Origin of the sequence: Streptomyces aureus (assembly GCF_000725495.1) — a bacterium.
Classification (GTDB): Bacteria; Actinomycetota; Actinomycetes; order Streptomycetales; family Streptomycetaceae; genus Streptomyces; species Streptomyces aureus_B.
On sequence record NZ_JNZD01000046.1, the window covers coordinates 1 to 57,554 of the forward strand.

Sequence of the window (57,554 nt, forward strand, 5' to 3'; positions counted from 1 at the left end):
GAGTGGGGGTCGCTTGTGATCGATGCCACGCCCTGCCGGGTGGGGAGCGGGGGCGCCCACTCGCCGTGGGGGGCGGCGTTCTGGGCGGCTTCCCCTGCGGGGGGGCTGGGGACGGGCGCCCACTCGCCGTGGGGGCGGGGTTCTGGGCGGCTTTCCCCTGCGGGGGGCTGGGCGCGCCGTTCCCCGCGCCCCTTCAGGGCGCAGGACCTTCGCGGCGCCTTCGGGGGGCGGCCCAGGGGCCCACTCGCCGTAGGGGGCGGGGTTCGGGGCGGCTTTCCCCTGCAGGGGGCTGGGCGCGCCGTTCCTTGCGCCCCTTTGGGGCGCTCGACCTTCGCGGCGCCTTCATGGGGTGGCTCAGGGGCGCCCGCCAGGGGAGGGGCCCGGGGCCCCTCCCCTCTTACTCCGAGGCCATCTGGTCCAGGCGGCGGAGGATGACGCCCTCCCTCAGGGCCCAGGGGCAGATTTCCAGGGTTTCCACGCCGAACAGGTCCATGGCCGCCTCGGCCACCAGGGCGCCGGCCAGGAGCTGGCCGGCGCGGCCCGGGGAGACGCCCGGCAGCTCGGCGCGTTCGCCGGTCGTCATGGACGCGAGGCGGGGCACCCAGTCCTCCAGGGAGCGGCGCTTGAGCTCGCGCTGCACGTACAGGCCGTCGGTGGAGCGTGCCGCCCCTGCTATCCGGGCGAGCTGCTTGAACGTCTTGGAGGTCGCGACCACGTGGTCGGGGGCGCCGAACCGGTGGAACTCCCCGACCGTCCGGGCGATCTCGGCCCGCACGTGCCGGCGCAGCGCCCGCACGGCCGCCGGGTCCGCCGGGTCCGAGGTCAGCCAGCCCGCGCTCAGCCGGCCAGCGCCGAGCGGCAGCGACACCGCCGCGTCCGGCTCCTCGTCCATGCCGAAGGCGATCTCCAGCGAGCCGCCGCCGATGTCGAGGCCGAGCAGCTTGCCGGCCGACCAGCCGAACCAGCGGCGGGCGGCGAGGAAGGTGAGCCGCGCCTCCTCGGCGCCGGTGAGGACCTGCAGCTCGACGTCGGTCTCGGCCTGGACCCGGGCGAGGACCTCGTCGGCGTTGCTGGCCTCGCGCACGGCCGACGTCGCGAACGGCAGCAGCGCCTCGACGCCCTTGTCCTCCGCGGCCTCGAGGGCGTCGTGGACCGTCTCGATGAGCTTGTCGATGCCTTCGGGGCCGATCGCCCCGCTCTCGTCGAGCAGTTGGGCGAGCCGCAATTCGGCCTTGTGCGAGTGCGCGGGCAGCGGGCGGGCGCCGGGGTGGGCGTCCACCACCAGCAGATGCACCGTGTTCGAACCCACGTCGAGGACACCGAGTCTCATGTACGGAACGCTACTGCCCACCCGGCGGTTCACGAGGGGCGGGGCGAAAGCCCACGTCGAACGGTGACCTGCGTGGTACTGCGGAGGACGTCCCCGGAGCGGTCCGAAGCGACTTACCCTGGACGCGTGCCAAAGACCAAAAAGGCGAAGTCCGACAAAACGGCCAGCGACTCCGCGCAGACGGCGGCCGCCAGGTCCGGGAAGCCCGGGAAGTCCATGAGGAAGAGCGACGAGAAGGGGCTCGACTTCGCCCGCGCGTGGGTGGAGTTCCCCGACCCGGCCGACGACGAGCAGGTCTTCCGGTGCGATCTGACCTGGCTGACCTCCCGGTGGAACTGCATCTTCGGGAGCGGCTGCCAGGGCATCCAGGCGGGCCGCGCCGACGACGGCTGCTGCACGCTGGGCGCCCACTTCTCCGACGAGGACGACGAGAAGCGGGTGGCCGCGCACGTGGCCCGGCTCACCCCGGAGATCTGGCAGCACCACGACGTGGGCGTGCGGACGGGCTGGGTGTCCGAGGACGAGGACGGCGACCGCCAGACCCGCCCGTACGAGGGCTCCTGCATCTTCCAGAACCGTCCCGGCTTCGCCGGCGGCGCCGGCTGCTCTCTGCACATCCTGGCCGTCAAGGAGGGACGCGAGCCCCTGGAGACCAAGCCGGACGTCTGCTGGCAGCTTCCGGTGCGCCGTACGTACGAGTGGATCGACCGGCCCGACGACACCCGGGTGCTCCAGGTCTCCATCGGCGAGTACGACCGCCGCGGCTGGGGGCCGGGCGGGCACGACCTGCACTGGTGGTGCACGTCGGCGACCTCGGCGCACGGCGCCGGCGACCCGGTCTACGTCTCGTACGGTCCGGAGCTGACCGAGCTGATGGGCAAGGCGGGGTACGACCGCCTGGTCCAGCTGTGCGAGGAGCGGCTGGCCTCCCAGCTGCCGCTGCTGGCACCGCACCCCGCGGACCCGGTGGACTGACGCCACCCGGTGGACCGACGACCTGACCTGAGGTGGGCCGACGCCATGCCGTGCGCGCGGGGTCCGCGGTAAGGCGGGACCGTGCGCGGGTTCCGCGGAGGCGGTGCGCCGTGCGGGATCCCTGGGCTCGGGTCCTAGGGCGTGGCCGGGTCGCCCGTGTCGTCGTCCGGGGGCGTGGAGGAGGGGTCCGGGTCCGGGGACGACGACCCGGTGGCGCTGGGCGTCGGCGTGGGGTCGGACGGTGTGGGTGTCGGGTCCTGGCTGGGGGTAGCGGACGGGGTGGTGCCCGGTCCCGAGGGGGTCGGAGTGCTCGCGGCGGGGTCGGGCTTCCCGCCCGGGCGGGGCGAGCCGGCCTTTCCGTACCCGGTGATCGTGACGACCGCGCCCGCGGGGGCGATCGCCACCCGGGCCGTCCAGTGGCCCGCCGGTTCGCGCAGGTGGTCCACGTACACCTTGACCGTCAGGGACTCGCCGGGGTCGAGCGTTCCCGACGAGCGGCTGAGGTAGAGCCAGGCGGCGCCGGTGCGGGCGGACCAGCGGACCGGGGAGCTGCCGGAGGCGGTCAGCTTGATCAGGGTCGTGTCGCCGCTCGTCCCGGCGGTCACCGCCAGATGCCCCGGGGTCGTGCCGCGGGCGCTGACGACCTCGACGGAGACGTCCGAGGAACCGCCGCCCTTGCCGAATCCGGAGCCGGGGCCGGCGCTCGCGTTCCCGGCGTTCTCGTAGCCCCCGGCCCGCCCGCCGTCCAGGCCCTCGGGGTCCTGGGCGCCGCTCGTGCTGGCCGGGCGGCCGTCCGCGCCCTCGCCGGTCAGCGGCGCGCCGCGGTACGCGGCCCACAGGGCGAGCACGGGCGCGGCGACGACGGTGGCGACGATGGTCGTCGTGACGGCACGCGCGCGCAGCCGGTCCCTTCGGGCGGCGTGGTCCTTGGGGTCCATCGGAAAACCGCGCCGGTCGTAGCGCGGGGCGCTGCCGCGGGCGCGGGGGGCGTGCGCCATCGCGGTGCGCAGGGCCGCGTGCGGGGCCTGGAGGACGGGGAGCGCAGCGGGGGTGACGCTCGTGCCGGGCCAGGCTCCGGCGACCGCGCGCTCGGCGGTGCGGCGGCAGCGCGGGCAGTCGTCGACGTGGCGGACCAGTTCGCCGCGCAGGGTGGTGCTCAGCACGAGCCGGCTGTCGCCGGTGAGCCGGGCGACGCTGGGGCAGGCGCCGGTCTCCACGACGGCGAGGGCGGCCCGGGTGCGCTCGACCTCGCAGGCGGCGGAGGCGAGCAGTTCGCGGGCCACGGCGAGGTCCATGCCGAGGACGGCGGCGCCCTCGTGGGCGGCGAGCTGGTGGCGCACCGCGAGTTCGAGCGCCTCGCGCTGTTCGGGGGTGGTGCCGGCGGCTTCCGGCCAGGCCAGCTGGGAGAGTTCGCGGCGCCGGTGGGCCTGGACCTCCTCGGACACGGGCGCGGCGACCAGCGCCTCGGCCGCTCGCCGGTCGGCGGCGGCCTTGTGCGCACTGTCGGGCACGGCGCCTTCGCGGGACGCTCCCGGGGCTCCAGGAGGGCCGCTCCGGTGGGGGGCGCGCCGCCCGGAGGCGTGCGCCGCCTGCCGCTTGCGGCGGGCTTCGGTGAGTTTGCGCAGACAGGACCAGCGGGCGAGCGCGTAGAGCCAGGCCCTGCGGTCGCCGGCGGCCTCCGGGCCGCGCGGGCCGCGCCGCTCGGCGAGCGCGAGGGCGTCCCCCAGGGCGGCGGTGGCGGCGTCGTGGTCGCAGAGCACGGACAGGCAGTAGGTGAACAGGCCGTCGAGGTAGGGCTCGTACCGCGCGGGGGGACGCTGGACCAGCGTGCGGGGGGTGGCGCCGCGGGACACGGACGCCCGCTTGCGCGCGGCTCCGTGCGCCCGGTGTGCGCCGGTGGTGTGCGTGGAGGTCTCCGGACTGCTGCTCATCACCCGTGCGACCGTAGGTGCCCGGGGCCGACGGCTTCCTGCCCCTTGAGCACATTTAATCCGTACGGGTGAAACGATCCCTCATAAGGGGACAGGAACCCCCGACCCCTGGCCTGGGCCGTCACCGGCGGCGATGGCACTCCATGGCAGATGGGACGGCCCGTGACCCGCGCGGGGCCCGGTCGCGCGGGGGTGGGAAGGGTGCACGGGGGCTCGCGGCGGGGCCGTGGGGAGGCCGGGAAAGGCCGCGGGTGCCGGGTTGTCAGTGGGTCCCGTTACGGTTCGGTCATGGCTGCCCGTACGAAATCCGCGAAGGACCGGCCGTCCTACCGCTGCACCGAGTGCGGCTGGCAGACGGCCAAATGGCTCGGCCGCTGCGCCGAGTGCCAGGCTTGGGGGACCGTCGAGGAGTACGGCGCGCCCGCCGTCCGTACGACCGCGCCTGGCCGGGTCACCACCTCCGCGCTGCCCATCGGGCAGGTCGACGGGCGCCAGGCCGCCGCCCGCAGCACCGGTGTGCCCGAGCTGGACCGCGTCCTCGGCGGCGGACTCGTGCCCGGAGCCGTCGTCCTCGTCGCGGGCGAGCCCGGCGTCGGCAAGTCCACCCTCCTGCTGGACGTGGCCGCCAAGTCGGCGAGTGACGAACACCGCACCCTGTACGTGACGGGCGAGGAGTCCGCCAGCCAGGTGCGGCTGCGCGCGGACCGCATCAAGGCGATCGACGACCACCTCTATCTCGCCGCCGAGACCGATCTGGCGGCCGTCCTCGGCCACTTGGACGCGGTGAAGCCGTCGCTGCTGATCCTGGACTCCGTCCAGACCGTCGCCTCCCCGGAGATCGACGGCGCGCCCGGCGGCATGGCCCAGGTCAGGGAGGTGGCGGGCGCGCTCATCCGCGCCTCCAAGGAACGGGGCATGTCGACCCTGCTCGTGGGCCACGTCACCAAGGACGGTGCGATCGCCGGACCCCGGCTGCTCGAACACCTCGTGGACGTCGTCCTGTCCTTCGAGGGCGACCGGCACGCACGCCTCAGGCTGGTACGCGGGGTCAAGAACCGCTACGGGACGACGGACGAGGTCGGCTGCTTCGAGCTGCACGACGAGGGCATCACCGGGCTCGCCGACCCCTCGGGGCTGTTCCTGACCCGCCGCGCCGAGCCCGTCCCCGGCACCTGCCTGACCGTCACGCTCGAGGGCCGCCGCCCGCTGGTCGCCGAGGTCCAGGCGCTCACCGTGGACTCCCAGATCCCCTCCCCGCGCCGGACGACCTCCGGTCTGGAGACCTCCCGCGTCTCGATGATGCTCGCCGTCCTGGAGCAGCGGGGCCGCATCAGCGCGCTCGGCAAGCGGGACATCTACTCCGCGACCGTCGGCGGCGTGAAGCTGTCCGAGCCCGCCGCGGACCTCGCCGTCGCGCTCGCGCTGGCGTCCGCCGCCAGTGACATCCCGCTGCCCAAGAACCTCGTGGCGATCGGCGAGGTGGGGCTCGCGGGCGAGGTCAGACGGGTCACGGGGGTCCAGCGGCGGCTGGCCGAGGCCCACCGGCTGGGCTTCACCCACGCCCTCGTACCGACCGATCCCGGCAAGGTCCCGGCCGGTATGAAGGTCCTGGAAGTGGCCGACATCGGCGCGGCCCTGAGTGTCCTTCCGCGCTCGCGTCGCAGAGAGGCCCCACGGGACGAGGAGCAGCGCCGGTAGACTTTGCCCTGGTCTCGCCCGTCCGTACGAAACGAGGGCGACCGAAAACCTGCGACCGGAGGAGTGCAGTGGCAGCCAACGACCGGGCAGCAGCTCCCGGAAAGTCCGGCGGGAGCTCCGGTGCCGATGGCCTGATGCGCGCCTCACTGAGCGCCGTGGCGCCCGGCACGGCACTGCGCGACGGGCTGGAGCGGATCCTTCGGGGCAACACCGGCGGACTCATCGTGCTGGGCTCCGACAAGACCGTCGAAGCGATGTGCACGGGCGGATTCGTCCTGGACGTCGAGTTCACCGCGACCCGGCTGCGCGAGCTGTGCAAGCTCGACGGCGGGATCGTGCTGGACAAGGACATCACCAAAATCCTTCGCGCGGGTGTGCAGCTGGTGCCCGACCCGACGATCCCGACGGAGGAGACGGGCACCCGGCACCGCACCGCGGACCGGGTGAGCAAGCAGGTCGGCTTCCCCGTCGTCTCGGTCTCCCAGTCGATGCGTCTGATCGCCCTGTACGTGGACGGTCACCGCCGCGTCCTGGAGGACTCGGCGGCGATCCTGTCCCGCGCCAACCAGGCCCTCGCGACCCTGGAGCGCTACAAGCTCCGGCTGGACGAGGTCGCGGGCACGCTGTCGGCGCTGGAGATCGAGGACCTCGTCACGGTCCGGGACGTCTCCGCGGTCGCCCAGCGTCTGGAGATGGTGCGCCGCATCGCCACCGAGATCGCCGAGTACGTCGTGGAGCTGGGCACGGACGGGCGGCTGCTGACCCTCCAGCTCGACGAGCTGATCGCCGGCGTCGAGCCCGACCGCGAGCTGGTCGTCCGGGACTACGTTCCCGAGCCGACCGCCAAGCGGTCCCGCACGGTCGACGAGGCGCTGTTCGAGCTGGACGCGCTCTCCCACGCCGAGCTCCTCGAACTGTCCACGGTCGCCAAGGCGTTGGGGTACACCGGCTCCCCCGAGGCGCTCGACTCGGCGGTCTCCCCGCGCGGCTTCCGGCTCCTCGCGAAGGTGCCGCGGCTGCCCGGCGCGATCATCGACCGGCTGGTGGAGCACTTCGGCGGACTGCAGAAGCTGCTCGCCGCGAGCGTGGACGACCTCCAGACCGTCGACGGGGTGGGCGAGGCGCGGGCGCGCAGCGTCCGCGAGGGCCTGTCCCGTCTCGCGGAGTCGTCGATCCTGGAGCGGTACGTCTAGGAGTCCCGAAGGCCGGGTGTCCGGGGCCTCACGGGGTCCGCGGCCGAGCACCCGGTGCCTCGCGGGCCCGTGGCCGAGCATCCGTGGCCGCACGGGTCCGCGGCCGAGTACCGGCGCCTGAGGTCCGCGGCCGGCCCCGGGGCATTCGCGCCCCGGCCGGCGCGGTCAGTCCTTGGAGAGCACGAACGACGTCTGCGCCTTCGCCAGGCCCGGTGCCTTCGCCTCGACGAGATAGGTGCCGGCGGAGGCCGAGCCCGAGGGGGGCGTGGCGCACGAGGGGGCGCCGGGCTTGCGGTCCCACTTCACCGTGTGGGCGGTCTGGCCGCCGGCCGGTACGCGCAGCAGGAGCGCCGAGGCGTCCTTCGGGCAGTCGTCCGAGGCCCAGTAGTCCTTGTCGCTGCCGGACTGAGTGATCGTCAAAACCGCGTTCTTCGGGCCGAGATCGACCTTGCAGTCGCGGCCCGAGGTGTTCTTGGCGAGGATCTCGATCTCGGGCTGCTCACCGGGCGCGTAGGAGTTGCGCACGCTCTTGAGCGTCAACTTCACAGCTCCGGAAGTGCAGTTGGGGACGGTGGTGTTGGCCGGGAGCCGGTCAGCGGCCCCGCCGCCGTTCTTGGCCCCGTCGTCGGAGCCGGAGCCGGCGCTCGATCCGGAGCCCGTGGAACCGTCGCCCGTTCCGTCGCCGGAGCCGTCCCCCGAACCGTCGCCCGATCCCCCGCTGCCGTCGTCGCCGCTTCCGCCGGTGCCGCCGCCGCTGCCGGTGTCTCCGCTCGACTCGTCGCGTCCGCCCGGGTGTTGGCTGATCGCGGGGCCCGAACCGGAGGGTCCGGGCGTGATCGAGGAGGCGGGATTCTTGCCGTTCGACCCGCCGGCGCCGTTGTGGCCGCCGCCTCCGCCGGTGCCGACCACCCAGACGGTGAGAAGCGCCAACAGCCCTAGTACGGACAGCAGAACGGCCCTCCGACGCCAGTAGATGGTGGAGGGTAGCGGCCCGACCGGATTGCGCAGAGATCCCACGGCGCAAACTGTACGAGAGATCGGCCGCGCCTTAGGCCCCACCCGCCGCCCCGGTACCAACTTTTCCGGATCATCATTCCGGCGGCTGTCCGTTCCGGCGCCGCGACGGCCCCCGGGTGCGGTCTTTCACCACCGCCCGCCCCCGGCGTCGTCCCCGCATCGTCACCGTCGCATGGCAGGATCGATATCGCCATGACTGCACCCACCCGGCCCACCGGGCCCCTCAGCGACGCCTCCGGCGAGGACCTCCACACCCCCGTCATCGACTGGTTCGACGAGCACGCCCGCGATCTGCCCTGGCGGCATCCCGATGCCGGCGCCTGGGCGGTGATGGTCAGCGAGTTCATGCTCCAGCAGACCCCGGTCAACCGCGTCCTGCCCGTGTACGAGCAGTGGCTGGCCCGCTGGCCGCGCCCCGCCGACCTGGCCAAGGACGCGCCCGGGGAGGCCGTCAGGGCCTGGGGGCGGCTCGGCTACCCGCGCCGCGCCCTGCGGCTGCACGGGGCGGCGGTCGCCATAACGGAACGGCACGGCGGCGACGTACCGACCGATCACGCGCAGTTGCTGGCCCTGCCCGGCATCGGGGAGTACACGGCGGCGGCGGTCGCCTCGTTCGCGTACGGCCAGCGCCATCCCGTGCTGGACACGAACGTCCGCCGGGTCTTCGCCCGGGCCGTCACCGGCGTGCAGTACCCGCCGAACGCCACCACCGCCGCCGAGCGCAGGCTCGCCCGCGCCCTGCTGCCCGAGAGCGAGAGCACGGCGGCGCGCTGGGCCGCGGCCTCCATGGAGCTCGGGGCACTGGTCTGCACGGCGAAGAACGAGACGTGCCACCGCTGCCCGATCGCCGCGCAGTGCGCCTGGCGGCTGGCGGGCAAGCCGGAGCACGACGGGCCGCCGCGCAAGGGCCAGACGTACGCGGGCACGGACCGCCAGGTGCGCGGCAAGCTGCTGGCCGTGCTGCGGGAGGCGCACGTGCCGGTCCCGCAGAGCGCGCTGGACCGGGTGTGGGACGAGCCGGTGCAGCGGGGCCGGGCGCTCGACGGACTCGTCGCCGACGGTCTGGTGGAACCGCTGCCCGGCGGTCTGTATCGGCTGCCCCTTACGTAGAGCCGACGCCATAACCGGACCGACCCGGACATAGGGCCAACTCCCCCTACCCCGTACCGACAGCCGTTACACAACCGACGGACAGCCGAGTGCTGGCCGCAGGCTGTCTCGGACACCCCCGTGACAACGCCTCCGTAGCTTCATTGCCGTACCGCAGGAGCCGCCGACCGATCGGCGGCGGACCAGCCGGCGGTTCGCAGGCAACGGACAACCGGCAGCGGGCAGGTCGGAAACGGGGACGGAGGCGGTTGATCATGGCGCAGGGCGAGGTGCTCGAATTCGAGGAGTACGTCCGGACCCGGCAGGACGCGCTGCTGCGCAGTGCCCGCCGTCTGGTCCCCGACCCGGTCGACGCCCAGGACCTGCTCCAGACCGCGCTCGTGCGGACCTACGGACGCTGGGAGGGCATCGCGGACAAGCGTCTCGCCGACGCCTACCTGCGCCGCGTGATGATCAACACCAGGACCGAGTGGTGGCGGGCCCGCAAGCTCGAGGAGGTGCCCACCGAGCAGCTCCCGGACGCGTGCGTGGAGGACGCCACCGAGCAGCACGCGGACCGCGCGCTGCTGATGGACATCATGAAGGTCCTGGCACCCAAGCAGCGCAGTGTCGTGGTGCTGCGACACTGGGAGCAGATGTCCACGGAGGAGACGGCCGCCGCGCTCGGCATGTCGGCCGGAACGGTCAAGAGCACGCTGCACCGGGCGCTGGCCCGGCTCCGCGAGGAGCTGGAGAGCCGCGACCTGGACGCCCGCGCGCTCGAACGTGAGGAGCGGGAGCGTTGCGCGGCCTAGGAGTCCGGAGCAGAACGGCCCTGAAGGCGGGGAGTTCGGCGGCTGCCGGGCTCGCCGCCCTCGGCCTTTTCGCCGCCGCGTGCGCCACCGGGGGGACCGGTGCCCGCGACGAGGGTCCGGCGGGCAGTGACGCGGTCGCCAAGGGCAGCATCAAGCCCGTCGTCTCCGGCTCGCCGTCGAAGGCGCCCAGGCGCGTGGACGCGGTCAAGATCGTCAAGGACGACCCGGCGGTCAGCGCCGCGGTCAAGCGCGATCTGAAGCCGTGCGTCGCCGACGAGTACCCGGTCGACGTGTCGTACGGGAACCTCACCGGCGGCTCCGCGAACGACATAGTGATCAACGTGATGACCTGCGCCGACGCCGTCGGTGTCGGCAGTTACGTCTATCGCGAGGCGAACGGCCGGTACCAGAATGTCTTCAAGACCGAGGAACCGCCGGTCTACGCCGAGATCGACCGGGGCGATCTGGTGGTCACCCAGCAGCTGTACAAGAAGGGCGACCCGGTGTCGTACCCGTCCAGCGAGGAAGTGATCACCTACAGCTGGTCCTCGACGCGCTTCGTCGAGGAGTCCCGGATCCACAACGACTACAGCAACGCGGTGGGCGGCTCCGGCTCGCCCGCCCCGGACGCGAACTGAACGGGCGGAGCAGCCGGATGGCAGAGCAGACCCACGTCCTGTTCGTCGAGGACGACGACGTCATCCGCGAGGCCACGCAACTCGCCCTGGAGCGCGACGGCTTCGCGGTGACGGCCATGCCCGACGGACTCTCGGGCCTGGAGGCGTTCCGCGCCGACCGTCCCGACATCGCCCTGCTGGACGTGATGGTCCCCGGGCTCGACGGCGTGTCCCTGTGCCGCCGCATCCGCGACGAGTCGACCGTGCCGGTCATCATGCTCTCCGCGCGCGCCGACTCCATCGACGTCGTGCTCGGCCTGGAGGCCGGCGCCGACGACTATGTGACCAAGCCCTTCGACGGCGCCGTGCTGGTCGCCCGGATCCGCGCGGTGCTGCGCCGCTTCGGGCACGCCAGCGGCGGTGCGGGAGCGGCGGCGGACGGGGACGCGCCGGTGGAGGGCGGGGTGCTCGCCTTCGGCGATCTGGCGATCGACACCGAGGGCATGGAGGTGACCCGCTCCGGTGCCCCGGTGGCGCTGACGCCCACCGAGATGCGGCTGCTCCTGGAGTTCTCGGCCGCGCCCGGCACGGTGCTGAGCCGCGACAAGCTGCTGGAACGGGTGTGGGACTACGGCTGGGGCGGGGACACCCGGGTGGTCGACGTCCATGTGCAGCGACTGCGTACGAAGATCGGCCAGGACCGTATCGAGACGGTTCGCGGCTTCGGCTACAAGTTGAAGGCCTGAGCACGCCATGCGGGGGAAGTTTCAGCGTTCCGCCCCGGAGGGGGCCACGACGGCCGGACGGGGACGGATTCCGGGCAGCCGCGCGGAGGCGGGGGCCGGCGCGGGCGGCGGCCCCCGCACGGGACCGGGCACCGGCGGGGGCGAGGTCCTCGGCCGGGGCGGCGGCAGGGGCCGCCGGGGACCGGGCGCGGTCGGGGTCCGGAGCCTCGGCATCGGTATCGACCGGGGCACGGACTCGGGCACGAGCATCCGCACGGGCATCCGCTGGAAGCTCAGCACCGCGATCGCCCTGGTCGGGGCGCTGGTCGCGGTCGCGCTGAGCCTGGTCGTGCACAACGCGGCCCGTGTCTCGATGCTCGACAACTCACGAGACTTGGCCGACGAGCGCATCCAGCTCGCGGAGCGGATGTACGGACCGGGCCGGCCGCCGCCGTTCGGGGCGAAGATAGACGATCCCTCGATCCCGTCGGACCTGATGACGAAGGTCTCCCAGGGGCGCCGGGCGACCTATGTGTCCGACAGCCCGAACGGCGTGCCGGACATCTGGGCCGCCGTACCGCTCAGGAACGGCCAGGTGCTGTCCTGGCACGAGCGCTTCACGGACCGCAACGCGGACGTGATGAAGGACCTCGACCAGGCTCTGATCATCGGTTCCATCGCGGTCGTCTTCGGCGGCAGCGCGCTCGGGGTGCTGATCGGCGGTCAGCTGTCGCGCCGGCTGCGCAAGGCGGCGGCCGCGGCGAACCGGGTCGCCAAGGGCGAGCCGGACGTACGGGTGCGGGACGCGATCGGCGGTGTCGTGCTCGACGAGACCGACGACCTGGCACGGGCGGTGGACGCCATGGCCGACGCGCTCCAGCAGCGCATCGAGGCCGAGCGCCGGGTGACCGCGGACATCGCCCACGAGCTGCGCACCCCGGTGACCGGGCTGCTCACGGCGGCCGAACTGCTGCCGCCCGGCCGTCCCAGCGAGCTGGTGCGGGACCGCGCGCAGGCCATGCGCACGCTCGTCGAGGACGTCCTGGAAGTGGCCCGGCTCGACGGGGCCTCGGAGCGGGCCGAGCTGCAGGACATCATGCTCGGCGAGTTCGTCTCCCGGCGGATCGCCGCCAAGGGGGCGGACGTCGAGGTGCGGGTGGTGCACGAGTCGGAGGTCACGACGGACCCGCGCCGGCTGGAGCGCGTCCTGCTCAACCTCCTCGCCAACGCGGCCCGGCACGGCCGACCGCCGATCGAGGTCACCGTCGAGGGCCGGGTCATCCGGGTCCGCGACCACGGCCCGGGTTTCCCGGAGAAGCTCCTCGCCGAGGGGCCGAGCCGCTTCCGCACCGGGAGCACCGACCGTTCCGGCGACGGCCACGGGCTGGGGCTCACCATCGCCGCCGGCCAGGCCCGGGTGCTCGGCGCCCGGCTGACCTTCCGCAACGTACGGCCCGCCGGGGCCCCGGACGGCGTTCCGGCCGAGGGCGCGGTCGCGGTGCTGTGGCTGCCGGAGCACGCGCCGACGAACACGGGGAGCTATCCGATGCTGCCGGCGTCCGGGAAGCAGGCCGGGCGGGGGTTGTAGGTCCGGGCGGGGGAGTAGTCCGGGCGCGGGCCGGGGACGCAGGTCCGGGCGCGCGAGAGAGAGACGTCGGCGCGGCAGGGGCGGAGCCCGTCGCCGCACAGGAGAAGGCCCCCGGGGCGGACAACGCCGGGGGCCTTCGTCGTGAGGTGAGAGGTTCGAGAGGTTCGGGGCCGGGAGGTCCGGTCCCGGCCGGGTCAGACCGGCTCGGCCAGGTGGACCTGGGGGGCCTCGTCCGTCGCCTCGTCCTCGCCGGGCTTCGGCGCCCCCGCTCCCTTGAGCGGGACCTCCTTCACGAACACCGCGGCGATCAGCGCGAGCACCGCGACGACGGAACCGAGCAGGAACGCGGAGTGCGTACCGGCGGAGACCGCGTGCTGGTAGGCGTCCCGCGCCGCGGCGGGCAGCTTCGCGAGGCTGGCCGCGTCGAGCTGCGCCGACTGCTCGGTCAGCTTGGAGCCCAGCGCCCCGGCCCGCTCGGTCATGACGTCCTGCACCCGGTGGTTGAACAGCGCGCCCATGATGGCGACACCGAACGACGAGCCGAGGGTGCGGAAGAGGGTCGTGGACGAGGACGCGACGCCCATGTCCTTCATCTCGACGCTGTTCTGCGCCACGAGCATCGTGATCTGCATCAGGCAGCCCATGCCCGCGCCGAGCACCGCCATGTAGAGACCGGAGGTGAACCGGGTGGTGTCGGTGTCCATCCGCGAGAGCAGGAACAGACCGATGATCATCAGCACGCTGCCGACGAGCGGGAAGACCTTGTAGCGGCCGCTGTTGGTGGTGACGCGTCCGGCGACCATCGACACGACGAGCATGGCGCCGAGCATGGGCAGGAGCAGGAGACCGGAGTTGGTGGCCGAGGCGCCCTGGACGGCCTGCTGGTACAGCGGGAGGAAGAGGACCGCGCCGAACATCACGAAACCGGTGATGAAGCCGATCGTGGACATCAGGGTGAAGTTGCGGCTGCGGAAGATGTGCAGCGGCATGACCGGCGCGGCGGCCTTGGTCTGCCAGTAGACGAAGCCGACGAGGGCGGCGACGCCGATCCCGATCAGCTCCATGATCCGCGCGGAGCCCCAGGCGTACTCGGTGCCGCCCCAGGTGGTGACGAGCACGATGGAGGAGATGCCGAGGGCCAGCAGGCCGGCACCCAGGTAGTCGATCTTCGCCTGGACGCGCTTCTTCGGCAGGTGCAGGACCGCGCTGACCGCGAGGAGGGCGACGACGCCGAGCGGCAGGTTGATGTAGAAGGACCAGCGCCAGCCCCAGTGGTCGGTGATGCTGCCGCCGACCAGCGGGCCGAGGATCATGGCGAAGGCCATGACGCCGGCCATCATGCCCTGGTACTTGCCGCGCTCGCGGGGCGGGATGAGGTCACCGATGATCGCCATGACGCCGACCATCAGACCGCCGGCGCCCAGGCCCTGGATGGCGCGGAAGCCGATGAGCTGGCCCATGTCCTGGGCCATGCCGCTGAGCGCGGACCCGATCAGGAAGATCACGATCGAGGTCATGAAGGCGCCCTTGCGCCCGTACATGTCGCCGACCTTGCCCCAGATCGGGGTGGAGGCCGCGGTGGCGAGGGTGTAGGCGGTGACCACCCAGGACAGGTGCTCGAGTCCGCCCAGCTCGCCGACGATCGTCGGCATCGCGGTGCCCACGATCATGTTGTCCAGCATGGCGAGCATCATGGTGATCATGAGCGCCATCAGGACGACGCGTACGCTCCGCTGCTGCTTCTCGCCCTCGGCCGGTTTCCCGGCCTGCTCCGCGGCCGGTTCGGCCGCTTTCGCCTGGTCCGCCATCGTTTTCCACTCCCCTGAAGTTCTGCTGCCGCCGCCGGTACTTACTTGCCGCCCGGCAAGCTGGCTACACTCAGGAAAATAGACCTGTAACTAGCCGGGCGTCAAGTAAGTTGGGCTGGTTTTGCCTGTCTGTCGGCAGGTAAGTTTCAAGGGAGCGCGAGGCATACGAAGATGGGCGGCACCATGGACGGCAGCAAGCGGCAGCAGCGCCGGGGCGACACCCGGCAGCGCATCCAGGACGTGGCCCTCGAACTCTTCTCCGAGCAGGGCTACGAGAAGACCTCGCTGCGCGAGATCGCCGAGCACCTCGATGTCACCAAAGCGGCGCTCTACTACCACTTCAAGACCAAGGAAGAGATCCTCATCAGTCTCTTCGAGGATCTGACGCGCCCGCTCGACGAGCTGATCGAGTGGGGCGCGGGGCAGCCGCACACGCTGGAGACCAAGCAGGAGGTCCTGCGCCGCTACAGCGACGCCCTCGGCGGCGCGTCCCCGCTCTTCCGCTTCATGCAGGAGAACCAGGCGACGGTACGCGAGCTGAGCATCGGCGAGACCTTCAAGGACCGCATGATCAGCATGCTGGAGATCATCAAGGAGCCCGGGGCGGAACTGACCGACCAGGTCCGCTGCATCAGCGCGCTCTTCACGATGCACGCCGGCATGTTCGTCCTCAAGGACGTCGAGGGCGACCCCGAGGACAAGCGCAAGGCCGTCCTGGAGGTCGCCATCGATCTGGTGACCCAGGCCCACGCGGGCGGAACGGCCCACGGGAGCGCGACCTCCCAGGGCTCGGGCGAAGCCTCCTAGAGCCTGGGTGAAGCCTTCTGGGGCCCGGGCGAAGCCTCCTGGGGCCCGGCGGCGAAGGGCCTTCCGCGACGGCGACGCCCTGCGGGGCCGTCCCGGCACACAGGCCGAGCCCCGGCGCCGTGAGGCGACGGGGCTCGAGTCCCTGTTCCGTTCCGGCAGTTCACGCCGGGGACGCGCGCCGGATCACCGGCGGTGGGTGGGTCAGACCGTGACACCCATGCTGTGCAGGAACGCCACCGGGTTGACGGCGGAGCCGTAGTTCGGGGTCGTACGGATCTCGAAGTGCAGGTGCGGGCCGCTGGAGTTGCCCGTGTTGCCGGACAGGGCTATGTGCTGACCGGTGGAGACGACCTGGCCGACGCGCACGTCGATGCGCGAGAGGTGGGCGTACTGCGAGTACTTGCCGTTGGCGTGCTTGATGACGATGGCGTTGCCGTACGCCGGACCGTCACCGGCGCCGTTCGGGCCCGCCTTGACGACGGTGCCGCCGTGCGCGGCCATGACGTTGGTGCCCTGCGGCACGGCGAAGTCCTGGCCGGAGTGCTTGTGGGCCCACATGCCGCCGGCCTGGTCGAAGCTGGCGGACAGGGTGTACTTCGCGACCGGGTCGATCCAGGACGCGGCCTTCTTCTTCGCGGCGGCCTGCTTGGCCACGGCCGCCTTGGTGGCGGCGGCCTTCTTCGCGGCGGCGGCCTTGGCCTGAGCGGCCGCCTGGGTCTGGACGGCGTTGGCCGCGGTGACGGTGGTGGTGGTGCTGCTGACGCCCGCTTCGGCGGCGGTCGCGACCCCTGCGCCCAGCACGACCGAGGCGCCCAGGCCGACGGCCAGAACGGCCGCCCGAGTGCGGACCAGGGACGTAAGGGACTTGCGGGACGTGACGCGCTTCGACATGAATACCTCGTGGAGACGGGGACGGGGACTTGGAACAACCACTCCGGTGCGGTGCCTGCCACCGAGTGGGCCATTCATTGGTAACCCGGCCCCCCAGCCGCACTCAAACCCCCCATCTACGGTGCGAAGTAGTACTTGATGGCCAAACTTCCCGAACCTTGACACCTCGGACATCGAGCGAGGGATCTTGTCCTTTTGGTCCGAAATCCAGGGTTTAACCCCACTTCAAGCCATGACATCCCTTGCCAAACACGGCTTCCGCCCAGCCGTCCGGAACCCCCGCCGAGAGTCCTCCCCACCCCGGGGCTAAAGTCCTTTTTGTCCGTTTTCGGTTATCCACTATCCTCCCTAGTACCGGCTGGAACGCCTGTGCCTCATGTCACCGGGGCCCTCGGTCCAGGGCCCTCCGAATGTGACGCGGGCTACCCTCCGGCCCCTGTTTTCAAGGGCTTTGGGGAACCGGGCGACCGCTCACGGACGTCCCACGACGCGGCCCCGCCCACCGGCTGTCAGGACACGGTCCTGGCGTCCCGCTCAGCGCTCTCACGGGAGATCGTCATGGACCCAGTAACCGTCGGCACGCGCCTGGCCTCGAGCGTGGCCGCGCCGCTGGTCAGGAAGCTCTTCGTCGCCGAGGGCACCGGCGCGGGGCTGGTGGACAGGCCCGTGCGGATCTCCGCGCTCGTCTCCTTCAGGGGCGAGAAGCGCACGGTCGGGGAGAAGGACCTGGCCGGACTCTCGGCCTCGCTCGTCGAACGGGCGCTGCGCACGGGCGAGCGCCCCTTCCCCGCCGACGAGGAACAGGCCGTCGTCCACGCCCTCACCACGACCCTGCACGCCCTCGGCGACCTCGCCATGACCGACGTCCAGGCGGTGGAGCTCGGCCACCGGGAACTCGCCCGGCGGCTGCGCGCGGCCGCCGGGGGCCCCGAACGGGACCTGTCCTACGACGCTGCTCTGTTCCACGAGGGGCTGCTGGACACCGCCTGCCTTCACATCCTGCATTTCTTCACCCAGCGCTCGGCCTTCGTACCCCGCACCCTCGTGGAACAGAGCCGGCGCCAGCGTGAGCTGATCGCCAAGGTGGACGAGCTGATCGCCCGCACCCCCATGACGGGCGGCACCGACCGGGCCTTCGAGCAGCGCTATCTCGCCCATGTCGGCACCCGGCACGGTCACCTCACCATCTACGGCATCGACCTCGTCGACTCCCCCGAGCGCTGGCCCCTGGACGCCGCGTATCTCAGCCTCCAGGCCCTGCGCCCCGGCGACGACGAGCAGAGCACCGCGCCGGACGGCGTCACCCTCACCGCGGCCGGCACCTCACTGCCCGCCGAGCAGGCCCTGGCCGAGACGGACCTGGTCCTCCTGCGCGGAGTGGCCGGGTCGGGCAAGACCACCCTCGTGCAGTGGCTGGCGGTGACCGCGGCGCGCGGGGAGCGGGGCGACCGCATCCCCTTCGTCCTCCCGCTGCGCACCCTCGCCCGCCGCCCCGACGGCCTCCCGGCCCCCGACGCGTTCCTGTCCGCCGTCCGGATCCCCTTCCACGCCACCCAGCCGGACGGCTGGGCGGACCGGGTCCTCCGCCACGGCCGCGGCCTGCTGCTGGTCGACGGGCTCGACGAGATCCCCGGACGTGAGCGGGAGCACACCCGCCGCTGGCTGCGCGAGCTCCTCGACGCCTACCCCGGCAACCAGTGGCTCGTCACGTCCCGGCCCTCGGCCGTACGGGAGGACTGGCTCGCGGCGGACGGCTTCACCGAACTCGTCCTGACGCCGATGAGCGGCGACGACGTGGCCGCGTTCATCCACCGCTGGCACACCGCCGCCCGCCCGGACGCCTCCGACCCCGACCGCCTCGACGGCTACGAACGCTCCCTCCTCGACGCCGTCCGCACCAAGGCGGACCTCGGCCGGCTCGCCACCAACCCCCTGATGTGCGGCCTGATCTGCGCGCTGCACCGCGACCGGCGGGGCTATCTGCCGCACGGCAGACAGGAGTTGTACGAGGCCGCGCTGTCCATGCTGCTGTCGCGCCGCGACGAGGAACGCGACATGTTCGCCGGCGGAGGCGGTCACGACGGCGTCCGGCTCACCGAACTCCCGCAGATCCAGCTCCTGCAGCGGATCGCCTACTGGCTCATCCGCAACAACCGGGTGGAGGTGGCCCGGGACCGCGCCGAACGCATCGTCGCCGACGTCCTGCCCTCCCTCCCGGCCGCGGCCGGCCAGGGCGACGCCGCCCGGATCCTGCGCCACCTCGTCGTCCGCAGCGGGCTGCTGCGCGAACCGGCCCCCGGCACCGTGGAGTTCGTCCACCGCACCTTCCAGGACTACCTGGGCGCCAAGGCGGCCGTGGAGGACGGGGACTTCGGACTGCTCGTGCGCAACGCCGGGGAGTCCCAGTGGGCGGACGTGATCCGGATGGCCGTCGCCCACGCCCGGCCGCGCGAACGGGCCGAACTGCTGGGCTCCCTGACCGAGGCGGCCGCACGGCTCGACGGGGCGGCCGCGACCCGGGTACGGCTCCTCGCGCTGGCCTCCCTGGAACACGCCACCCAGCTCGCGCCCGAGGTGCGCTCGGCCGTGGAACGCGACGCGGCGGCCCTCGTACCGCCGAGGACGTCGGCGGAGGCCCGCGCCCTGGCCGAGGCCGGTCCGCTCGTCCTCGAACTGCTTCCCGGCCCTGAGGAACTGACCGAGGCCCAGGCCCGGGGGGTGGTGGTCACCGCCTCCCTGATCGGCACCGACGCGGCCATCCCCGTGCTGGCACGCTTCCGCTCCCACCCCGCCCTGTCGGTACGGTCCCAGCTCACCTGGGGATGGCACCGGTTCGACACCGAGCGCTACGCGTCCGAGGTCATCGCCGGGCTCGACCCGACGGGGCTGTACTTCACCGCGCACTCCGCGGCCCACCTCCGCGTCCTGCGCGAGCTGGGCGGCCGGCCCAGGCTCCAGATCGTCGGGGACATCGGCGACGCCGAGCTGCGCTCCTTGCTGCCGCCCGACGAGGTCACGCATCTGGCGCTGCGGTACAACGGCCGGCTGCGCGGCCTGGACTTCCTGGCCGGTCAGCGGCGCCTCGAGCAGCTCGGCCTCGACCAGTGCACGGGCGTCGACGACCTCGCGCCCCTTCGGGAACTGCCGCTGCGGGCGCTGTCCCTGCTGTCCCACCAGGGGCGGACCCCGCCGCCCGCGGGCCTGGCGGCGCTGGGTTCCCTGCGTGAGCTGAGCCTCGGACACCGGCTCCCGGGCCCCTCACTGAGCGACACGCTCCCCCGGGACGCACCGCTGGAAAGCCTCTCCTTCGGACTGGACGTCCTGCGCGAGACCGGGCTACGGGGGCTGCGCCACTGGCGCTCGCTGCGCACCCTGTGGCTCAGCCGGGTGCCCGGACAGCTCGGACGGGAGGACTGGGCCGAGGCCGCGGCGCTGCCGGACCTCAGGGAACTGCGGATCCACCGGGCCGCCCTGGACTCCCTCGGGTCGGCGGTACCGCTGCCGTCGGTCGAACACCTGGAACTGAGAAAGCTGACGGGAAACGAGGACCTTTCCGCGCTGAGGACCCTGCTGCCGAATCTGCGGACGGTCGATTTCGTTCTCAATTCGGACACCGGTAGCGCGCCGGAAGGCCTCACCGGTCAATTGCCGGGGGAACACTCGACGACCACGACCCACAACGTTCTGTGACATGACGCGGAAGTGCGGGGAATCCCCGGCGCGGAAAAAGGGGCTGCCCCGGGACCGAAGTCCCGGGGCAGCCCCTATTCAGGCGGACCGTGAGGTCACGCCTCCTTGCTCAGGTTGGGACCGGCACCGCCGGCGGCCTGCTCGATCGGCGGGACGTCGGGGAGCGCCGACTTCTCCTCACCCCGGAAGGTGAAGGTCTTGGCGTCGCCCTCGCCCTCCGTGTCCACGACCACGATGTGGCCGGGACGGAGCTCGCCGAAGAGGATCTTCTCGGAGAGGACGTCCTCGATCTCGCGCTGGATGGTCCGGCGCAGCGGCCGGGCGCCCAGGACGGGGTCGTAGCCCTTCTTCGCGAGGAGCGACTTGGCGGTCGGGCTGAGCTCGATGCCCATGTCCCGGTCCTTCAGCCGCTCGTCGACCTTGGCGATCATGAGGTCGACGATCTGGATGATGTCTTCCTCGGTCAGCTGGTGGAAGACCACCGTGTCGTCGACACGGTTCAGGAACTCGGGGCGGAAGTGCTGCTTCAGCTCCTCGTTGACCTTGGCCTTCATCCGGTCGTAGTTCGTCTTGACGTCGCCCACGGCCGCGAAGCCGAGGTTGAAGCCCTTGGAGATGTCCCGGGTGCCGAGGTTGGTCGTCATGATGATGACCGTGTTCTTGAAGTCCACGACCCGGCCCTGGGAGTCGGTCAGACGACCGTCCTCCAGGATCTGCAGCAGCGAGTTGAAGATGTCCGGGTGGGCCTTCTCGACCTCGTCGAAGAGGACGACGGAGAACGGCTTGCGGCGGACCTTCTCGGTCAGCTGGCCGCCCTCTTCGTAGCCCACGTAGCCGGGGGGCGAACCGAAGAGACGCGAGACCGTGTGCTTCTCGCTGAACTCCGACATGTCGAGGGAGATCAGCGCGTCCTCGTCACCGAAGAGGAACTCCGCGAGGGTCTTCGACAGCTCCGTCTTACCGACACCCGAGGGGCCGGCGAAGATGAAGGAACCACCGGGACGCTTCGGGTCCTTCAGACCCGCTCGCGTACGGCGGATCGCCTGCGAGAGCGCCTTGATGGCGTCCTTCTGGCCGATGACCCGCTTGTGGAGCTCGTCCTCCATGCGCAGCAGACGCGAGGACTCCTCCTCGGTCAGCTTGAAGACCGGGATGCCGGTGGCGGTGGCCAGGACCTCGGCGATCAGCTCGCCGTCGACCTCGGCCACGACGTCCATGTCGCCGGCCTTCCACTCCTTCTCGCGCTTGGCCTTCGCCGCCAGCAGCTGCTTCTCCTTGTCGCGGAGAGAGGCCGCCTTCTCGAAGTCCTGGGAGTCGATGGCCGACTCCTTGTCGCGGCGCACGCCCGCGATCTTCTCGTCGAACTCGCGGAGGTCCGGCGGTGCGGTCATCCGGCGGATGCGCATCCGGGAACCGGCCTCGTCGATCAGGTCGATCGCCTTGTCGGGCAGGAAGCGGTCCGAGATGTACCGGTCGGCGAGCGTCGCCGCCTGCACCAGGGCCTCGTCCGTGATGGACACGCGGTGGTGGGCCTCGTAACGGTCGCGCAGGCCCTTGAGGATCTCGATCGTGTGGGGGAGGGAAGGCTCCGCCACCTGGATCGGCTGGAAGCGGCGCTCGAGGGCCGCGTCCTTCTCGAGGTGCTTGCGGTACTCGTCCAGGGTGGTCGCACCGATGGTCTGGAGCTCACCACGGGCCAGCATCGGCTTGAGGATCGAGGCGGCGTCGATGGCGCCCTCGGCGGCACCCGCACCGACCAGCGTGTGCAGCTCGTCGATGAACAGGATGATGTCGCCGCGGGTGCGGATCTCCTTGAGGACCTTCTTCAGGCGCTCCTCGAAGTCACCGCGGTAGCGGGAGCCGGCGACCAGCGCGCCGAGGTCCAGGGTGTAGAGGTGCTTGTCCTTGAGGGTCTCGGGCACCTCGCCCTTGACGATGGCCTGGGCGAGGCCCTCGACGACGGCGGTCTTGCCGACGCCGGGCTCACCGATGAGCACCGGGTTGTTCTTGGTGCGGCGGGACAGCACCTGCATGACCCGCTCGATCTCCTTCTCGCGCCCGATGACCGGGTCGAGCTTGGACTCGCGGGCGGCCTGGGTGAGGTTCCGGCCGAACTGGTCGAGGACCAGGGACGTGGAGGGGGTGCCCTCGGCAGGACCGCCGGCGGTGGCGGTCTCCTTGCCCTGGTAGCCGGAGAGCAGCTGGATCACCTGCTGCCGCACCCGGTTGAGGTCTGCGCCCAGCTTGACCAGGACCTGGGCGGCGACGCCCTCGCCCTCGCGGATCAGGCCGAGCAGGATGTGCTCCGTGCCGATGTAGTTGTGGCCCAGCTGAAGGGCCTCGCGGAGCGACAGCTCCAGGACCTTCTTGGCACGGGGGGTGAAGGGGATGTGGCCGGAGGGGGCCTGCTGGCCCTGGCCGATGATCTCCTCCACCTGCTGGCGGACCGCCTCGAGCGAAATCCCGAGGCTCTCCAGGGCCTTAGCGGCGACACCCTCACCCTCGTGGATCAGGCCCAGGAGGATGTGCTCGGTGCCGATGTAGTTGTGGTTGAGCATCCGGGCTTCTTCCTGAGCCAGGACGACAACCCGCCGCGCGCGGTCGGTGAACCTCTCGAACATCGTTAATCGCTCCTCAGAGCGGTCAGGCAGTAAGGGGACGCTCCCCTCCCTGTCCTTCCGCAGCTTAGTCCCGCAAGCGGGGACCGCTCATTCCAACTGCCGACACCGTCCTTGGCCTCCTGACCCCGAACGCCGACATCTGCTCCAACCTGATGGTGCGAGACGATGTTCCCGCAGGCCAGGCAGATACCCTCTCCCGCTGTACGCCGATGGCGAACGTGAGATGCCCGAGCCCTGCGTGTCGCCCCTCCCACTAGGCATGTCTTACCCGTGCTCACTGACAGTCCATGCCGCGCGCACCGGTTCCCTCCGCTACGGGCGAACATCGATGCCCGCCCGAACGCTCCCGCACGCCCGTTTTCACGGAACTCTGTGCGGTCGCGCAAACGCCCAGCGTAACCCCGGGCGTCTTTCGACGGTTGCTCCTTGCATGGTTCCCACCGTCCCCGTGCCGCGTCGGCCGTCCGATCCGGGTGATCCGGTCGATCCGGTGTGCCGGTGGTACGAGAACGAACTGGAGTGGACGGCGGTGCCCGGTCCGCCGGCGCGGCTGGTCACGGGGCTGCGTTTCGACGTCCTGGAGGTGCCCGCGGAGGCGGGGTTTCCCGCGCTGCGGCATCTGGCGCCGGCTTCCCCGGTGGTGCTGCACGGGGAGCGGATGCGGCTGCTGGTGGCCGCGGGGAGCGCGGAGGAGCTGCCGGGGCTGCTCGACTGGCTGGAGTGGGGCGCGCTCGCGCTGGATCTCACGGCGATCGGCGAGGGCGGGAGCATCGAGGCTCCCCCGCCACCGGATCCCGGTCTCCCCGGCGGGCCGGGGCTCTGTACGCCGAGCATGCCGGGCGCGCCGGATCTCGTGCTCCCGAGGGCCCTGGATGCCGGGGCCGCGGTGCGGCGGCCGGGTTCCCGCGCTCCGGGGCCGGCCCTGCTCGGGGTCCGGCCCGGAGGCCGGCCCGAAGACGGGCCGCCGGAGCGTCCCGGACAGCGGCCCCCGGCCGGTCCGGACGCGCGGAGGGGCCCACGAGGGGCCGCCCGCTGGCTGCGACCCCCGGCGCCCGGCCGCGAGGTGGAGCCGGCGTTGCCGACACTGTCGGCGCTGGGCGGCGGGGCCGTCGGCGGGGGCGTTGGGGGCGCCCCCGATCTCGTACGACTCGTGCAGACGATGGCGACGCACTGCCACCGCGTGAAACTGCGGCGAGCGCCTACTCAGCCGTTGGCCTTCTCGTAGGCCTCGCGGATGGACGCGGGAACGCGGCCGCGGTCGTTGACCTCGTAGCCGTTCTCCTTCGCCCAGGCGCGGATCTGCGCGGTGTCCTGAGCGCCGCCGGAAGCGACACGGGCCTTTCCGCGTCCGCCCGAAGCACGGCCTCCGGTGCGACGGCCACCCTTGACGTAGGCGTCGAGAAGGCCACGGAGCTTGTCCGCGTTGGCGGTCGTGAGATCGATTTCGTACGTCTTGCCGTCCAGCGCGAACGTCACGGTCTCGTCCGCCTCGCCACCGTCGAGGTCGTCGACAAGAAGGACCTGAACCTTCTGTGCCACCGGATTTCCTTTCATCGATAACTTCAGGGCTAGGAGGGCCCCGCGGCGTCCGCCGTTTCGCCGTCCCTTATATGCAGTACTGCAGTACGTCGGAAAGCAAACCGCTTTTGCTGGAAAAACACAAACCCCTGGGAGAGACCCGGGGCACTCCGCCCGCCCGGAAACGTGCGCGTTTCGGACATAGGGAACGTGGGCAACGCACTCCGCCGGAATAGCCGGCCGCGATCACAGATGCAGAAGCATCCGGCTGTTGCCCAAGGTGTTCGGTTTCACTCGTTCGAGACCGAGGAACTCCGCCACGCCCTCGTCATAGGAACGCAGGAGCTCGGCGTAGACATCGGTGTCGACGGGTGTCTCACCGATCTCCACGAAGCCGTGCTTGGCGAAGAAGCCGACTTCGAAGGTCAGGCAGAAAACGCGTCGAACACCGAGCCAGCGTGCGGTCTGGAGCAACTTCTCCAGCAGCTGGTGACCGACGCCCAGGCCCTTGACCGCGGGGTTCACGGCGAGAGTGCGGACTTCCGCGAGGTCTTCCCACATCACGTGCAGGGCGCCGCAGCCGACCACCTCGGCGTTGTCGTCGCGTTCCGCGACCCAGAACTCCTGGATGTCCTCGTAAAGGGTGACGGTGGGTTTGTCGAGCAGGATACGGCGGCGCACGTTCGCGTCGAGGAGTCGTCGAACGGCCGCCACATCGCTGGTCCTGGCCCGGCGGACGGTGACGGCTTTTGCGGTGACTTCGGGATGCTCCGCCGGAAGCCCTGCCGGAACCTCCGCGGGATGCTCTGCTGACATGAGCGGACGCTATCGCCCGGAGGCGTCCCCGTCGGCGGCGGGGTTCTCCTCGGAGGGTGCGGACACCGGTGGCCTTTCGGCGGCCCCGGGGGCTTGCGGTTCCGGCCCTTGCACCATGCGTACGGCATCCCTGAGGGCCACCCGCTGTTCCTCGCTCATCATGCCGAAGAAGGCGACGAGAGCGGCCGCGGGGTTGTCGCTCTGCGACCAGGCGTCGTTCATCAGGGCCGCGGAGTAGGCGGCCCGAGTGGAGACCGCCTCATATCGATAGGCCCGGCCTTCCGCCTCGCGGCGGACCCAGCCCTTCTGATGGAGATTGTCCAAAACGGTCATCACCGTGGTGTAGGCGATGGACCGTTCCTGTTGAAGGTCTTCCAGGACTTCCCGAACGGTCACCGGGCGGTTCCACTTCCACACCCGCGTCATGACCGCGTCTTCGAGTTCTCCCAATGGGCGAGGCACAGTTCAGAACAATAGTGGGAGATGGTCAACAAAAAGGGCGTACGACTCGAAGGACGCAGGAAACGTCCGAGTCGTACGCCGTCGGCGGCACCGTCCGTACGGGTGGGCGGGCGCCGGGCGGAGCGGGCGGGCGCCCGGGAAGCCCGGGGCCGGCGCAGGGGAGCCCGGGTCTCAGGCCCCGGCGTCCTTGGGGGCCGAGGCCTGCTGGGCGGCCTCCACACGCGCGAGGGCGGCGTCGACGACCCCGTCCTCCTTGGCCTTGTTGGCCCCGCCCTGACTCCTCACGATCGTCACGATGAGCCCGATGAAGAACACGGCCATCACTACCGGGGGCACGAGCGCGGAGACGTAGTCCATGGCTCCAGAGTAGCCAGGGCGCGCCGCCCGGATCCCTCGGGGTCCGGGCGGCGCGCCCATGGGCAGGGCCGCGGACGGGGCCCAGGGCCTGTCCGGAAATTCGCGTCGTCGCCCGGAGGGCGGCCCGGCGGCGTCAGGTGCGTGCTCTCGGCGTGCCGGCCCCAGACCTGCGTACTGGATGTACTCGGGTCTGGGGCCGGTGCGGCGAGAGGGCGTGCATGGCGTCGCCGGGCAGACGTTGCGGCGCGGCGGGAAGACCTCGCCCGGGGTGGGGATGGGCCGGTCGGGGCGCGGCGCCCGGTCCGGCTGCCGGGGCTGCGGCGCCGGTTCGGGCTTGCGGTCGGGCTCCTCCGCGGCGCGGCCGCCGGGGATGGCCAGCAGCCGGGTCCGGGACGCGGGGACCGAGGCGACCGCGGGGACCGCACGCCCGGCGAGGCGGGCGCGCACGTCCTGTTCGGCGAGGACCCGGCAGCGGTCCAGGAGGGCCGCCGCGGACGGGTTGCCGCGCAGGGCGCGCAGCGCGGCGAGGTCGTCGGGGTCAGGCCGGTAGCCGGACGCGAGAACCTCCTCCAGAAGGACGAGGTAGCCCGCCGCGGTGCCCGGCAGGGCGGCGCGGTAGCGGACGAGGTCGGCCAGCAGGAAGGCCCGGAGCCTGGCCCCCTCGTGGGCCGCCTCGTCGACGGACTCGGCGAGGCGGAGGCAGTCCTGGACGTCCTCGGCCGAGACGGGGCTGGGGTGCAGGGCGAGGGCGAGGGCACGGCGGAGGACACGCAGCTCCTCCGCGCCGAACGCCATGCCGCCGTGGGATCCGTAGGGCGTGGGCATGGGGCGACGATACGTGCTAATCAGACAAAATCCGCATAGCGGAAGAATTGTGGCGCGTCCCTGATTCCGCGAGTGCCACGAGTGCCACGAGTACCGCGACCGGAGCCACGACCGGGCCCCGGGCCGAAATCCCGGAGGGCGCCGTGAAGAGGGCAGTGGGGGGTGGCGGTGGAGAGTGCGGTGGAGAGCCCGCTGCGGAGTGCTTGGAAGGCGGGACCTCGGCGATGACGCCAGGACCAGGCGGGCTTCCGTCGGGGAATTTCCTCCGGGATTCCCGGGTGCCCGCCCCGGAATCCCTCTTCCGCCGTCACCATCGCCCCCGCGGGGAAAGTGCCGGGACCGGACGCGGAAAGGGCCCCGCGAAACCGCGGGGCCCTTCCGGCGCCAGGCGTCGTCCGCCCGCGGGCGGCGCCGGCCTCACATGCGCGAGACGTTCCGCTCGTACACCAGGCGCAGCCCGATCAGCGTCAGCCACGGCTCGTGCTCGTCGATCACCGAGGACTCGCCGAGCACCATGGGCGCGAGGCCGCCGGTGGCGATGACGGTGACGTCCTCGGGGTCGTCGGCGAGCTCGCGCGCCATCCGGTTCACGACGCCGTCGACCTGGCCCGCGAAGCCGTAGATGATGCCCGACTGCATCGCCTCGACGGTGTTCTTGCCGATCACCGCGCGCGGCCGGGCCACCTCGATCTTGCGCAGCTGGGCGCCCTTGACGCCGAGCGCGTCGACGGAGATCTCGATGCCGGGGGCGATGACACCGCCCACGTACTCGCCGCGCACGCTGACCGCGTCGAAGGTGGTCGCGGTGCCGAAGTCGACGACGATCGCCGGTCCGCCGTAGAGCTCGACGGCGGCGACGGCGTTGATGATCCGGTCGGCGCCGACCTCCTTGGGGTTGTCGGTGAGGATCGGCACGCCGGTCTTGACGCCGGGCTCGACGAGGACGGCGGGGACGTCTCCGTAGTAGCGCCGGGTCACCTCGCGCAGCTCGTGGAGCACCGACGGCACGGTGGCGCAGATCGCTATGCCGTCGATGCCGTCGCCGAGTTCCTCACCGAGCAGCGGGTGCATGCCCATGAGGCCCTGGAGCAGCACGGCGAGTTCGTCGGCGGTGCGGCGCGAGTCGGTGGAGATGCGCCAGTGCTCGACGATCTCCTCGCCGTCGAAGAGACCGAGGACCGTGTGGGTGTTGCCCACGTCGATGGTCAGCAGCATGGCCGGGGTTACTCCGCCGCTCGCAGGTCGAGGCCGATGTCGAGGATCGGGGAGGAGTGCGTGAGCGCGCCCACCGCCAGGAAGTCGACGCCCGTCTTCGCGTAGGCCTCGGCGTTTTCGAGGGTGAGGCGGCCGGACGCCTCGAGCAGGGCGCGGCCGGCGACGAGGGCGACCGCCTCCTCGCACTCGACGGGCGTGAAGTTGTCCAGCAGGATCAGGTCGGCGCCCGCGTCCACGACGTCCCGCAGCTGGTGCAGGGTGTCGACCTCGACCTCGACCGGGACCTCCGGGAACATCTCCCGTACGGCCTTGAAGGCCTCGGCCACGCCGCCGGCGGCGACCACGTGGTTGTCCTTGACCAGCGCGGCGTCCGAAAGTGACATGCGGTGGTTGACACCGCCGCCGCAGCGCACCGCGAACTTCTCCAGGGAACGCAGGCCCGGCGTGGTCTTGCGGGTGTCGCGCACCCGCGTCTCGGTGCCCTCCAGGGCGTCCGCCCACGCGCGCGTGGCGGTCGCGATGCCGGACAGGCGGCACAGCAGGTTGAGGGCACTGCGCTCGGCGGTCAGCAGGTCGCGGGTGCGGGTGGTGACGCTCAGCAGCTTCTGGCCGGCCTCGACCAGGTCGCCGTCCTCGACGTGCCGCTCGACCTCGAACTCGTCGGTGCAGACCACCGACAGGACGGCCTCGGCGACGCGCAGGCCCGCGACGACGCCCGCGTCCCGGGCGGTGAAGTCCCCGGTGGAGACGGCGTCCTCGGGGATGGTCGCGACCGTCGTCACGTCCACGCCGTGGTCGAGGTCCTCCTGGATCGCCACGTTGGCGATGTCCTCGACCTCGAGGGGGTCGAGGCCGGCGTCGGCGAGGAGTTCGGCCAGAGCGGGATCGAGGCCGCACTCCATGTACTCCTCGTCCGTGTCTGCGCCGCAGCCGCAGCCGTCGCCGCAGCCGCCGCTCTCGGCGAGGGGAAGGTCCTGGGTGCTCACTTCGGTCACTGCTCCTGGGGACGGGACGAGGGCGCCGCTTGGGGCTGCCCGGATGTCGGGGGGAAGTCTGCGGTATCGGTGGTGCGCACGGCGAGGGTCCGGTCGGGATTCAGCCGTACGACGATGTGGCGGCGCCACCGTTCGTCGTCCCGGCCGGCGTGGTCCTCGCGCCAGTGGCAGCCCCGGGTCTCCTCGCGCAGCTGGGCGGCGGCGACCAGGACGCGGGCCACGCACAGCAGGTTGGTGGCCTCCCAGGTGTCGACGCCGGGCTCGGAGGTCTTGCCGTTCTCGTCGAGGGCGTCCCGGGCGTCGGTGTGCAGCCGCTGGAGCTGCTCGGCCGCGGTCCGCAGGGAGTCGGCGGAGCGCAGCACACCGGCGCCCGCGGTCATGATCCGCTGGACCGCGAAGCGGGTCTCGGGGGCGAGCAGCGGGTGCGCGGGCGTCTCGGGGTGCGGGACGGGCCGGGGCACGCGCGCGTGCAGGGCGTCCTCGGCATGGCTCCCGGCGATGTCGGCGGCGATGCGCTCGGCGTAGACGAGGCCTTCCAGCAGCGAGTTGGAGGCCAGCCGGTTGGCGCCGTGGACGCCCGTGCAGGCGACCTCGCCGCACGCGTACAGGCCGGGGACGGTGGTGCGGCCCCGGGCGTCGGTGCGCACGCCGCCGGAGGCGTAGTGGGCGGCCGGGGCGACCGGGACGGGCTCGGTCACCGGGTCGATGCCGTGGGCGCGGCAGGCGGCGAGGATCGTGGGGAAGCGGTGCTCCCACATGGCGGCGCCGAAGTGCCGGGCGTCGAGGAACATGTGCTCGGCGTCCTGCTCCAGCATGCGGCGGGTGATGCCCTTGGCGACGATGTCCCGGGGCGCCAGCTCGGCCAGCTCGTGCTGTCCCAGCATGAAGCGCACGCCGTCCGCGTCGACCAGGTGGGCGCCCTCGCCCCGTACCGCCTCGGAGACCAGCGGCTGCTGGCCCTCCGCGTCGGCGCCGAGGAAGAGCACGGTCGGGTGGAACTGGACGAATTCGAGGTCGGAGACCTCGGCTCCCGCGCGCAGGGCGAGGGCCACGCCGTCGCCGGTGGAGACGGACGGGTTGGTGGTCGCGGAGAACACCTGGCCCATGCCGCCGGTCGCGAGGACCACGGCGGGGGCGTGGACGGCCCCCACGCCGTCGTGCTGGCCCTCTCCCATGACGTGCAGGGTCACGCCCGCGGCGCGGCCCTCCGCATCCGTCAGGAGGTCCAGGACGAGGGCGTTCTCGACGGTGCGCAGACCGCGGGCGCGGACCGCCTCGACCAGGGCCCGGGAGATCTCGGCGCCGGTCGCGTCGCCGCCCGCGTGGGCGATGCGGCGACGGTGGTGGCCGCCCTCGCGGGTGAGTTCGAGGCCGCCCTCGGAGGACTCGTCGAAGTGGGCGCCGGTCGCGATGAGCCGGCGCACCGCGTCGGGGCCCTCGGTGACGAGGATGCGCACGGCCTCCTCGTCGCACAGGCCCGCGCCGGCGACGAGGGTGTCGTCCAGGTGCTGCTCGGGGGTGTCGCCCTCGCCGAGGGCCGCCGCGACGCCGCCCTGGGCCCAGCGGGTGGAACCGTCGTCCAGGCGGGCCTTGGTGACCACGATGGTCCGCAGTCCCGCGGCCTCGCAGCGCAGGGCCGCGGTGAGCCCGGCGACGCCGGAGCCGACGACCACGACGTCCGCGGTCAGGGCCCAGCCGGGGGCGGGCGCGTGCAGGCGTATGCCGGTGCCAGTGGCGGTGTCTGAACCTGTGCCATTGCCGGTCACGAGGCGGCTCCGAAGGTGAGGGGAAGGTTGTCGATCAGCCGGGTCGTCCCGACCCGGGCGGCGACGGCGAGGACCGCCTCGCCGGTGAAGTCGTCCGGGATCTCGGTGAAGTCGTCCGGGTCGACGAGAGCGAGATAGTCCAGGACGAGCGGCGGCTTCAGGCGGGCCGCCTCGTCGAGGACGAGCCGGGCCGCGGAGCGGACGCCGCCGGGCCAGCCGGGGACGGCCTTGGCGACTGCGTGCGCGTCGGCCGCCGCCCGCGACTCGCCTATGGCGCTGAGGGCCTCGGCGCGCTCGCGGGTGGCGGGCACCTCAAGGGCCCGCGCGCGCAGCGCCTCCTGGGCGGCGTGCCGGTCGCGGCCGGCGAACAGGGCCTGGGAGAGGGCGAGCGCGGTGCGCCGCTCCTCGGCCGAGAGGTAGCGGTTGCGGCTGGAGAGGGCGAGCCCGTCCTCCTCGCGCACGGTGGGGACGCCGAGGATCTCCACGCCGAAGTTCAGGTCGCGCACCATGCGCTTGATCAGGGCCAGCTGCTGGGCGTCCTTCTGCCCGTAGAGCGCCACGTCGGGCCGGGTCAGGTGCAGCAGCTTGGCGACGACGGTGAGCATGCCGTCGAAGTGACCGGGCCGCACGGAGCCTTCCAGGCGCTCGCCCATCGGTCCCGCGGAGATGCGGACCTGGGGCTCGCCGCCGGGGTAGACCTCGTCGACGGCGGGGGCGAACACGACGTCCGCGCCCGCCTGTTCGGCGATCTTCAGGTCGGCTTCCAGGGTGCGCGGGTAGCGGTCGAGGTCCTCGCCCTGCCCGAACTGGAGGGGGTTCACGAAGACGGTGACGACCACCTCGCCCGCCTCTCCCGCGATCTCGCGGGCGGTGCGGACCAGCGTGGCGTGGCCCTCGTGGAGGGCACCCATGGTCATCACGACGGCTCTGCGGCCGGAGCGGGAGCGCGCGGCGAGTTCGCCGGCGGTACGCAGCAGGCTGGTGGTCATCGGGTGTCTCCCTCGGTCCCCTGGGTCGCGTCCGTCCCGGCGGCGAGTACTCCCAGGAGGTCCTCGGCGAGTTCCGGCTTGAGCAGTCCGTGGGCGAGCGCGCGGTCGGCGGTGGCCCGGGCCATCGCCAGATAGCCGGCGACCGTCGCGGGGGCGTGTCGGCGCAGTTCGGCCACGTGCGCGGCGACGGTGCCCGCGTCCCCGCGCGCGACGGGTCCGGTCAGGGCCGCGTCGCCCGACCTGAGGGCGTTGTCCAGGGCGGCGCCGAGGAGCGGGCCGAGCATGCGGTCGGGGGCCTCGACACCGGCGGTGCGCAGCAGTTCCATCGACTCGGCGACCAGGGTCACCAGGTGGTTGGCGCCGAGCGCGAGGGCCGCGTGGTAGAGCGGCCTGGACTCCTCGGCGATCCACTCGGGCTCGCCGCCCATCTCGATCACCAGGGCCTCGGCGGCCAGCCGCAGCTGTTCGGGGGCGGTGACCCCGAAGGAGCATCCGACGAGCCGCTGGACGTCCACGGCGGTGCCGGTGAACGTCATCGCGGGGTGCAGGGCCAGCGGCAGCGCGCCCGCCCTGAGGGCCGGTTCGAGCACGCGCGCGCCGTACCGTCCGGAGGTGTGCACGAGCAGCTGTCCCGGCCGGACGGCGCCCGTCTCGGCGAGTCCTTCGACGAGCCCGGGGAGCGCGTCGTCCGGGACGGTCAGCAGGACGAGGTCGGCGCGCTCCAGGACCTCCGCCGGGGACACCAGCGGTACGTCGGGCAGGAGCTGGGCCGCGCGCCGCCGGGAGGCGTCGGAGACGCCGGAGACGGCCACCGGGCGGTGTCCGGCGAGCTGGAGCGCGGCGGCGAGCGCGGGTCCGACACGGCCGGCGCCGACGACGCCGACGGTCAGCCGCGCGGGGCGGTCCTTGGGCTCTGGCTGGGGATGTGTACTCACTCGACGGCGGCCTTCCGTTCCAGTCCGCTCGGGGTACCGGACGATTTCTCGTCATGTTAACGCGATTGGCCAAAGGGCCGTTCGTCATCCACAGGCTGTGGGTTCCCGCGGGCCGCCCGGACCGCCCGTGCGTCGGCCGTGCGCCGGCCGTGCCTCGGCCCTGCGTCGGCCGTGCGGGGCGGGATCGGCGCAGGTCACGGCGGGCGCGGATTTCGGGGTGACCTGGAGGGGCGGCTCGGGCCATGATCCTGGGATGAGCGATACGGCGGCACGGAGCGGGACGGAACCCGCGGAGCGGGACGGACGGGAGACGGCGGAGCTGTCCCCCAAGGAGCGGTTCGAGCGGCGCGCGGCGGCCTGGAAGGCGGCCGGACGGGTCCTGTGGCGGCCCGGCTACCAGCTGACCCTGCGCGAACGGCTGGACTGGCTGAGCGAGGGCGCCGGCGCGGTGGCCGACCTCGACGAGCGGGTCGACATGTACGGCGACGGGCTCGTGGAGACCCTGGAGGAGCGGGTCGCCGAGCTGCTCGGCACGGAGGCGGCGGTCTTCTTCCCCACCGGGACCATGGCCCAGCAGGTCGCGCTGCGCTGCTGGGCGGGCCGGACCGGCGACCCGACCGTGGCCCTGCACGCCCTCAACCATCCCGAGGTCCATGAACGGCAGGCGTTCAGCCAGGTCAGCGGTCTGCGCCCGGTCCGGCTGACCGGCGAGCCCCGGATGCCGACCGCCGACGAGGTACGGGACTTCCCCGAGCCGTTCGGGGCACTGCTGCTGGAGCTGCCGCTCCGGGACGCCGGTTTCGTCCTGCCCACCTGGGAGGAGCTCACCGAGGTCGTCGAGGCGGCCCGGGAACGCGACGCGGTGGTCCACATCGACGGGGCCCGCCTGTGGGAGTGCACCCCGCACTTCGGCCGCTCCCTGGCGGAGATCGCCGGCCTCGCGGACAGCGTGTACGTCTCGTTCTACAAGTCCCTGGGCGGTTTCGGCGGGGCCGCCGTCGCCGGGCCGAGAACGCTCGTGGACGAGGCGAAGACCTGGCGGCACCGCTACGGCGGCATGATCATCCAGCAGTTCCCGACCGTCCTGTCCGCGCTGATCGGCCTGGAGCGGGAGCTGCCCCGGCTGCCCGAGTACGTCGCCCACGCGCGCGTGGTGGCCGGCGCCCTGCGCGAGGGCTTCGCCGAGGCGGGCGTCCCCTGGGCCCGGGTGTTCCCGGAGGAGCCGCACACGCACCAGTTCCAGGTCTGGCTGCCCTACGAGCCCGAGGTGCTCGGGGACGCGGCGCTGCGGCACGTCGAGGAGACGAAGGCCGGTCTGTTCGCCCAGGGCTGGAACCGGGGCGGCCCGGGGCTGTCGTACACCGAGGTCACGGTGGCCGGGCCGGGGCTGGAGTGGTCGGCGGACGACGTGAGGGCCGCTGTGCGGGACTTCGTGGGGGTGCTGCCGGGGCGGACGGGCGCGTAGGGGCTGTCCGGCGGGGGCTGGGCGGGGGCGCCGCGGGGCCCCCTGTCCGGCGAGGGCTGGGCACACCCCGTCCGGCGGGAGCTGGGCGGGGTCGTCGCGGGCCGCGTGGGCTCGGTGGGCGGGTCGCGCCTCAGTGGGCGGGCCGTCGGCCGTGCAGCAGGCGGCTCAGTGCGCCGCGCAGTCGGCCGGTCGCCGGCCGGCCGGCCAGCACGGCCCGGAACCGGCGGTAGTCGCGCAGTGCCCTCGCGGTCTCCCAGTCGTGGCTGCCTGGAGCCGGAGGGGCGGCCTCCCCGTGCTGCGCGGCCCGGTAGCCGTCCAGGAGGTACTGCTGGGTGATGCTCATGACCGATCCCCTCTCGGGACGAGGGCCAGGGTCCGAGGGAGCCCCGCGAGACGCCCCGGTCGTCCCAGGTTGCGCCTGATCACAGCGGCTGTCGCTCCGATTGACGGCCGCCGTCAATCGGCGGCGGCCGCTGTCCGTGGCGGGGTGCACCATGGGGGCATGAGCGTGCGCATCGACATCGGCGGGCTGCGGCCGGAGCGGATCGCCGTCGTGCCCTCCCCGCTGGCCGAGCTGGGGATGGCCCTGCACGCGCTGGCGGAGCCCGGGCACCACCCCGGGCTGCAGGGCTGGGCGGCGGGGGTGACCGCCGGGCTCGATCCCCATCTCGCGGACCGGATGTGCGAGGCGGACTTCCTGTGGCGCACGACGTTCTCGGACCTGTTCCTGCCGTGCGCCGGCATTCCGGGCGGGGCCTCGCTGCCCGGCGGCACGCTCGCCGAGGACCTCGACCTGCTGGACAAACTCACGGACGAGCAGTTCGTGGACGCGGCCCTGGAGTTCACCTGCGCGCTGGCGTACGGCTCCGAGGGGCCGCACGCCCTGTCCGACCCCGAGGTGCGGCGGCGGGCGGTGGACCTGGCCGCCTCGCGCGGGCCGCAGCAGACGCGGTTCACCGAGCGGCTGCTGGTCGACCCGCCGGGTGTGCGGGCCTGGCTGCGGCAGTTCCTGGAGGACTGCGACGAGGCCTTCTTCGCCGAGACCTGGTCCCGGCTGCGCCACCCGCTGGCCGCGGAGGCCCGTCACAAGACGGACCTGCTCCGGCACAAGGGCCTGGCCGAGGCGCTGGCCTCCGTCTCCTCCGCCCTCTCCCTGGACGAGACGGCCCGGATCATCACCGTCGACAAGCTGACCGAGGGAAGCACCGTCACGGCCGACGGCGGGCTGCTCCTCGTCCCCACCAGCCTCGGCCGCCCGCACCTGATGGTGCTCCACCGCTACCGCTGGCAGCCCGTGCTGCACTACCCCGTCAGTTCCCCCGAGCTCTCCGCTCCGCCCTCCGTGGAGCAGCTCACCCTGCGGATGACCGCGCTGTCCCACCCGGTGCGGATGCGCATCTGCCGTCACCTGGCCCGCAGCGCGTACACCACCGGCGAGCTGGCCCAGGTGCACGGCATGACCGCGCCGGAGATATCCCGGCACCTGAGCGTGCTGAAGAAGGCGGGCCTGATCACCACGCGCCGCCGCGGCCGGTACGTGCTGCACCAGCTCGACGTGGGCGTCGTGGCACGGCTGGGCAGCGACTTCCTGGAGGGGTTGCTGCGCTGACACACGTGGTCGGCTCGGGTGGTGGGTGGGTCGGGGCCGTGCCGGTGCATCAGCCCGTCGCCGTCGGACGGAGATGTGGACGTTAGTGGCGACGGGCATCGATGTACCGGCACGGCCCCGAGCGGAGCGGCCCCTCGTGTGCGTCGCCGGGTGCGGGTGCTTCGGGGTGGCGGCCGTGGCTCGCGCGGAAATCCGCGGCCGGCTCAATCGAAGCGGATGTGGCGCATGCTCGTGGTCGTCCGTCGTAGGCGGCCGCGCAGGGCTCCGTCCCGGTTCGGGGCGAGCGTCAGGCCGGCGAGGACGGCGATCCGGTCGGCGGTCCTGGCGACCGTGGTCCGGTCGGTCCACAGGTGCTCGGCGAACTCCGGTTCCCGCAGCCGCTCCAGACAGTGGTCCAGCTGTCCCACGGCCCAGCTCTCGCGCCGCAACGGGGTGTCCTTGCCGGCGACCCGCCCCACGAGGTGCCCGAATCCGCGTTCGCGCAGCCTGCGCAGGACCGTCTCGCGCTCCGCCAGCAGCGTGAAGTGCCGTACGTCGTGGCCGAGTTCACGCAGGCGCCCGACCGTCTCCCCGAAGTAGACGGGGTTCGTGACGGTCATGGGGGCGATGACGACCCCGTCCCGCTGGGCGAGCGCGAGGTCGAGCACCTCGACCACTCCCTGCCGCCAGGACACCAAGTCCTGGAAATCGCCTCGGAGTTCGGGTGGGAGCATGCGGTGCAGGCCGAACCCGGCGTGTTCCGGGTCGCAGACGACACTGCCGGGCAGCCGGCGCCGGATCTCGTGTGCGGTCTGTGTCTTGCCGCCCCCGAAGGGCCCGTTGATCCACAGGAGCATGCGCAGACCCTAGTGCGCGCCGGTCACGTCCCGGTCACGCCCGGCCCGCCCTCGTATCAGCCGAGGCCGCCCGCCCTGACGAGCCCCGTCTCATAGGCGAGGACGACCACCTGGACGCGGTCGCGCAGCCCCAGCTTGGTGAGGATGCGCCCCACATGGGTCTTCACGGTGGCCTCCGAAAGGACGAGGCGGGCCGCGATCTCCCCGTTCGACAGCCCCTGCGCGACCAGGATCATGACCTCGCGCTCGCGGTCGGTGAGCCGCTCCAGACCCTTGTGCTGGGGCTCCTTGCCGGCGTTGGGCAGCAGCGGCGCGAACCGGTCGAGGAGGCGCCGGGTGGTCGACGGGGCGACCACCGCGTCACCACTGTGCACGGAGCGGATCGCGGCGAGCAGCTCGCCCGGGGGCACGTCCTTGAGCATGAAGCCGGAGGCGCCCGCCTTCAGCCCGGAGAACGCGTACTCGTCGAGGTCGAAGGTGGTGAGGATCAGCACCTTCGGCGGGTTCGGGTCCGAGCAGATGCGGCGGGTGGTCTCCACGCCGTCGAGCTTCGGCATGCGGACGTCCATCAGGACCACGTCGACCGCGGTGGCGCTCAGCACCTGCAGGGCCTCGACGCCGTCGCCCGCCTCCGCCACGACCTCCATGTCCGGCTGGGCGGCCAGCACCATCCGGAAGCCGGTGCGCAGCAGCACCTGGTCGTCGACGAGCATCACGCGGATCGCCATCGGGGGGCCTTTCACTTCGTCGGACCGGTCGTCGCGACCGGGTGCGTACGGGCCGGCCGGTCGCGGGGACCGGGGTGTGTACAGGTGTCAGTGGGCCGCTTTGAGCGGCAGCAGGGCGCTGATGCGGAACCCCCCGCCGGGCCGGGGCCCCGCGTCCAGGGTGCCGCCGACCATGCCGACGCGCTCCCGCATGCCGATCAGGCCGTGGCCCTGCCCGTCGGCGCCGCCCTCCTCGTACAGCTCGTGCGGCGCCCCCTTGCCGTCGTCCTCGACGAGCAGACCGAGGCCGTCGTCGAAGTAGACCAGACGGACGCTGGCGCCCGCGTTCGGGCCTCCGTGTTTGCGGGTGTTGGTCAGCGCCTCCTGGACGATGCGGTACGCCGTGAGTTCGACGCCGCTGGGCAGGGGGCGCGGGGTGCCCTCGACCTTGAAGTCGACGGGCAGGCCCGAGGTGCGGCACTGCTCGATGAGGTCGTCGAGCTGCTCGACGTCGGGCTGCGGAACGTACTCGCCGCTCTCCTGGTGCTCGCCGGTGCGCAGGACGCCGAGGAGCCGGCGCATCTCGGCGAGGGCCTGCCTGCCGGTCCCCGAGATGGTCTCCAGCGCCTTCCTGGCCTGCTCCGGGGCGGTGTCCATGACGTAGGCGGCGCCGTCGGCCTGCACCACCATGACCGAGACGTTGTGCGCCACGACGTCGTGCAGCTCGCGCGCGATCCGGGCGCGCTCGGCGGCGACCGCCACCTTGGCCTGCGCCTCGCGCTCCTTCTCCAGCCGGGCGGCCCGCTCCTCCAGCTGCGCGAGGTAGGCGCGGCGGGTGCGGATCGAGTCGCCGAGCACCCAGGCCAGCGCGAACGGGACGGTCTGGAAGATCGCTATGAAGACACCGCCCGCGCCGCTGGTCCCGTGCACGGGCCAGCGCAGCTGGGCGACCGTGCCCGCGCACAGGCCGCCGATCAGCGCGAGCCGGGAGGCCCAGCCCGCGCCGTTCGCGGCGACGGTGTAGATGATCACCAGCATCGCGAAGTCCTCGGGCGCCGGCGGGACGTCCAGGATCAGTTGCGCGAGACCCGCCAGGACGGCCAGGACCAGCATCTTCTCGGGCATCCGGCGGCGCAGCGCGACGACCGCGCTCAGCGCGAAGGCGATCGGGAGCGCCACGGCCGTCGACGACGGCCCGTCGGCGGCGCCGTTGACGTTGCTGATGCTCACCCAGGAGATCCCGAGCAGGGCGACGGCCCAGAAGCTGTCGACCCATGTCGGGTACCTGCGGAGAAGGTCATAGAGGCGCTGCACGTAACCCAGAGTAGGGAGGCGTGCGGTGTGCTCGGGTCAACCGGAGGACCGATCCGGGACCGTCCCTCGTACTCCCCAAGGTGGATGCCCCCCGCTCCGGGACCTTCGGGGAACCCCTTCGGAGAGGGCGGGGGCCGGGGTGCGAGCGGGAGCCGTACCGACCGGGGGGCGGCCGCCCGGAGACGGCCGCTGCGGGCACCAGCGCCTAGCCTGGCCCCGTGGAACGTGCGGCGGCTGATGAGTGGCGTGGGTGGCGCGAGGCGACGGAGGAGGCGCTGTACGGGCCCTCGGGGTTCTACCGCAGGGCCGAGGGACCGGCCGGGCACTTCCGGACCTCGGTGCACGCCTCCCCGCTGTTCGCGGGCGCGGTGGCCCGGCTGCTGTGCCGTCTCGACACGGCGCTCGGCCGGCCGGACCCGCTGGCCTTCGTCGACATGGCGGCCGGCCGCGGCGAGCTGGTGACCGCCGTCCTCGCCGCGCTGCCCCAGGATGTCGCAGCCCGCACGCGCGCGTACGCGGTCGAGCGGGCGGAGGGGCCCGCCGGTCTCGACCCCCGTGTCTCCTGGCTCGCCGAGCCGCCGCGGGGGGTCACCGGGCTGCTGTTCGCCAACGAGTGGCTGGACAACGTGCCCGTGGACGTCGCCGAGACGGACGGGGACGCGGTGCCCCGCCTGGTCCTCGTCCGCGACGACGGCACCGAGCGGCTCGGGGACCCCGTCACCGGGGAGGACGCCCGCTGGCTGCGGACCTGGTGGTGGCCGCCGGCCGGTGACGGACCGGCGCCGGATCGGGACGAGGCGTCCCGTCCGGCGGGGGCGGGCGGCTCCGCCGGAGCGCCCCTCACGCCCGCCGAGGGCGCCCGGGCCGAGATCGGGCTCCCCCGGGACCGCGCCTGGGCCGGGGCCGTGGCCGCGCTGGAGCGGGGTCTCGCCGTCGCCGTCGACTACGCGCACTTCGCGGGCGGACGGCCGCCCTTCGGCACCCTCACCGGCTTCCGGGAGGGACGCGAGACCGCACCGGTGCCGGACGGCTCGTGCGACATCACCGCCCACGTGGCGCTCGACGCGTGCGCCCTGCCCGGCGGACGCGTGGTGACGCAGCGCGCGGCCCTGGGCGCGCTGGGCGTGAGCGGCGCCCGTCCCCCGCTGGCCCTGGCGTCCACGGACCCGGCCGCCTATGTGCGGGCCCTCGCGGGCGCCGGCCAAGCGGCGGAACTGACCGCGCCGGGCGGGCTCGGCGACTTCGGCTGGCTGCTCCAGCCCGTCGGCCTCCCCGACGGGCTCCAGGGCCCCACGGACAGCGCCCTGCGCGAGGCCCTCCTCGCGGACGTGCCCGGCGTGGTCGGCGTTCCCGGCCGCGGGGCCCTACTTGTCGATGTCCCCGACCACGAAGAACAGTGACCCCAGGATCGCCACCATGTCGGCGACCAGCGTCCCGGGCAGCAGCTCGGTGAGCGCCTGGATGTTGTTGAAGGAGGCGGACCGCAGCTTCAGCCGGTACGGGGTCTTCTCGCCCTTGCTGACGAGGTAGTAGCCGTTGATGCCGAGCGGGTTCTCGGTCCAGGCGTACGTGTGCCCCTCGGGCGCCTTCAGCACCTTCGGCAGGCGCTGGTTGACCGGGCCGGGCGGCAGCTCGGCCAGCCGGTCCAGGCAGGCGTCCGCGAGGTCCAGGGAGTTGTGCGTCTGCTCCAGGAGGCACTCGAAGCGGGCCAGGCAGTCGCCGTCCTCGCGGGTGACGACCTTCAGGGTCTCCTGGAGCTCCCCGTAGGCGAGGTAGGGCTCGTCGCGGCGCAGGTCGAAGTCCACTCCGGAGGCCCGCGCGATGGGGCCACTCACGCCGTACGCGTGCACGGCCGCCGGCGCGAGGACGCCGACCCCGCGGGTCCGGCCCCGGAAGATCTCGTTGCCGAGCACCAGGTCGTCGTACACGTCCATGCGCGAACGCAGCGCGGCGACGCAGGCACGCGCGCGGGTGGCCCATCCGGCCGGAAGGTCCTCCTTGAGGCCGCCGACGCGGTTGAACATGTAGTGCATGCGCCCGCCGGAGATCTCCTCCATGACGTGCTGCAGTTCCTCGCGCTCGGTGAAGGCGTGGAAGATCGGGGTGATCCCGCCGAGTTCCAGGGGGTAGGACCCGAGGAACATCAGGTGGTTCAGGACCCGGTTCAGCTCCGCGAGCAGCGTGCGCATCCACACCGCGCGCGCCGGGACCTCCATGCCGAGCATCCGCTCCACGGCCAGGACGACGCCCAGCTCGTTCGAGAACGCCGACAGCCAGTCGTGGCGGTTGGCGAGCATGATGATCTGACGGTAGTCGCGCGCCTCGAAGAGCTTCTCCGCGCCGCGGTGCATATAGCCGATGACCGGCTCCGCGTGCTGGATCCGCTCGCCGTCCAGTACGAGCCGCAGGCGCAGCACGCCGTGGGTCGAGGGGTGCTGCGGGCCGATGTTGAGCACCATGTCGGTGCTCTCGGCGGCGCCGCCGATCCCGACCACGGTCTCCGTCGTAGGAGTCATGGCCCCAGTCTCCCCTACGTACGCTTGCCTCATGGAGACGGGGAGCGTACGGACCGAGGGGAACGCGCCGGGGGAGCCGGTCTGGACCGGACTGCCTCCGGGGCTGCTGCGCATGCGACGACTGCTGCTGGTGGTGTGGCTGGGACTCCTGGCGGTCGTCGCCGGGGTGCTCCTCGCGCTGTTCGCACCACCGGGCTGGGTGGCCCTCGCCCTGCTGCCGCTCGTCCTCGCCGGGTGGGGCTGGCACATGCTGGGGCGCAACTGGCGCTCCTGGCGGTACGCGGAACGCGCCGACGACCTGCTGATCAGCCGGGGCGTGCTGTGGCGTGAGGAGACCGTCGTGCCGTACGGGCGCATGCAGCTGGTCGAGGTGACCTCCGGTCCGCTGGAACGTCACTTCAGGCTCGCCGGCGTGCAACTGCACACGGCCGCCGCGGCCACCGACGCGCGCATCCCGGGGCTCGACCCGGCCGAGGCGGAGCGACTGCGGGACCGGCTGACCGAGCTGGGCGAGGCCCGATCGGCGGGCCTGTGAGCACGGCCTCCCCGGACCCCTCGGTCTCCCCGGACCTATCGGCCGACCCGGACCTCCCGGCCCACCTGGACGCCTCGGCCCGCCCGGACCTCCCGGACCTCCCGGCCCACCCTGACGTCCCGGACACCTCGGCCCGCCCGGCCGCCGTGCCCGGCGGCCTCCCGGACGCCGCGGCCGGTTCCGGACCTGCCGGCTTCCCCTCCCCGACGGCCGGGGCGGGCCACGACGGCTCCGTACCGGACGACGGCGGCTCGGCACGCGGCGACGGCGGTTCCGTACGCGGCGACGGGGACTCCGTGCGCGAAGACGGCGGTTCCGTACGCGGCGACGGGGACTCCGTGCCCGGGGACTCCGCCGCGGGGTTGGGTGAACGGCCGCTGTCCGAGCGGCGGTTGCATCCCGTGACCCCGTTCCGGCGCGCCTGGGCGCCGGTCGCCGTCCTCGCCGGCTGGGCCGTCCACGACCCGGGCCAGGCGCAGGAGCAGCTGACCCGGCTCACCACGACCGCGCTGCTCGTCGGCCTCGCCGTGATCGTCCCGGGCGCCGCCCTCTACGGCTTCCTGAGCTGGTGGTTCACCCACTTCGCGGTGACCGACACCGAACTGCGCATCCGTACCGGCCTGTTGTTCCGCCGCACCGCCCACATCCGGCTCGAACGGCTCCAGGCCGTCGACATCACCCAGCCCCTGCTGGCCCGGGTCGCGGGCGTCGCCAAGCTCAAGCTCGACGTCGTCGGGACCGACGACAAGGACGAACTCGCCTACCTGGGCGAGGGCGAGGCCCGCCGACTGCGCGCCGAACTCCTGGCCCGGGCAGCCGGGTTCGCGCCCGAGGCGGCCTCCGAGGTCGGCGAGGCACCGGTGCGGCCGCTGCTGCACGTCCCGCCCGGCGTCCTCGCGGCCTCCGTGCTGCTCACCGGCACCACCTGGGCCTCCCTGGCCGCCGCCCTCGTCGTCCCCACGCTCCTGTGGTTCGCCACGCACAGCGCCTGGACGGTCCTCGCGACCGGGCTGCCCCTGCTCGGCGCGGCGGGCGCGAGCAGCGTCGGGCGGTTCGTCGGCGAGTACGACTGGACGGTGGGCGAGTCCCCCGACGGGCTGCGCATCGACCACGGGCTCCTGGACCGGGCGCACGAGACGGTGCCGCCGGGACGCGTGCAGACCGTGAGGATCGTCGAGCCCTTGCTGTGGCGCGGCCGCTGGGTGCGCGTCGAACTGGACGTGGCCGGGTCGTCGAACGCGGTCCTCGTGCCCGTCGCCCCGCGCGAGGTGGCGTACGCCGTGATCGCCGCTGTGCTCCCCGGGACCACCGTCCCCGCGCTGCCGGCCCGGCCGCCGCGGCGGGCCGGCTGGTGCGCGCCGCTCCGGTGGCGCGGGTACGGACTCGCCGTCACCGACGCCGTGTTCGCCACGCGGCGCGGGCTCCTGAGGCGCCGTCTCCACCTCGTCCCGCACGCCAAGGTGCAGAGCGTCCGGCTGACGCAGGGACCCTGGGAGCGCTTCAAGGGGCTCGCCGACGTCCACGTCGACGCGGGGGCCGGCAAGACGGTGACGGCACGGCTGCGGGACGCCGGGGAGGCGGCGGAGCTGCTCCGGGCGCAGGCGGACCGGTCCCGCACGGGGCGGCGGGAGGCGCCGCCGGACCGCTGGATGGCCTGAGCCGCGCCCGCGTCCGGGCCCGGGCCGAGCCGTGCCCGTGTCCGGGCCGCACTGGTCATCGCGCCGCCCCGTCCCTGCTGACGTTCACAACGGGCGGGGTTCACGTCTGCGCTGACGTGTGCGCCGGAAGCGAGGTCCGGGCCGGAGCCGCCCGGGGAAGGTCCGCCCGCGGAGCGTGCCCCGTGTGTCTCGGGCGCCCCGGTCGGTGCGGGGTGGTGCCGGGTGGTTCCGGTCGGTGCAGGGTGATGCCGGGTGGTCCCGGCCGGTCCCGGTCGGTGCCGGGCGGTCCCGGTCGGTGCAGGGTGATGCCGGGTGGTCCCGGCCGGTGCCGGGCGGTCCCGGTCGGTGCAGGGTGATGCCGAGTGGTCCCCGCCGGTGCCGGGTGGTCCCGGTCGGTGCCGGTGGTCCCGGTCGGTGCCGGGCCATGCCGACCGGGGCTGGACGGTGCTGGACGGTGCCAGCCCAAGCTGGGCCGTACCGACCAGGGTTGGACGGTACCGACCGAGGCTCGGCCGCGCCGCCCCAAGCTGGGCCGCGCCGACGCAGGATGGGCTGTGCCGACCGGCGCTGGACAGTGCCGACCGGGGCTCGGCCGTGCCGGCCCAAACTGGGCCGTGCCGACCGGTGGCGGGGCGGACCGGACCGGGCCGGTCAGGGATGGGCGTGGCGGATCGGGCCGGTCGGCGATGAGCGGCGGGGCGGCCTCCGGGCGTGGCGCGGGAAACGCGTGGGGGGCAGTGGCGTCATGCCACTGCCCCCCACGTCGTCACGCCCGTCCGGCGGCCGGCCGGCTCAGGAAGCCGCGCTCCGCAGCCCGGTCATGTCGATGTGCTCGGTCTCGTCGTGCTCGGTCAGGTCGATGACCTGACGGTCGCCACCCTCCGAAGCCCCGCCCGCGGACTCGGCCTCGTGCACCGCGAGCGCTTCCTGGCCGACCACGTCGGCGAGGTCCTCGTTCTGCACGGCCTCCACCGCGGCGTCCGCCTCCTCCTTCTGCGTACCGAAGAAGTCGAACCCTCCCTCGACCGGAGGGCGCCGCACCGGCGCGGTCTGCGGGACGACGGCCACCGCCGTCGGCACGGTGAAGTGACCGGTGCGCTGGGCGGGCCTGGCCGGCGGAAGCGCCGCCCGGGCCGGCGGTGCCGCCACGGCCCGGCGGGAGGTGTCGGGTGCTGCGGGCGACGACGGCTCGGCGTCGGCGGCCGCGCGCTGGTGCTCGCGGGCCGCCTCGGGCTTCCCCTGCGCCCCACCCGCCTCCGCCGCGGAGTCCGGTGCCGGACCCGTCCCGGTGGCCGGAGCGCTCTTCGGGGCCTGCTCGCCGTTCGCCGCGCGGTCCCGGGTCGCGACGAGTTCCTTCGTGGCGGCCGCGCCCTTCTGCAGCGCAGCGCGCTTCTTCGCCGCCGCGTCCCTCTGGACGGCCGCGTCCAGAGCGGACCCGTTGGGGGCGGGCAGGTCGGTCAGCGAACCGGCCTCGTCCGGACGGGGTTCGGCGTCCGGCAGCGCGAGGGCCACGGACGTCCCGGCCGTGCCGGTGCCCTCCGTCTCACCCGCGATGCGGCTCAGCGCGGCTCCGGCCCGCAGGAAGAGCGAGGAGCCGGCCGGGGAGAACACCTCGGGGGCGGCCTCGGCCTTGGCGTCCTGGTCGTCGTGCGCGTCCGGGAGGGCGGTGTCGTCGTCGGGTGCCATGAAGGCCTCGATGGCGTCGTCCGACCCGCCGCCGGAACCGGGCGCCCCGTCCTCGGAGTCCGTGGAGCCCTCGGGCTCCGCCGGCCCGTCGGAGGACTCGGGCGACTCGGTGGACTCGGACGACTCGGGCGACGGTGCCGCCTCGGTCCCGTCCGGTCCGTCCGGGGTCCCGGTCTCCTCGGGCGCCTCCGTCTGGTCGACGGCCTCGGAGGAGTCGGCCGGCTCGGTGACCTCGAGGGCACCCGCCGTCTCGTGGGTGTCCGTCACCTCGGCGGAGTCGGCGGCCTCGATCTCGTCCGGGGCCGTCCGCGCGGCCGGCAGGGCACGGGCCGGAACCGATGCCTCTATGGCCAGCTGCCGGCGTCCCTCCAGGGCGGTGGCCCGCTCGGTCTCCGCCGTGGCGTACCGCCGCAGCAGCGCCGCGTGTTCGTTGCGCAGGCCGGCCAGTTCGGTGCGCTTGGCGCGCAGCTTCTGCTCCAGCTTGGCCCGCAGTTCGCGCGACTCGTCGAGATCCGTCTCCAGCTCGGCGACGCGCTCCTCGTGGCGCCACTCGTCGCTCGCCCGCGCGCGCGTGAGATCGGCGACGCGTTTGCCCGCCGCGGTGTCCCATTGGCGCAGGACGACCGCGCTGACGACCGCCGTCGCCGCGGCACCGGCGGCCAGGACACGGAGCGCGAACGCGTCCGTGAACAGCCAGGGCCCTATGGCGAAGACGAGCGACACGCCGGCGATCGCCGAGGAAGGCAGCACCCTGTGCAAGGGCGGGGAATGGCGGTGGCGTCCACGTGGCATGGCCAGAAACTTACCGCGCGTAGGCGAATCTTGGTGCCCCGCGCGGTAAAAACCCGGCTTCCCCGGAGGCTTTGTCCTGTACCGAGCGGCTACAGAGCACACTACTTGTCCCACAAAGCCCGCCGCGCCCCCTGTCCCACCGGCTCCTCGATCAATTCCGGCGGCTCCGGAAGTTCACCGAATCGGAATGACCGGCGCCCGGCATTCCCCCGCCGGGCGGCATTTCCCCGCGCCGGGCGGCCCAATTCACCTGTCGCTCGCGGGCACCGTCCTTCCGCGCGCCGGAGCCGCTCGCGGCGGCGTCCCTCCCCGCGCCGGGGCCGGTGGCGGCACCGGCGCGGGCCCCGGTCAGCGGTCGCTCAGCCGTCCGCTGATCCACTGCAGCGTCGCCGGGATCTCCCGCCGCCAGGTGTTGAAGTTGTGGCCGCCGCTGTCGAGGATGATCGACGAGATCCGGGTGAGCCCCTTGGATTTCACGAGGTCTATGAAGTCCAGCGTGGCCCGGTAGTTGGATTCGCCCACCCTGCTGCTGGTGACGAGGAGCGAGGTGTCCGGCGCGGGCTTGTTCCGCAGGTACCAGCGCAGGTCCGCACTGTTGCGCAGAGCCTTGTCGCCGCGGAACAGATCGCCCGTCGTCCGGTCGATCGGCGCCTTGTAGTACGGCGACAGTCCGGCGCCCGCCGCGTACACCCCGGGATGGTGGACGGCCAGTTTCAGCGCGCAGTACCCGCCCGTCGAGTCGCCGATCACGCCCCAGCTCCGGGGATTCCTGCCCACCCGGTAGTGGTCCGACACGGCCTCGGGGAGGTCCTTGGCGAAGAAGGACTCGGTCCGCGGGCCGCCGGGGATGTCCACGCACTCGGTGTCCCGCGGGGGCGCGACCGTCGGCCGCAGCATCACGAGGATCATCGGCTGGGTCCTGCCCTCCCTGACCAAACGATTCGCCGTCTGCGGGAAGTGCAGTGCCTTGATGAGCGCCCGGGCGGTTCCGGGATAGCCGGTCAGCACCGTGACCGCGGGAAACGTACGGGTGCGGTACTGCGGCTGGAAGTACTCGGGCGGCAGATAGACGTACGCCGGTGTCGCGATGCCGGTCGTCCGGCCGACGATGTCGATCTTCTGGATCTGGCCGCCGGTGCCGGGCCGGGCCCCGCCCGAGACCATCACCTGCTCGGTGTCCACCACCTGGAGCGGGCCGCCGCCCGGACCGCTCGCGCCGTTGTGGTCGACGACCACGCCCTCGCCGCGCTCCTGGCCCATGAGGTCCGCCCAGCTGGCGTAGAACCCGAACGCCTGATTGGCACTCAGCCCCACCGAGGCGAACAGCAGCACCTGGGTGGCGAGCAGCAGACCCACCCGCCCGCTGACGGACCACCAGGTACGTCGGGCGAGCCGCGGCCACCACCACACCGTGCCGATGAAAAGCAGCACGGCGAGCAGGACCACCAATGCCAGCACCTTGTTGCTCGTGAGACCCATGGGCTGCTCCGCCTGCGCTTTCCGTCCGGGTCCGTCCCGCGCATTGGCGAGTCCTTGCCCTGGACTTTCCTTGCCTTTTGAAACGGCTTTCCGGAAGGGAGTGAACCTGTCTCCCCAAGACACCGTCCTAGAGGGCGCAATGTCGCCGGATGCCGGAATGGCACCGGATTCAAGGTCTCTCGCGGAACCACGGGATGCGATGTCTGTCAGGATAGATGGGGAATTGTCGGGTGGGGTTCCAGGCCGGACCGGCCGGACACGGCGCGTACTGCGCGGTCCGAGCCCGGAGGCCGTCCCCGCCCTGGTCGCCAGGGCCTGCACCCTCGTGGGTCTCCTGGACATCGCCGCGGGCGTCTTCCCGCGCTTCCGTCACAGCCGTATGCACGCCCTCGCGGAAGTGCTGCCCGGCTCGTTCGGGCCGTTCGCCGCGGCGCTCTCGCTCAGCGCCGGCGTGCTCCTGCTGCTGCTCGCCCACGGGCTGCGGCGCCGCAAGCGCCGGGCGTGGCGCGCCGCGGTCCTGCTGCTGCCGGCGGGTGCCGCCGCGCAGTTCGCGTACCGCCACTCGGTGATCGGCGTCGTCATCTCGGCCGCGCTGCTCGCACCGCTGCTGCGCAACCGCGACGAGTTCGCCGCGCTGCCCGATCCGCGCAGCCGCTGGCGCGCGCTCGCCAACTTCGTACTCATGGGCGCCGGTTCCCTCGTCCTCGGACTCGTCATCGTCAGCGTCCACGAGGACCGCATGATCGGCGACCCGAGCCTGGCCGACCGCATCAGTCACGTCCTGTACGGGCTGGTCGGCTTCGAGGGCCCCGTCGACTACGCGGGACCCACGTCCTGGACCGTCGCCTTCTCCCTCGGCGCGCTCGGCTGGCTCACCGCCGTCACCACGATCTACCTGGCCTTCCGGCCCGAACACCCCGCCGCACGGCTCACGGAGGACGACGAGGCCCGGCTGCGCGTCCTGCTGGAGCGGCACGGCGCCCGCGACTCCCTCGGCCACTTCGCGCTCCGCCGTGACAAGGCGGTCGTCTTCTCCCCCAGCGGCAAGGCGGCGGTCACCTACCGGGTCGTCTCCGGGGTGATGCTCGCCAGCGGCGACCCCATCGGCGACGTGGAGGCCTGGCCCGGCGCGATCGAGCGCTTCATGGACGAGGCCAAGGCCCACTCCTGGACGCCCGCCGTCATGGGCTGCTCGGAGACGGGCGGCGAGGTGTGGACCCGCGAGACCGGCCTCGACGCCCTCGAACTCGGGGACGAGGCGGTGGTGGACGTCGCGGATTTCTCCCTGTCCGGGCGCGCGATGCGCAACGTGCGCCAGATGGTCAAGCGCATCGAACGCGCGGGCTACGAAACCCGGGTACGGCGCATCCGTGACCTCGGCGAAGGCGAGCTGGAACGGATACGGCGCGCGGCGGAGGACTGGCGCGGCACCGACACCGAACGCGGATTCTCCATGGCGCTCGGCCGTATCGGTGACCCGTCCGACGGCGACTGTCTGATCGCCACGGCGCACAAGGCCGACGATCCCCCCGGCCCCTACGGCGACCTGAAGGCCGTCCTGCACTTCGTCCCCTGGGGCCCGGACGGCGTGTCGCTGGACCTCATGCGCCGTGACCGCGCGGCCGACCCCGGCATGAACGAACTCCTCATCGTGGCGGCGCTCCAGGCGTCCCCCCGCCTCGGCATCGAACGGATCTCGCTCAACTTCGCGATGTTCCGCTCGGCGCTCGCGCGCGGCGAGAAGATCGGCGCGGGACCGGTGCTGCGTGCCTGGCGCGGGCTGCTGGTGTTCCTGTCCCGCTGGTTCCAGATCGAGTCGCTGTACAAGTTCAACGCCAAGTTCCGCCCGCGCTGGGAGCCGCGCTTCGTGGTCTACGCGGCCTCTCGCGACCTCCCCCGCATCGGCTTGGCCGCCATGCAGGCCGAGGGCTTCGTGAACCTCGCCCTCCCGCGGATCCTGCGCCGCCGCACCCCGGCTCCCCGCCCCTGCGCCCACGCGACGACGGACCGGGGGGTCAGGGCGGCCTAGGGCGTGTCCGGCGGGCCCGGTCCCGCACCGTTCCCCACCCGTGTCCCGTCTCCCCGGAGGCGGGACACGGGCCGTTCAGGGCCCGTGCCGGGCGGTCCGGGGCCGCTCGGAGGCCGGCGCGGAGGGGCCGTGCGGGCGGTCCGGGGCACCTTGGGAGGCCGCTGCCGCGGCACGCGGGCGGACGGGGCCGCGCCCTCGGGCCCGGTCCGCGGGACGCCGGGACCCGGCAAGGGGCGATGAGGGTTCCCCCGGGAGGCCTAGGCTGGACGTATGAGTACTGAGCGCGGGCGCGGGCGAGTCGCCGGGCTGCCGACGTGGGACCGCTGCGCGGTCATGGGGGTCGTGAACGTCACCCCTGATTCCTTCTCCGACGGCGGCCGCTGGTTCGACACGACGGCCGCGGTCAAGCACGGCCTCGGCCTGGTCGCCGAGGGCGCCGACCTCGTGGACGTCGGCGGCGAGTCCACCCGCCCCGGGGCCACCCGCGTGGACGAGGCCGAGGAGCTCAAGCGGGTCATCCCCGTCGTGCGCGGCCTGGCCTCCGAGGGCGTCACCGTCTCCGTGGACACCATGCGCGCCTCCGTCGCCGAGCAGTCCCTCGCCGCGGGCGCCGCCCTCGTCAACGACGTCAGCGGCGGCCTCGCCGACCCCGCGATGATCCCCGCCGTGGCCGCGGCGGGCGCCCCCTTCGTGGTCATGCACTGGCGCGGCTTCCTCGCCGGCGGCAACGTCCAGGGGACGTACGAGAACGTGGTCACGGAGGTCCTGGACGAGCTCCGCGCGCGCGTGGACGCCGTCCTGGCCGGCGGGATCGCCCCCGACCGGATCGTCGTCGACCCCGGGCTCGGCTTCTCCAAGGACCCGGAGCACGACCTGGCCCTCCTGGCCCACCTCGACCGGCTGCGCGCCCTGGGGCACCCGATGCTGGTCGCCGCCTCCCGCAAGAGGTTCCTCGGCCGGGTCCTGGCGGGCCCCGAGGGCGCCCCGCCGCCCGCGCGCGAGCGCGACGCCGCCACCGCCGCCGTCTCGGCGATAGCCGCCCAGCAGGGCGCCTGGGCGGTCCGCGTGCACGAGGTACGGGCCACCGCCGACGCCGTACGGGTCGCCCGTGCCGTCGAGGGCGCCCGCACCGGCGGGGCGACGGGCCCCGCCGGCGGTCCGGCCGCAGAGGGAGCCCGGTGAGCACACCGCGGACCGATGTCGAGCAGGTCGAACGCGCCAACACGGCGTACTACGAGGCGATGGAGCGGGGCGACTTCGAGGAGCTGTCCTCGCTGTGGCTGGTCCCGCTGGACACCTCCGACGACGACTTCGAGGGCGAGGGCGCGGTCGTGTCCTGCGTCCACCCCGGCTGGCCCGTCCTGAACGGCCGCGGCGAGGTGCTCCGCTCGTACGCGCTGATCATGGCGAACACGGAGTACATCCAGTTCTTCCTCACCGACGTGCGCGTCAGCGTGTCCGGCGACACGGCGCTGGTGACCTGCACCGAGAACATCCTCAGCGGCGGCCCCGCCCCCGACGACGGCGACGAGCTCGGCCCGCTCGTGGGCCAGCTGGTCGTCGCCACGAACGTGTTCCGCCGTACGGCCGACGGCTGGAAGCTCTGGTCCCACCACGCCTCCCCGGTCCTGGCCGAGTCCGGCGAGGACGAGGACGAGGACACGCCCGGCTGAGTGCCCCGGGGCCCGCCGGGCGGGCCCTGGGGGAGCCCGGGAGACGAAAGGTGATTGGAACCGCCGGACCGGGGTAGGGGCGGCGCTACCGGACCGTGAGCCGCCGCGTTCCCCCGGGGAAACGCCCGGTGAAGCCTCGTGGCCTCACCGGTGCGGCCGTCCCCGTGGACGAGCGTTGTCCGCGCCCGCAGGTAGATTCGTTCGAGGCCCGTGCACCGACCGCACTCGGAGCAGGACGGCCTTCACCGACGATTGCAGGAGTGATTCGCGTGGATCGTGTCGCGCTGCGCGGCCTCAAGGCCCGCGGGCACCACGGCGTCTTCCAGAAGGAACGCGAGGAGGGCCAGACCTTCATCGTGGACCTGACGCTGGGCCTGGACACCCGCCCGGCCGCGGCCGACGACGACCTGGCGAAGACCGTGCACTACGGCATCGTGGCGGAAGAGGTCGTCGCGGTGGTCGAGGGCGAGCCGGTCGACCTCATCGAGACGCTCGCCGAGCGCATCGCCCAGACGTGTCTCAAGCACGACGGCGTCCAGGAGGTCGAGGTCTGCGTCCACAAACCGGACGCACCCATCACGGTCCCCTTCGACGACGTGACCGTCACGATCATCCGGAGCCGAGTATGACCGCTTCCTTCACCGAGGGTCACAGCGACCCGACCGTCCAGCCGGTGCCCGCCTCCGTGGTCCAGCAGGTCGACGCCGCCGACACGACCCTGAGCAACCCCAAGCGCGCGGTCATCTCCCTCGGCTCGAACCTGGGCAACCGCCTGGAGACCCTCCAGGGAGCCGTCGACGCCCTGGAGGACACCCCGGGCGTCCGGGTCAAGGCCGTCTCCCCCGTCTACGAGACCGAGCCCTGGGGCGTCGAACCGGGCAGCCAGCCCTCGTACTTCAACGCGGTCGTGGTGCTCAGGACCACCCTCCCGCCGTCCTCGCTCCTGGAGCGCGCCCACGCCGTCGAGGAGGCCTTCCACCGGGTCCGGGACGAACGCTGGGGGCCGCGCACCATCGACGTGGACATCGTGGCGTACGCCGATGTCGTCTCCGACGACCCGGTGCTGACCCTCCCTCACCCGCGCGCCCACGAACGCGCCTTCGTCCTCGCCCCCTGGCACGACGTGGACCCCGAGGCGCAGCTCCCCGGGCGCGGCGCCGTCGCCCCGCTCCTGGAGGCCCTCACCCGGGAGGGTGTCGCGCCCCGCGCCGACCTGGAACTCCGGCTGCCCGAGTAGTCGTTAAGGTCAGGACGACCACAGGCCGGCCCGGCACGGGCCCCGGCCGCTCGCGGGCTACCGAAGGGGCAACGTGAAAGAGCTGCGGATCAGGACACTGGCTGCCGTGTTCGTGGTGGCCGGAGTGCTGTCCTGGGCGGGCGCCCGCCTGTGGAACGCGCTGGGCACGCTGCCCCGGGTCCCGCTGGCCGCCCCCATCGTCCTGGCCCTGATCGCGATCGTCCTCCTGGCGACGGCCCTGTCGCTGCGCGCCCGCCTCAAGGCCCAGCGCGAGCGCCGCCCGGGCGCCAAGGGCGTCGATCCCCTGATGGCCGCCCGCGCGGTCGTCTTCGGCCAGGCGAGCGCCCTGGTGGCCGCCCTCGTGGCCGGCATGTACGGCGGCACCGGGGTCTATCTGCTGAGCTGGCTGGACGACCCGGCCCGCCGTGACCAGGCCATCTACGCGGGCCTTTCCGTCCTCGCCGGAATCGGCGTGATAGCGGCCGCCTTCTTCCTGGAGCGCGTCTGCAAGCTCCCGGAGGACGACGACGAACGCCGCGGCGGAACGGCCCCGGTGGCCTGAGGCCCCGCCCGGGGACCACGCGGCGCACCGGAGCACCCGGCGGGACGGATCGACGCGGCGGGACGGTCCACGCGGCGGGCGAGCCCGGCTCCTATCGGGCCATGATGAGGCTCATCGCCTCGTTGCGGGTCGCCGCGTCCCGCAGCTGGCCGCGCACCGCCGACGTGATGGTCTTCGCACCGGGCTTGCGGATACCGCGCATGGACATGCACATGTGCTCGCACTCCACGACCACGATCACACCGCGCGGCTCCAGGATCTCCATCAGCGAGTCGGCGATCTGCGTCGTCAGCCGCTCCTGGACCTGAGGACGCCGGGCGTAGACGTCGACCAGCCGGGCCAGCTTGGACAGACCGGTGATCTTGCCGCTGGTGGACGGGATGTAGCCGACGTGCGCCACGCCCCGGAACGGGACCAGGTGGTGTTCGCACGTGCTGAACACCTCGATGTCCTTCACCAGGACCATCTCGTCGTGGCCCAGGTCGAACGTCGTCGTCAGCACGTCCTCGGGCCGCTGGCGCAGGCCCGCGAATATCTCCTGGTACGCCCTCGCGACCCGTGCCGGCGTCTCCCGCAGGCCCTCGCGGTCCGGGTCCTCGCCGACCGCGAGCAGAAGCTCCCGTACGGCGTTCTCGGCACGCTTCTCGTCGAACTCGCCGATCGCGCTCTCGCCGTCCAGCGTCACGGGGTCGGTCATCTGGTCCTCGTTCCTGTGTGGATCCTGCGCGTGCCTCGACGCGTCAAAAGGTGCGGGCACACGAAAATGCCGCGCCCTCCAGGCTAGAACCTGGGGGGCGCGGCATCCATTCCGGGCCTGGTGAGGCCGCCCGGAGCCGAGCGGACTCAGCTGTCGGTGCGGTCCTCCGGGGCCGTCTCCGTGGCGGGGACGGACTCCGTGGCGGTGGCGATGGCCGCCGTCGATCCGTTCGCCCCGTTCGTCAGCGACAGCTCCTTGGGGGAGAGCACCGGCGGACGGGTGGACGGGGTGCGACGGGAGGAGCCGGTCCACGCGGGGCGGGCCGGGCGCTTCACGATCGGAGCGAAGATCTCGGCGATCTGCTCCTTGCTCAGCGTCTCCTTCTCCAGCAGCTGGAGCACGAGCTGGTCGAGGACGTCGCGGTTCTCGACCAGGATCTCCCAGGCCTCGTTGTGCGCGTTCTCGATGAGCTTCTTGACCTCTTCGTCGACGAGCGCGGCGACCTCTTCCGAGTAGTCGCGCGGGTGCGACATCTCCCGGCCCAGGAAGGGCTCGGTGTTGTCGCCGCCAAACTTGATCGCGCCGAGGCGCTCGGTCATGCCGTACTGCGTGACCATCGCGCGAGCGGTGGCCGTGGCCTTCTCGATGTCGTTCGCGGCACCTGTGGTCGGGTCGTGGAAGACGAGCTCCTCCGCCGCGCGGCCGCCCAGCATGTACGCGAGCTGGTCCAGCATCTCGTTGCGCGTGGTGGAGTACTTGTCCTCGTCCGGCAGGACCATCGTGTAGCCGAGGGCACGGCCGCGCGACAGGATCGTGATCTTGTGGACCGGGTCGGAGTTCGGGGAAGCCGCCGCGACCAGGGCGTGTCCGCCCTCGTGGTACGCGGTGATCTTCTTCTCCTTGTCCGACATGATCCGGGTCCGCTTCTGCGGGCCCGCGACCACACGGTCGATCGCCTCGTCCAGCATGCCGTTGTCGATCAGCTTCTGGTTGCTGCGCGCGGTGAGCAGCGCCGCCTCGTTCAGCACGTTCGCCAGGTCGGCACCGGTGAAGCCGGGGGTCCGGCGGGCCACCGCGGACAGGTCCACGTTCGGGGCGACCGGCTTGCCCTTCTGGTGAACCTTGAGGATCTCCAGACGGCCCTGCATGTCCGGGCGGTCGACCGCGATCTGCCGGTCGAAACGGCCGGGGCGCAGGAGGGCCGGGTCGAGGATGTCGGGCCGGTTCGTGGCGGCGATCAGGATGACGCCGCCCTTCACGTCGAAGCCGTCCATCTCGACGAGCAGCTGGTTCAGCGTCTGCTCGCGCTCGTCGTGACCGCCGCCGAGGCCGGCGCCGCGGTGGCGGCCGACCGCGTCGATCTCGTCGACGAAGACGATCGCCGGGGCGTTCGCCTTGGCCTGCTCGAACAGGTCACGGACTCGGGAGGCACCGACACCGACGAACATCTCGACGAAGTCGGAACCGGAGATCGAGTAGAACGGAACGCCCGCCTCGCCCGCGACGGCACGCGCGAGCAGGGTCTTGCCCGTACCGGGAGGCCCGTACAGCAGGACACCCTTGGGGATCTTCGCGCCGACGGCCTGGAACTTCGCCGGCTCCTGGAGGAACTCCTTGATCTCCTGGAGCTCCTCGACGGCCTCGTCCGAGCCGGCGACGTCCGCGAACGTCGTCTTGGGGGTGTCCTTGGTGATGAGCTTCGCCTTGGACTTCCCGAAGTTCATGACCCGGGAGCCGCCGCCCTGCATCTGGTTCATCAGGAACAGGAAGACGACGACGATGAGGACGAAGGGCAGCAGGGACAGCAGGATGCCCACGAAGGGGTTCTGCTTGGACGGCGAGACGGTATAGCCGTCCGGGATCTGCTTGTTCTGGAACTTGTCCTGCAGCGTGTTGGCCAGGGCCACGCCCTGGTCGCCGATGTAACTCGCCTGGATCTTCGAGCTGCCGTCAACCTTCTCGCCGTCCTTCAGCGAGGCCTTGATGATCTGCTCGTCGCCAGTGGTGATCTTGGCTGACTGGACCTTGTTGTCATTGATCGCCTGGACGACCTGGCCGGTGTCCACCGTCTTGTAGCCGCCGGACGAACCGACGACCTGCATCAACACGACCACGGCAAGGACGGCCAGCACGATCCACATGACCGGCCCACGGAAGTATCGCTTCACGTCCATCCATACGGAGCGGTGCCGCCCCGTCCCTCCTGCCATAGTGAGTTTGATAAAGGCTGTTCTTCGGACGGTACCCCAGCATTGTCACCCGAAGCCGCAGGGGACTGCCGGCAATCCCGTCCACGCATGCTCCAACGGCGCGAAACGCGCTGGGGTTCCCGATCGTCCTACAGGGGCTGAGCCGCCCTCAGGAAGAGGGTGCTCAGCCGCCGTAGACGTGAGGCGCGAGCGTACCGACGAACGGGAGGTTGCGGTACTTCTCGGCGTAGTCCAGGCCGTACCCGATGACGAACTCGTTCGGGATGTCGAAGCCGACCCACTCGACGTCGATCGCGACCTTGGCCGCGTCCGGCTTGCGCAGCAGCGTGCACACCTTGAGCGAGGCGGGCTCGCGGGAGCCGAGGTTGGAGATCAGCCAGGACAGGGTCAGCCCGGAGTCGATGATGTCCTCGACGATCAGGACGTGCTTGCCCTTGATGTCGGTGTCCAGGTCCTTGAGGATCCGCACCACACCGGAGGACTGGGTGCCCGCGCCGTACGACGACACGGCCATCCAGTCCATGGTGACGGGGGTGGACAGCGCACGCGCGAGGTCCGCCATGACCATCACGGCACCCTTGAGCACTCCGACGATCAGCAGGTCCTTGCCCGCGTACTCCGCGTCGATCTTCGCGGCCAGCTCGGCCAGCTTCGCGTCGATCTCTTCCTTGGTGATGAGCACCGACTTGAGGTCGGTGCCCATGTCTTTCGCGTCCACCCGCATCACTTTCGGTCGTCCGTCCCACTTTTTTGGGCTCGTCACCTGCAGGGCGCCGTGCAACCGGCGGTGGTCCCTTCGGCTCACCCGCACGGCCGTCCCGGAGCGCCCGTGACCCGAGTCGAGGGGTCCCGGGGAGCCGCGCGAGCGGTCCCGGTGCGGGGTCCGGTTTCAGCCTTGCCGAATCACCAGTCTGCCACCCTGGCGCTGGGCGACGACTTTGCCCGGGAGATTGATGGCCCCCTGACCACGCCATCCGGTGATCAGCCGGTCGATCTCCTCGATGTGCCGGGCGAACAGCGAACCCGCCGGAGCGCCCGCCTCGATGGCCGCGCGGCGCAGGATCCGGCGGCGTACGGCGGGCGGCAGGGCGTAGAGCTTGGCGCACTCCAGGAGGCCGGCCGCGTCCCGGACGGACGCCTCGGCCTGGCTGGCCCACGCGTCGAGCGCGTCGGCGTCGTCCCGGGAGAGCTGGGCCGTACGGGCGAGCGCCTCGACGACTCCTTTGCCGAGCGCCTTCTCGAGGGCGGGCAGACCCTCGTGGCGGAGCCGGGAGCGGGTGTAGGCCGGATCGGCGTTGTGCGGGTCGTCCCAGACGGGCAGCGACTGGACCATGCAGGCCTTGCGGGCGGTCTGCCGGTCCAGGTGCAGGAAGGGACGGCGGTAACGGCCGTCGGCCCCCGAGACCGCGGCCATTCCGGACAGGGAGCGGATGCCGGAGCCGCGGGCGAGCCCGAGCAGGACCGTCTCGGCCTGGTCGTCACGGGTGTGGCCGAGCAGGATCGCGGTGGCGCCGTGGCGCTCGGCGGCGGCGTCCAGGGCGGCGTACCGGGCGTCGCGGGCGGCGGCCTCGGGGCCTCCGTCGCGGCCGACGGTGACGGCGATCGACTCGGCCGGGGCGAGCCCGAGCTCGGTCAGGCGCAGCACGACCTCGTCGGCGCGCAGCCCGGAGCCGGGCTGCAGACCGTGGTCGACGGTGATGCCACCGGCGCGGACACCGAGTTTGGGGGCCTCGAAGGCGAGGGCGGAGGCGAGCGCCATGGAGTCGGCGCCGCCGGAGCAGGCGACGAGCACGAGCGGCTCCGGGGCGGCGCCGTCGCCGGGGCCGGGCCGGGAGCTCGCGGAGGTGCGGTCGTGCGGGGCACGCGCGGACACGGC

Annotated in this window: 47 protein-coding genes and 1 pseudogene (1 of these 48 running past the window's edge); 22 read left to right on the plus strand and 26 right to left on the minus strand. The window is 72.6% G+C overall.

Going from position 1 to position 57,554, the window contains the following annotated elements; translation table 11 throughout:
* Window positions 1–397 precede the first annotated feature (397 nt).
* Window positions 398–1,330 (minus strand): Ppx/GppA family phosphatase, encoded by a 933-nt coding sequence (locus tag IO36_RS34335; protein WP_037625876.1) that lies wholly within the window; start codon window positions 1,328–1,330, stop codon window positions 398–400.
* A 126-nt stretch (window positions 1,331–1,456) separates the two neighbouring features.
* Here IO36_RS34335 and IO36_RS34340 point away from each other — a divergent pair, with 126 nt between their 5' ends.
* Entirely contained in the window at window positions 1,457–2,305 is an 849-nt protein-coding gene (locus tag IO36_RS34340) for a DUF3109 family protein (RefSeq protein WP_037625878.1), read from the plus strand.
* Window positions 2,306–2,439: 134 nt separating this feature from the next.
* Here IO36_RS34340 and IO36_RS34345 read toward each other — a convergent pair whose 3' ends face one another.
* A complete protein-coding gene (locus IO36_RS34345) occupies window positions 2,440–4,239 on the minus strand; it encodes a BACON domain-containing protein (RefSeq protein WP_037625880.1) in 1,800 nt (599 codons plus the stop codon).
* A gap of 285 nt (window positions 4,240–4,524) precedes the next feature.
* Here IO36_RS34345 and radA point away from each other — a divergent pair, with 285 nt between their 5' ends.
* Together radA and disA are read left to right on the plus strand one after the other, a co-directional pair.
* A complete protein-coding gene (radA, locus tag IO36_RS34350) occupies window positions 4,525–5,934 on the plus strand; it encodes a DNA repair protein RadA (protein ID WP_037625882.1) in 1,410 nt (469 codons plus the stop codon).
* Between the two features lie 68 nt (window positions 5,935–6,002).
* Complete coding sequence (disA, locus tag IO36_RS34355; protein ID WP_037625884.1) at window positions 6,003–7,127, plus strand: DNA integrity scanning diadenylate cyclase DisA; 1,125 nt, start codon at window positions 6,003–6,005, stop codon at window positions 7,125–7,127.
* Window positions 7,128–7,292: 165 nt separating this feature from the next.
* Here the strand turns inward: disA and IO36_RS34360 are convergent, their stop codons facing one another.
* Window positions 7,293–8,144, minus strand: a complete 852-nt coding sequence (locus IO36_RS34360) for a hypothetical protein (protein ID WP_078943619.1) — start codon at window positions 8,142–8,144, stop codon at window positions 7,293–7,295.
* A 192-nt stretch (window positions 8,145–8,336) separates the two neighbouring features.
* Between IO36_RS34360 and IO36_RS34365 the strand changes: the two genes are divergently transcribed.
* The 5 genes from IO36_RS34365 to cseC all read left to right on the plus strand — a co-directional run bounded on the left by IO36_RS34365 (window position 8,337) and on the right by cseC (window position 12,978).
* Entirely contained in the window at window positions 8,337–9,254 is a 918-nt protein-coding gene (locus tag IO36_RS34365) for an HhH-GPD family protein (RefSeq protein WP_037625886.1), read from the plus strand.
* A 254-nt stretch (window positions 9,255–9,508) separates the two neighbouring features.
* The gene (locus IO36_RS34370) at window positions 9,509–10,048 is read left to right on the plus strand and encodes a SigE family RNA polymerase sigma factor (RefSeq protein ID WP_037625888.1); all 540 of its coding nucleotides are present in this window, start codon (window positions 9,509–9,511) and stop codon (window positions 10,046–10,048) included.
* A complete protein-coding gene (locus IO36_RS34375) occupies window positions 10,036–10,686 on the plus strand; it encodes a hypothetical protein (RefSeq protein WP_037625891.1) in 651 nt (216 codons plus the stop codon). The genes IO36_RS34370 and IO36_RS34375 overlap by 13 nt, the downstream gene beginning before the upstream one ends.
* Window positions 10,687–10,703: 17 nt before the next feature.
* On the plus strand, window positions 10,704–11,411 hold the full coding sequence (cseB, locus tag IO36_RS34380) for a two-component system response regulator CseB (RefSeq protein WP_037625893.1): 708 nt from the start codon (window positions 10,704–10,706) through the stop codon (window positions 11,409–11,411).
* A 7-nt stretch (window positions 11,412–11,418) separates the two neighbouring features.
* Window positions 11,419–12,978: a two-component system sensor histidine kinase CseC gene (cseC, locus tag IO36_RS34385; RefSeq protein WP_078943620.1), complete on the plus strand. Its 1,560-nt coding sequence runs from the start codon at window positions 11,419–11,421 to the stop codon at window positions 12,976–12,978.
* Between the two features lie 194 nt (window positions 12,979–13,172).
* Here cseC and IO36_RS34390 read toward each other — a convergent pair whose 3' ends face one another.
* Complete coding sequence (locus IO36_RS34390; RefSeq protein WP_037625895.1) at window positions 13,173–14,786, minus strand: MDR family MFS transporter; 1,614 nt, start codon at window positions 14,784–14,786, stop codon at window positions 13,173–13,175.
* Window positions 14,787–14,957: 171 nt separating this feature from the next.
* Between IO36_RS34390 and IO36_RS34395 the strand changes: the two genes are divergently transcribed.
* Window positions 14,958–15,593 carry a TetR/AcrR family transcriptional regulator gene (locus IO36_RS34395; protein ID WP_051901168.1) on the plus strand — a complete coding sequence of 212 codons (636 nt, stop codon included), beginning with the start codon at window positions 14,958–14,960 and terminating at the stop codon, window positions 15,591–15,593.
* Window positions 15,594–15,794: 201 nt separating this feature from the next.
* On the opposite strand, the gene IO36_RS34400 is transcribed toward IO36_RS34395, so the two are convergent.
* A complete protein-coding gene (locus IO36_RS34400; protein WP_037625897.1) occupies window positions 15,795–16,484 on the minus strand; it encodes a M23 family metallopeptidase in 690 nt (229 codons plus the stop codon).
* 558 nt (window positions 16,485–17,042) lie between these two features.
* Here IO36_RS34400 and IO36_RS34405 point away from each other — a divergent pair.
* A complete protein-coding gene (locus IO36_RS34405) occupies window positions 17,043–20,174 on the plus strand; it encodes an NACHT domain-containing protein (RefSeq protein ID WP_051901169.1) in 3,132 nt (1,043 codons plus the stop codon).
* A 95-nt stretch (window positions 20,175–20,269) separates the two neighbouring features.
* Here IO36_RS34405 and IO36_RS34410 read toward each other — a convergent pair whose 3' ends face one another.
* Window positions 20,270–22,795: an ATP-dependent Clp protease ATP-binding subunit gene (locus IO36_RS34410; RefSeq protein WP_037625899.1), complete on the minus strand. Its 2,526-nt coding sequence runs from the start codon at window positions 22,793–22,795 to the stop codon at window positions 20,270–20,272.
* 430 nt (window positions 22,796–23,225) lie between these two features.
* On the opposite strand from IO36_RS34410, the gene IO36_RS34415 reads away from it, so the two are divergent.
* Window positions 23,226–24,020: an SCO3374 family protein gene (locus tag IO36_RS34415; protein ID WP_037625901.1), complete on the plus strand. Its 795-nt coding sequence runs from the start codon at window positions 23,226–23,228 to the stop codon at window positions 24,018–24,020.
* On the opposite strand, the gene IO36_RS34420 is transcribed toward IO36_RS34415, so the two are convergent.
* The 9 genes and pseudogenes from IO36_RS34420 to IO36_RS34460 form a co-directional block, all read right to left on the minus strand.
* Window positions 23,999–24,334 (minus strand): histone-like nucleoid-structuring protein Lsr2, encoded by a 336-nt coding sequence (locus IO36_RS34420; RefSeq protein ID WP_037625903.1) that lies wholly within the window; start codon window positions 24,332–24,334, stop codon window positions 23,999–24,001. The two genes, IO36_RS34415 and IO36_RS34420, sit on opposite strands and share 22 nt — an antisense overlap.
* A gap of 225 nt (window positions 24,335–24,559) precedes the next feature.
* Entirely contained in the window at window positions 24,560–25,129 is a 570-nt protein-coding gene (locus IO36_RS34425) for an amino-acid N-acetyltransferase (protein ID WP_051901170.1), read from the minus strand.
* 9 nt (window positions 25,130–25,138) lie between these two features.
* The gene (locus tag IO36_RS34430; RefSeq protein ID WP_245173587.1) at window positions 25,139–25,591 is read right to left on the minus strand and encodes a BlaI/MecI/CopY family transcriptional regulator; all 453 of its coding nucleotides are present in this window, start codon (window positions 25,589–25,591) and stop codon (window positions 25,139–25,141) included.
* 558 nt (window positions 25,592–26,149) lie between these two features.
* Window positions 26,150–26,743 (minus strand): annotated as a pseudogene (locus IO36_RS34435) (hypothetical protein); the annotation flags it as partial.
* Window positions 26,744–27,190: 447 nt separating this feature from the next.
* Window positions 27,191–27,988, minus strand: coding sequence for a type III pantothenate kinase (locus tag IO36_RS34440; protein ID WP_037625909.1), 798 nt, complete (start codon window positions 27,986–27,988; stop codon window positions 27,191–27,193).
* A gap of 8 nt (window positions 27,989–27,996) precedes the next feature.
* On the minus strand, window positions 27,997–28,974 hold the full coding sequence (gene nadC, locus IO36_RS34445; protein ID WP_037625999.1) for a carboxylating nicotinate-nucleotide diphosphorylase: 978 nt from the start codon (window positions 28,972–28,974) through the stop codon (window positions 27,997–27,999).
* A 5-nt stretch (window positions 28,975–28,979) separates the two neighbouring features.
* Entirely contained in the window at window positions 28,980–30,749 is a 1,770-nt protein-coding gene (locus IO36_RS34450) for an L-aspartate oxidase (RefSeq protein ID WP_037625911.1), read from the minus strand.
* Complete coding sequence (gene panC / locus IO36_RS34455; protein WP_037625913.1) at window positions 30,746–31,738, minus strand: pantoate--beta-alanine ligase; 993 nt, start codon at window positions 31,736–31,738, stop codon at window positions 30,746–30,748. Before panC ends, IO36_RS34450 begins: the two co-directional genes overlap by 4 nt.
* Window positions 31,735–32,673: a Rossmann-like and DUF2520 domain-containing protein gene (locus IO36_RS34460; protein WP_037625915.1), complete on the minus strand. Its 939-nt coding sequence runs from the start codon at window positions 32,671–32,673 to the stop codon at window positions 31,735–31,737. Before IO36_RS34460 ends, panC begins: the two co-directional genes overlap by 4 nt.
* A 253-nt stretch (window positions 32,674–32,926) precedes the next feature.
* On the opposite strand from IO36_RS34460, the gene IO36_RS34465 reads away from it, so the two are divergent.
* The gene (locus IO36_RS34465) at window positions 32,927–34,138 is read left to right on the plus strand and encodes a threonine aldolase family protein (RefSeq protein WP_037625916.1); all 1,212 of its coding nucleotides are present in this window, start codon (window positions 32,927–32,929) and stop codon (window positions 34,136–34,138) included.
* Window positions 34,139–34,268: 130 nt separating this feature from the next.
* Here IO36_RS34465 and IO36_RS34470 read toward each other — a convergent pair whose 3' ends face one another.
* The gene (locus IO36_RS34470; RefSeq protein WP_037625917.1) at window positions 34,269–34,481 is read right to left on the minus strand and encodes a hypothetical protein; all 213 of its coding nucleotides are present in this window, start codon (window positions 34,479–34,481) and stop codon (window positions 34,269–34,271) included.
* A gap of 159 nt (window positions 34,482–34,640) precedes the next feature.
* Between IO36_RS34470 and IO36_RS34475 the strand changes: the two genes are divergently transcribed.
* Window positions 34,641–35,747 (plus strand): DUF5937 family protein, encoded by a 1,107-nt coding sequence (locus tag IO36_RS34475; RefSeq protein WP_037625920.1) that lies wholly within the window; start codon window positions 34,641–34,643, stop codon window positions 35,745–35,747.
* Between the two features lie 203 nt (window positions 35,748–35,950).
* On the opposite strand, the gene IO36_RS34480 is transcribed toward IO36_RS34475, so the two are convergent.
* The 3 genes from IO36_RS34480 to IO36_RS34490 all read right to left on the minus strand — a co-directional run bounded on the left by IO36_RS34480 (window position 35,951) and on the right by IO36_RS34490 (window position 38,604).
* Window positions 35,951–36,583 carry an AAA family ATPase gene (locus tag IO36_RS34480; RefSeq protein ID WP_037625922.1) on the minus strand — a complete coding sequence of 211 codons (633 nt, stop codon included), beginning with the start codon at window positions 36,581–36,583 and terminating at the stop codon, window positions 35,951–35,953.
* A gap of 56 nt (window positions 36,584–36,639) precedes the next feature.
* Window positions 36,640–37,311, minus strand: a complete 672-nt coding sequence (locus IO36_RS34485; RefSeq protein WP_037625924.1) for a response regulator transcription factor — start codon at window positions 37,309–37,311, stop codon at window positions 36,640–36,642.
* A gap of 87 nt (window positions 37,312–37,398) precedes the next feature.
* Window positions 37,399–38,604, minus strand: coding sequence for a sensor histidine kinase (locus IO36_RS34490; RefSeq protein ID WP_037625926.1), 1,206 nt, complete (start codon window positions 38,602–38,604; stop codon window positions 37,399–37,401).
* A 218-nt stretch (window positions 38,605–38,822) separates the two neighbouring features.
* On the opposite strand from IO36_RS34490, the gene IO36_RS34495 reads away from it, so the two are divergent.
* The gene (locus tag IO36_RS34495) at window positions 38,823–40,004 is read left to right on the plus strand and encodes an SAM-dependent methyltransferase (RefSeq protein WP_037625928.1); all 1,182 of its coding nucleotides are present in this window, start codon (window positions 38,823–38,825) and stop codon (window positions 40,002–40,004) included.
* Here IO36_RS34495 and IO36_RS34500 read toward each other — a convergent pair.
* Window positions 39,969–41,120, minus strand: a complete 1,152-nt coding sequence (locus IO36_RS34500) for an NADH-quinone oxidoreductase subunit D (RefSeq protein ID WP_037625929.1) — start codon at window positions 41,118–41,120, stop codon at window positions 39,969–39,971. The two genes, IO36_RS34495 and IO36_RS34500, sit on opposite strands and share 36 nt — an antisense overlap.
* Before the next feature lie 31 nt (window positions 41,121–41,151).
* Here IO36_RS34500 and IO36_RS34505 point away from each other — a divergent pair, with 31 nt between their 5' ends.
* Complete coding sequence (locus tag IO36_RS34505; protein ID WP_037625931.1) at window positions 41,152–41,655, plus strand: PH domain-containing protein; 504 nt, start codon at window positions 41,152–41,154, stop codon at window positions 41,653–41,655.
* Window positions 41,656–41,993: 338 nt separating this feature from the next.
* Window positions 41,994–43,313 (plus strand): PH domain-containing protein, encoded by a 1,320-nt coding sequence (locus IO36_RS34510; RefSeq protein WP_037626001.1) that lies wholly within the window; start codon window positions 41,994–41,996, stop codon window positions 43,311–43,313.
* A gap of 792 nt (window positions 43,314–44,105) precedes the next feature.
* Here IO36_RS34510 and IO36_RS34515 read toward each other — a convergent pair.
* Both IO36_RS34515 and IO36_RS34520 read right to left on the minus strand, forming a co-directional pair.
* Window positions 44,106–45,791 (minus strand): hypothetical protein, encoded by a 1,686-nt coding sequence (locus IO36_RS34515; protein ID WP_107065870.1) that lies wholly within the window; start codon window positions 45,789–45,791, stop codon window positions 44,106–44,108.
* A 348-nt stretch (window positions 45,792–46,139) separates the two neighbouring features.
* Window positions 46,140–47,270 carry an alpha/beta hydrolase gene (locus IO36_RS34520; RefSeq protein WP_037625933.1) on the minus strand — a complete coding sequence of 377 codons (1,131 nt, stop codon included), beginning with the start codon at window positions 47,268–47,270 and terminating at the stop codon, window positions 46,140–46,142.
* 223 nt (window positions 47,271–47,493) lie between these two features.
* On the opposite strand from IO36_RS34520, the gene IO36_RS34525 reads away from it, so the two are divergent.
* The 6 genes from IO36_RS34525 to IO36_RS34550 all read left to right on the plus strand — a co-directional run bounded on the left by IO36_RS34525 (window position 47,494) and on the right by IO36_RS34550 (window position 52,771).
* The gene (locus IO36_RS34525; protein ID WP_037625935.1) at window positions 47,494–49,299 is read left to right on the plus strand and encodes a phosphatidylglycerol lysyltransferase domain-containing protein; all 1,806 of its coding nucleotides are present in this window, start codon (window positions 47,494–47,496) and stop codon (window positions 49,297–49,299) included.
* A 270-nt stretch (window positions 49,300–49,569) separates the two neighbouring features.
* A complete protein-coding gene (gene folP, locus IO36_RS34530) occupies window positions 49,570–50,481 on the plus strand; it encodes a dihydropteroate synthase (protein ID WP_063764934.1) in 912 nt (303 codons plus the stop codon).
* Entirely contained in the window at window positions 50,478–50,972 is a 495-nt protein-coding gene (locus tag IO36_RS34535) for a nuclear transport factor 2 family protein (protein ID WP_037625940.1), read from the plus strand. Before folP ends, IO36_RS34535 begins: the two co-directional genes overlap by 4 nt.
* Window positions 50,973–51,241: 269 nt before the next feature.
* The gene (folB, locus tag IO36_RS34540; protein ID WP_037625942.1) at window positions 51,242–51,601 is read left to right on the plus strand and encodes a dihydroneopterin aldolase; all 360 of its coding nucleotides are present in this window, start codon (window positions 51,242–51,244) and stop codon (window positions 51,599–51,601) included.
* Complete coding sequence (gene folK, locus IO36_RS34545; protein ID WP_037625944.1) at window positions 51,598–52,209, plus strand: 2-amino-4-hydroxy-6-hydroxymethyldihydropteridine diphosphokinase; 612 nt, start codon at window positions 51,598–51,600, stop codon at window positions 52,207–52,209. Before folB ends, folK begins: the two co-directional genes overlap by 4 nt.
* 73 nt (window positions 52,210–52,282) lie before the next feature.
* Window positions 52,283–52,771, plus strand: coding sequence for a DUF3180 domain-containing protein (locus IO36_RS34550; protein WP_037625946.1), 489 nt, complete (start codon window positions 52,283–52,285; stop codon window positions 52,769–52,771).
* A 91-nt stretch (window positions 52,772–52,862) separates the two neighbouring features.
* On the opposite strand, the gene folE is transcribed toward IO36_RS34550, so the two are convergent.
* The 4 genes from folE to tilS form a co-directional block, all read right to left on the minus strand.
* Window positions 52,863–53,468, minus strand: a complete 606-nt coding sequence (gene folE, locus IO36_RS34555; RefSeq protein WP_037625947.1) for a GTP cyclohydrolase I FolE — start codon at window positions 53,466–53,468, stop codon at window positions 52,863–52,865.
* A 146-nt stretch (window positions 53,469–53,614) separates the two neighbouring features.
* A complete protein-coding gene (gene ftsH / locus IO36_RS34560) occupies window positions 53,615–55,642 on the minus strand; it encodes an ATP-dependent zinc metalloprotease FtsH (protein ID WP_037625951.1) in 2,028 nt (675 codons plus the stop codon).
* A gap of 199 nt (window positions 55,643–55,841) precedes the next feature.
* Complete coding sequence (hpt, locus tag IO36_RS34565) at window positions 55,842–56,402, minus strand: hypoxanthine phosphoribosyltransferase (protein WP_037625953.1); 561 nt, start codon at window positions 56,400–56,402, stop codon at window positions 55,842–55,844.
* Between the two features lie 165 nt (window positions 56,403–56,567).
* Window positions 56,568–57,554: the 3' portion of a tRNA lysidine(34) synthetase TilS gene (gene tilS / locus IO36_RS34570; protein WP_037625955.1), read on the minus strand. Its footprint extends 171 nt past the window's final position; the window shows 987 of its 1,158 coding nt (coding positions 172–1,158); its start codon lies beyond the right edge, outside the window; its stop codon occupies window positions 56,568–56,570.

What these genes read in the sequence shown, in the direction of transcription:
- IO36_RS34470 (WP_037625917.1), bottom strand. Translation starts at nt 34,481, where the DNA reads ATGAGCATCACCCAGCAGTACCTCCTGGACGGCTACCGGGCCGCGCAG.
- IO36_RS34515 (WP_107065870.1), bottom strand. Translation starts at nt 45,791, where the DNA reads ATGCCACGTGGACGCCACCGCCATTCCCCGCCCTTGCACAGGGTGCTG.
- cseC (WP_078943620.1), top strand. Translation starts at nt 11,419, where the DNA reads ATGCGGGGGAAGTTTCAGCGTTCCGCCCCGGAGGGGGCCACGACGGCC.
- folP (WP_063764934.1), top strand. Translation starts at nt 49,570, where the DNA reads ATGAGTACTGAGCGCGGGCGCGGGCGAGTCGCCGGGCTGCCGACGTGG.
- IO36_RS34440 (WP_037625909.1), bottom strand. Translation starts at nt 27,988, where the DNA reads ATGCTGCTGACCATCGACGTGGGCAACACCCACACGGTCCTCGGTCTC.
- IO36_RS34475 (WP_037625920.1), top strand. Translation starts at nt 34,641, where the DNA reads ATGAGCGTGCGCATCGACATCGGCGGGCTGCGGCCGGAGCGGATCGCC.
- IO36_RS34335 (WP_037625876.1), bottom strand. Translation starts at nt 1,330, where the DNA reads ATGAGACTCGGTGTCCTCGACGTGGGTTCGAACACGGTGCATCTGCTG.
- radA (WP_037625882.1), top strand. Translation starts at nt 4,525, where the DNA reads ATGGCTGCCCGTACGAAATCCGCGAAGGACCGGCCGTCCTACCGCTGC.
- ftsH (WP_037625951.1), bottom strand. Translation starts at nt 55,642, where the DNA reads ATGGACGTGAAGCGATACTTCCGTGGGCCGGTCATGTGGATCGTGCTG.
- IO36_RS34480 (WP_037625922.1), bottom strand. Translation starts at nt 36,583, where the DNA reads ATGCTCCTGTGGATCAACGGGCCCTTCGGGGGCGGCAAGACACAGACC.
- IO36_RS34390 (WP_037625895.1), bottom strand. Translation starts at nt 14,786, where the DNA reads ATGGCGGACCAGGCGAAAGCGGCCGAACCGGCCGCGGAGCAGGCCGGG.
- IO36_RS34365 (WP_037625886.1), top strand. Translation starts at nt 8,337, where the DNA reads ATGACTGCACCCACCCGGCCCACCGGGCCCCTCAGCGACGCCTCCGGC.
- IO36_RS34425 (WP_051901170.1), bottom strand. Translation starts at nt 25,129, where the DNA reads ATGTCAGCAGAGCATCCCGCGGAGGTTCCGGCAGGGCTTCCGGCGGAG.
- IO36_RS34405 (WP_051901169.1), top strand. Translation starts at nt 17,043, where the DNA reads ATGGACCCAGTAACCGTCGGCACGCGCCTGGCCTCGAGCGTGGCCGCG.
- panC (WP_037625913.1), bottom strand. Translation starts at nt 31,738, where the DNA reads ATGACCACCAGCCTGCTGCGTACCGCCGGCGAACTCGCCGCGCGCTCC.
- folK (WP_037625944.1), top strand. Translation starts at nt 51,598, where the DNA reads ATGACCGCTTCCTTCACCGAGGGTCACAGCGACCCGACCGTCCAGCCG.
- IO36_RS34500 (WP_037625929.1), bottom strand. Translation starts at nt 41,120, where the DNA reads ATGACTCCTACGACGGAGACCGTGGTCGGGATCGGCGGCGCCGCCGAG.
- IO36_RS34410 (WP_037625899.1), bottom strand. Translation starts at nt 22,795, where the DNA reads ATGTTCGAGAGGTTCACCGACCGCGCGCGGCGGGTTGTCGTCCTGGCT.
- IO36_RS34370 (WP_037625888.1), top strand. Translation starts at nt 9,509, where the DNA reads ATGGCGCAGGGCGAGGTGCTCGAATTCGAGGAGTACGTCCGGACCCGG.
- IO36_RS34485 (WP_037625924.1), bottom strand. Translation starts at nt 37,311, where the DNA reads ATGGCGATCCGCGTGATGCTCGTCGACGACCAGGTGCTGCTGCGCACC.
- folE (WP_037625947.1), bottom strand. Translation starts at nt 53,468, where the DNA reads ATGACCGACCCCGTGACGCTGGACGGCGAGAGCGCGATCGGCGAGTTC.
- IO36_RS34415 (WP_037625901.1), top strand. Translation starts at nt 23,226, where the DNA reads ATGGTTCCCACCGTCCCCGTGCCGCGTCGGCCGTCCGATCCGGGTGAT.
- IO36_RS34465 (WP_037625916.1), top strand. Translation starts at nt 32,927, where the DNA reads ATGAGCGATACGGCGGCACGGAGCGGGACGGAACCCGCGGAGCGGGAC.
- cseB (WP_037625893.1), top strand. Translation starts at nt 10,704, where the DNA reads ATGGCAGAGCAGACCCACGTCCTGTTCGTCGAGGACGACGACGTCATC.
- IO36_RS34505 (WP_037625931.1), top strand. Translation starts at nt 41,152, where the DNA reads ATGGAGACGGGGAGCGTACGGACCGAGGGGAACGCGCCGGGGGAGCCG.
- IO36_RS34400 (WP_037625897.1), bottom strand. Translation starts at nt 16,484, where the DNA reads ATGTCGAAGCGCGTCACGTCCCGCAAGTCCCTTACGTCCCTGGTCCGC.
- hpt (WP_037625953.1), bottom strand. Translation starts at nt 56,402, where the DNA reads ATGCGGGTGGACGCGAAAGACATGGGCACCGACCTCAAGTCGGTGCTC.
- IO36_RS34520 (WP_037625933.1), bottom strand. Translation starts at nt 47,270, where the DNA reads ATGGGTCTCACGAGCAACAAGGTGCTGGCATTGGTGGTCCTGCTCGCC.
- IO36_RS34395 (WP_051901168.1), top strand. Translation starts at nt 14,958, where the DNA reads ATGGGCGGCACCATGGACGGCAGCAAGCGGCAGCAGCGCCGGGGCGAC.